Annotated in this window: 53 protein-coding genes, 1 tRNA gene and 1 riboswitch (2 of these 55 cut by a window edge); of the genes, 39 read left to right on the forward strand and 15 right to left on the reverse strand. The window is 60.2% G+C overall.

The genetic code is table 11. From position 1 onward, the window contains the following. The 8 genes from JNM28_01670 to JNM28_01705 form a co-directional block, all read left to right on the forward strand. On the forward strand, window positions 1–482 hold the end of the coding sequence (locus tag JNM28_01670) for an NADH-quinone oxidoreductase subunit H (protein MBL8067133.1). 862 nt of this gene lie to the left of the window's left edge; the window shows 482 of its 1344 coding nt (coding positions 863–1344); the start codon falls outside the window, past its left edge; the stop codon is at window positions 480–482. A gap of 90 nt (window positions 483–572) precedes the next feature. Then, window positions 573–1085, forward strand: coding sequence for an NADH-quinone oxidoreductase subunit J (locus tag JNM28_01675; protein ID MBL8067134.1), 513 nt, complete (start codon window positions 573–575; stop codon window positions 1083–1085). A 3-nt stretch (window positions 1086–1088) separates the two neighbouring features. Continuing rightward, entirely contained in the window at window positions 1089–1460 is a 372-nt protein-coding gene (gene nuoK, locus JNM28_01680) for an NADH-quinone oxidoreductase subunit NuoK (protein ID MBL8067135.1), read from the forward strand. Between the two features lie 9 nt (window positions 1461–1469). Further along, entirely contained in the window at window positions 1470–3680 is a 2211-nt protein-coding gene (nuoL, locus tag JNM28_01685; protein MBL8067136.1) for an NADH-quinone oxidoreductase subunit L, read from the forward strand. Next, on the forward strand, window positions 3680–5347 hold the full coding sequence (locus JNM28_01690; protein ID MBL8067137.1) for an NADH-quinone oxidoreductase subunit M: 1668 nt from the start codon (window positions 3680–3682) through the stop codon (window positions 5345–5347). Before nuoL ends, JNM28_01690 begins: the two co-directional genes overlap by 1 nt. Continuing rightward, window positions 5344–5979, forward strand: a complete 636-nt coding sequence (locus tag JNM28_01695) for a hypothetical protein (GenBank protein MBL8067138.1) — start codon at window positions 5344–5346, stop codon at window positions 5977–5979. Before JNM28_01690 ends, JNM28_01695 begins: the two co-directional genes overlap by 4 nt. Continuing rightward, window positions 5976–7463: an NADH-quinone oxidoreductase subunit N gene (locus JNM28_01700; protein ID MBL8067139.1), complete on the forward strand. Its 1488-nt coding sequence runs from the start codon at window positions 5976–5978 to the stop codon at window positions 7461–7463. The genes JNM28_01695 and JNM28_01700 overlap by 4 nt, the downstream gene beginning before the upstream one ends. Beyond that, entirely contained in the window at window positions 7463–8320 is an 858-nt protein-coding gene (locus tag JNM28_01705) for a sugar phosphate isomerase/epimerase (GenBank protein ID MBL8067140.1), read from the forward strand. The genes JNM28_01700 and JNM28_01705 overlap by 1 nt, the downstream gene beginning before the upstream one ends. On the opposite strand, the gene JNM28_01710 is transcribed toward JNM28_01705, so the two are convergent. Next, window positions 8317–8826 carry a hypothetical protein gene (locus tag JNM28_01710; GenBank protein ID MBL8067141.1) on the reverse strand — a complete coding sequence of 170 codons (510 nt, stop codon included), beginning with the start codon at window positions 8824–8826 and terminating at the stop codon, window positions 8317–8319. The two genes, JNM28_01705 and JNM28_01710, sit on opposite strands and share 4 nt — an antisense overlap. A gap of 32 nt (window positions 8827–8858) precedes the next feature. Between JNM28_01710 and JNM28_01715 the strand changes: the two genes are divergently transcribed. Genes JNM28_01715 through JNM28_01725 form a run of 3 tightly spaced genes read left to right on the forward strand, consistent with a single transcriptional unit; the run spans window position 8859 to window position 11380 of the window. Beyond that, a complete protein-coding gene (locus JNM28_01715; protein ID MBL8067142.1) occupies window positions 8859–9575 on the forward strand; it encodes a hypothetical protein in 717 nt (238 codons plus the stop codon). Between the two features lie 29 nt (window positions 9576–9604). Next, the gene (locus tag JNM28_01720) at window positions 9605–10642 is read left to right on the forward strand and encodes an LD-carboxypeptidase (GenBank protein ID MBL8067143.1); all 1038 of its coding nucleotides are present in this window, start codon (window positions 9605–9607) and stop codon (window positions 10640–10642) included. 27 nt (window positions 10643–10669) lie between these two features. After that, entirely contained in the window at window positions 10670–11380 is a 711-nt protein-coding gene (locus tag JNM28_01725; protein ID MBL8067144.1) for a hypothetical protein, read from the forward strand. A gap of 9 nt (window positions 11381–11389) precedes the next feature. Here JNM28_01725 and JNM28_01730 read toward each other — a convergent pair whose 3' ends face one another. Next, on the reverse strand, window positions 11390–12154 hold the full coding sequence (locus tag JNM28_01730) for a PspA/IM30 family protein (protein MBL8067145.1): 765 nt from the start codon (window positions 12152–12154) through the stop codon (window positions 11390–11392). A gap of 168 nt (window positions 12155–12322) precedes the next feature. Between JNM28_01730 and JNM28_01735 the strand changes: the two genes are divergently transcribed. The 7 genes from JNM28_01735 (at window position 12323) to JNM28_01765 (ending at window position 19687) form a co-directional block, all read left to right on the forward strand. Further along, the gene (locus tag JNM28_01735) at window positions 12323–13015 is read left to right on the forward strand and encodes a DUF1003 domain-containing protein (GenBank protein ID MBL8067146.1); all 693 of its coding nucleotides are present in this window, start codon (window positions 12323–12325) and stop codon (window positions 13013–13015) included. Between the two features lie 3 nt (window positions 13016–13018). Beyond that, a complete protein-coding gene (locus JNM28_01740) occupies window positions 13019–13786 on the forward strand; it encodes a polysaccharide deacetylase family protein (GenBank protein MBL8067147.1) in 768 nt (255 codons plus the stop codon). 168 nt (window positions 13787–13954) lie between these two features. Then, entirely contained in the window at window positions 13955–15388 is a 1434-nt protein-coding gene (atpD, locus tag JNM28_01745; protein MBL8067148.1) for a F0F1 ATP synthase subunit beta, read from the forward strand. Between the two features lie 3 nt (window positions 15389–15391). Continuing rightward, window positions 15392–15796 (forward strand): ATP synthase F1 subunit epsilon, encoded by a 405-nt coding sequence (gene atpC / locus JNM28_01750; protein MBL8067149.1) that lies wholly within the window; start codon window positions 15392–15394, stop codon window positions 15794–15796. 53 nt (window positions 15797–15849) lie between these two features. After that, complete coding sequence (locus JNM28_01755; protein ID MBL8067150.1) at window positions 15850–17427, forward strand: hypothetical protein; 1578 nt, start codon at window positions 15850–15852, stop codon at window positions 17425–17427. Between the two features lie 36 nt (window positions 17428–17463). Beyond that, window positions 17464–18906 (forward strand): hypothetical protein, encoded by a 1443-nt coding sequence (locus JNM28_01760; GenBank protein MBL8067151.1) that lies wholly within the window; start codon window positions 17464–17466, stop codon window positions 18904–18906. 40 nt (window positions 18907–18946) lie between these two features. Continuing rightward, on the forward strand, window positions 18947–19687 hold the full coding sequence (locus JNM28_01765) for a DUF899 domain-containing protein (GenBank protein ID MBL8067152.1): 741 nt from the start codon (window positions 18947–18949) through the stop codon (window positions 19685–19687). A 292-nt stretch (window positions 19688–19979) separates the two neighbouring features. Here the strand turns inward: JNM28_01765 and JNM28_01770 are convergent, their stop codons facing one another. Next, window positions 19980–21176: a homogentisate 1,2-dioxygenase gene (locus JNM28_01770; protein ID MBL8067153.1), complete on the reverse strand. Its 1197-nt coding sequence runs from the start codon at window positions 21174–21176 to the stop codon at window positions 19980–19982. Between the two features lie 120 nt (window positions 21177–21296). Next, a riboswitch (cyclic di-GMP riboswitch) is annotated at window positions 21297–21372 on the forward strand. A gap of 26 nt (window positions 21373–21398) precedes the next feature. On the opposite strand from JNM28_01770, the gene JNM28_01775 reads away from it, so the two are divergent. Further along, window positions 21399–21659 (forward strand): flagellar biosynthesis anti-sigma factor FlgM, encoded by a 261-nt coding sequence (locus tag JNM28_01775; protein ID MBL8067154.1) that lies wholly within the window; start codon window positions 21399–21401, stop codon window positions 21657–21659. Window positions 21660–21803: 144 nt separating this feature from the next. Continuing rightward, window positions 21804–23351, forward strand: a complete 1548-nt coding sequence (locus JNM28_01780) for a hypothetical protein (GenBank protein ID MBL8067155.1) — start codon at window positions 21804–21806, stop codon at window positions 23349–23351. Here the strand turns inward: JNM28_01780 and JNM28_01785 are convergent. From JNM28_01785 to motA, 3 genes are all read right to left on the reverse strand, one after another. Further along, window positions 23317–23616: a hypothetical protein gene (locus JNM28_01785; protein ID MBL8067156.1), complete on the reverse strand. Its 300-nt coding sequence runs from the start codon at window positions 23614–23616 to the stop codon at window positions 23317–23319. The two genes, JNM28_01780 and JNM28_01785, sit on opposite strands and share 35 nt — an antisense overlap. Window positions 23617–23710: 94 nt before the next feature. Continuing rightward, window positions 23711–24631 (reverse strand): flagellar motor protein MotB, encoded by a 921-nt coding sequence (locus tag JNM28_01790; protein ID MBL8067157.1) that lies wholly within the window; start codon window positions 24629–24631, stop codon window positions 23711–23713. 10 nt (window positions 24632–24641) lie between these two features. Continuing rightward, window positions 24642–25490 (reverse strand): flagellar motor stator protein MotA, encoded by an 849-nt coding sequence (motA, locus tag JNM28_01795; GenBank protein ID MBL8067158.1) that lies wholly within the window; start codon window positions 25488–25490, stop codon window positions 24642–24644. 123 nt (window positions 25491–25613) lie between these two features. Here motA and mutL point away from each other — a divergent pair, with 123 nt between their 5' ends. Beyond that, on the forward strand, window positions 25614–27410 hold the full coding sequence (gene mutL, locus JNM28_01800; GenBank protein ID MBL8067159.1) for a DNA mismatch repair endonuclease MutL: 1797 nt from the start codon (window positions 25614–25616) through the stop codon (window positions 27408–27410). Continuing rightward, window positions 27407–27892, forward strand: a complete 486-nt coding sequence (gene ruvC, locus JNM28_01805) for a crossover junction endodeoxyribonuclease RuvC (GenBank protein ID MBL8067160.1) — start codon at window positions 27407–27409, stop codon at window positions 27890–27892. The genes mutL and ruvC overlap by 4 nt, the downstream gene beginning before the upstream one ends. Here the strand turns inward: ruvC and JNM28_01810 are convergent. Continuing rightward, on the reverse strand, window positions 27877–28809 hold the full coding sequence (locus JNM28_01810; GenBank protein MBL8067161.1) for a DNA-processing protein DprA: 933 nt from the start codon (window positions 28807–28809) through the stop codon (window positions 27877–27879). The genes ruvC and JNM28_01810 overlap by 16 nt on opposite strands. A 37-nt stretch (window positions 28810–28846) precedes the next feature. On the opposite strand from JNM28_01810, the gene JNM28_01815 reads away from it, so the two are divergent. From JNM28_01815 to JNM28_01825, 3 genes are read left to right on the forward strand one after another with little or no spacing between them, the layout of a single operon-like run. Then, window positions 28847–31957 (forward strand): alpha-mannosidase, encoded by a 3111-nt coding sequence (locus tag JNM28_01815; GenBank protein ID MBL8067162.1) that lies wholly within the window; start codon window positions 28847–28849, stop codon window positions 31955–31957. After that, a complete protein-coding gene (locus tag JNM28_01820) occupies window positions 31954–33006 on the forward strand; it encodes a beta-lactamase family protein (protein MBL8067163.1) in 1053 nt (350 codons plus the stop codon). The genes JNM28_01815 and JNM28_01820 overlap by 4 nt, the downstream gene beginning before the upstream one ends. Further along, window positions 33003–33311, forward strand: a complete 309-nt coding sequence (locus JNM28_01825) for a hypothetical protein (protein MBL8067164.1) — start codon at window positions 33003–33005, stop codon at window positions 33309–33311. Before JNM28_01820 ends, JNM28_01825 begins: the two co-directional genes overlap by 4 nt. 35 nt (window positions 33312–33346) lie before the next feature. On the opposite strand, the gene JNM28_01830 is transcribed toward JNM28_01825, so the two are convergent. Together JNM28_01830 and JNM28_01835 are read right to left on the reverse strand one after the other, a co-directional pair. Further along, on the reverse strand, window positions 33347–34015 hold the full coding sequence (locus JNM28_01830) for a response regulator transcription factor (protein MBL8067165.1): 669 nt from the start codon (window positions 34013–34015) through the stop codon (window positions 33347–33349). Beyond that, window positions 34012–35139, reverse strand: coding sequence for a hypothetical protein (locus JNM28_01835; GenBank protein MBL8067166.1), 1128 nt, complete (start codon window positions 35137–35139; stop codon window positions 34012–34014). Before JNM28_01835 ends, JNM28_01830 begins: the two co-directional genes overlap by 4 nt. Before the next feature lie 189 nt (window positions 35140–35328). Here JNM28_01835 and tdh point away from each other — a divergent pair, with 189 nt between their 5' ends. From tdh to JNM28_01875, 8 genes are all read left to right on the forward strand, one after another. Continuing rightward, window positions 35329–36357: an L-threonine 3-dehydrogenase gene (tdh, locus tag JNM28_01840; protein ID MBL8067167.1), complete on the forward strand. Its 1029-nt coding sequence runs from the start codon at window positions 35329–35331 to the stop codon at window positions 36355–36357. Between the two features lie 21 nt (window positions 36358–36378). Continuing rightward, window positions 36379–36600 carry a hypothetical protein gene (locus tag JNM28_01845; protein MBL8067168.1) on the forward strand — a complete coding sequence of 74 codons (222 nt, stop codon included), beginning with the start codon at window positions 36379–36381 and terminating at the stop codon, window positions 36598–36600. A gap of 19 nt (window positions 36601–36619) precedes the next feature. Continuing rightward, window positions 36620–37090 carry a DinB family protein gene (locus JNM28_01850; protein MBL8067169.1) on the forward strand — a complete coding sequence of 157 codons (471 nt, stop codon included), beginning with the start codon at window positions 36620–36622 and terminating at the stop codon, window positions 37088–37090. Window positions 37091–37144: 54 nt separating this feature from the next. Further along, window positions 37145–38998, forward strand: a complete 1854-nt coding sequence (locus JNM28_01855; protein MBL8067170.1) for a tetratricopeptide repeat protein — start codon at window positions 37145–37147, stop codon at window positions 38996–38998. Window positions 38999–39080: 82 nt separating this feature from the next. Then, a complete protein-coding gene (locus JNM28_01860) occupies window positions 39081–39650 on the forward strand; it encodes a hypothetical protein (GenBank protein MBL8067171.1) in 570 nt (189 codons plus the stop codon). 56 nt (window positions 39651–39706) lie between these two features. Continuing rightward, window positions 39707–41248 (forward strand): menaquinone biosynthesis decarboxylase, encoded by a 1542-nt coding sequence (locus JNM28_01865; GenBank protein MBL8067172.1) that lies wholly within the window; start codon window positions 39707–39709, stop codon window positions 41246–41248. A 620-nt stretch (window positions 41249–41868) separates the two neighbouring features. Beyond that, window positions 41869–42804, forward strand: a complete 936-nt coding sequence (locus JNM28_01870; protein MBL8067173.1) for a hypothetical protein — start codon at window positions 41869–41871, stop codon at window positions 42802–42804. A 129-nt stretch (window positions 42805–42933) separates the two neighbouring features. Continuing rightward, window positions 42934–43854, forward strand: coding sequence for a PEP-CTERM sorting domain-containing protein (locus tag JNM28_01875; protein MBL8067174.1), 921 nt, complete (start codon window positions 42934–42936; stop codon window positions 43852–43854). Between the two features lie 234 nt (window positions 43855–44088). Here JNM28_01875 and JNM28_01880 read toward each other — a convergent pair whose 3' ends face one another. Then, window positions 44089–46056, reverse strand: a complete 1968-nt coding sequence (locus JNM28_01880; GenBank protein MBL8067175.1) for a hypothetical protein — start codon at window positions 46054–46056, stop codon at window positions 44089–44091. A gap of 205 nt (window positions 46057–46261) precedes the next feature. Here JNM28_01880 and JNM28_01885 point away from each other — a divergent pair, with 205 nt between their 5' ends. The 3 genes from JNM28_01885 to JNM28_01895 all read left to right on the forward strand — a co-directional run bounded on the left by JNM28_01885 (window position 46262) and on the right by JNM28_01895 (window position 48584). Beyond that, window positions 46262–46594 (forward strand): TfoX/Sxy family protein, encoded by a 333-nt coding sequence (locus tag JNM28_01885; protein ID MBL8067176.1) that lies wholly within the window; start codon window positions 46262–46264, stop codon window positions 46592–46594. Window positions 46595–46668: 74 nt separating this feature from the next. After that, window positions 46669–47631, forward strand: a complete 963-nt coding sequence (pfkA, locus tag JNM28_01890) for a 6-phosphofructokinase (protein MBL8067177.1) — start codon at window positions 46669–46671, stop codon at window positions 47629–47631. Beyond that, window positions 47631–48584: a 1-phosphofructokinase family hexose kinase gene (locus JNM28_01895; protein MBL8067178.1), complete on the forward strand. Its 954-nt coding sequence runs from the start codon at window positions 47631–47633 to the stop codon at window positions 48582–48584. The genes pfkA and JNM28_01895 overlap by 1 nt, the downstream gene beginning before the upstream one ends. 2 nt (window positions 48585–48586) lie before the next feature. On the opposite strand, the gene JNM28_01900 is transcribed toward JNM28_01895, so the two are convergent. Next, window positions 48587–48670: transfer RNA gene (locus tag JNM28_01900), tRNA-Leu, on the reverse strand. Between the two features lie 104 nt (window positions 48671–48774). Here JNM28_01900 and JNM28_01905 point away from each other — a divergent pair. After that, on the forward strand, window positions 48775–49464 hold the full coding sequence (locus tag JNM28_01905) for a protease complex subunit PrcB family protein (protein MBL8067179.1): 690 nt from the start codon (window positions 48775–48777) through the stop codon (window positions 49462–49464). A gap of 9 nt (window positions 49465–49473) precedes the next feature. After that, the gene (locus JNM28_01910; protein ID MBL8067180.1) at window positions 49474–50736 is read left to right on the forward strand and encodes a competence/damage-inducible protein A; all 1263 of its coding nucleotides are present in this window, start codon (window positions 49474–49476) and stop codon (window positions 50734–50736) included. Window position 50737: 1 nt separating this feature from the next. Here JNM28_01910 and JNM28_01915 read toward each other — a convergent pair whose 3' ends face one another. The 4 genes from JNM28_01915 to JNM28_01930 are packed head-to-tail and all read right to left on the reverse strand — an operon-like array spanning window position 50738 to window position 57513. Then, window positions 50738–52798, reverse strand: coding sequence for a DPP IV N-terminal domain-containing protein (locus JNM28_01915; GenBank protein ID MBL8067181.1), 2061 nt, complete (start codon window positions 52796–52798; stop codon window positions 50738–50740). A gap of 9 nt (window positions 52799–52807) precedes the next feature. Next, window positions 52808–53554, reverse strand: a complete 747-nt coding sequence (locus tag JNM28_01920; protein MBL8067182.1) for a DUF554 domain-containing protein — start codon at window positions 53552–53554, stop codon at window positions 52808–52810. Window positions 53555–53557: 3 nt separating this feature from the next. Then, complete coding sequence (gene acnA, locus JNM28_01925) at window positions 53558–56206, reverse strand: aconitate hydratase AcnA (GenBank protein ID MBL8067183.1); 2649 nt, start codon at window positions 56204–56206, stop codon at window positions 53558–53560. Window positions 56207–56235: 29 nt separating this feature from the next. Continuing rightward, window positions 56236–57513: a hypothetical protein gene (locus JNM28_01930; protein MBL8067184.1), complete on the reverse strand. Its 1278-nt coding sequence runs from the start codon at window positions 57511–57513 to the stop codon at window positions 56236–56238. 43 nt (window positions 57514–57556) lie between these two features. Between JNM28_01930 and uvrC the strand changes: the two genes are divergently transcribed. Further along, window positions 57557–57671 carry the 5' end (the start) of an excinuclease ABC subunit UvrC gene (uvrC, locus tag JNM28_01935; protein ID MBL8067185.1) on the forward strand. It continues 1799 nt past the right edge of the window, so only the first 115 of its 1914 coding nucleotides appear in the window; it begins with the start codon at window positions 57557–57559; the stop codon falls past the right edge of the window.

Here is a 57671-nt window from a genome sequence, read left to right on the forward strand (position 1 = left end):
CCCTGTTCCTTGGGGGCTACAACATTGCCCCCATTAACTGGGGGTACCTGGCCACCAATAACGTGTTTGGCATGGCCGGGTTATGGAACGCAATGGCCGGGGCCAACTATTGGCTCGCGCCAACGGTGTTCCTGGCCAAGTGCTTTGGCGGCATCACCTTCTTCATCTGGTTGCGCGCCACCTTGCCAAGGCTCCGATATGACCAGCTCATGAGCCTGGGATGGAAAACCCTTTTACCGCTGGGGGTCGCCAATTTCATCGTCGTCGGCCTCTGGATCATCGGCACCGAGATGTACGGAACCGCCGGGGGGTGGGCGGCCGCCATCGCCGCGATCGTCCTAGGCTACATCCTCTACCTCAACCTCATCGGCACCAAAAAAGCCCAGGCGGCCTTGCCCAAGCGCACGGTCACCCTGGTCAAGGCCCAACCGGCCCGCGCGGCCGCTATGGCCCCCGAACCCAACCCTGCGGAGGCGCCCTAGCCTCAAAGCCATCCCCGGCGGCTGGGAACGCGAAACGGGGAACGACATGATGGACAGACACAACGAGAACAATCGAGGAGGGGTGCAGGCGTGACGCTCAATCAGGCTGCATTCATCGTGCTCGCCCTCACCGCGCTCCTGGGGGCCGCCGGAGTGGTGTTCCTCAAAAGCCCGGTGCGAGCCGCGCTTGCCCTCGTCGTCAATTTCTTCACTCTCGGGCTGGTCTATTTCATGCTCGGCAGCCAAATGCTCGGGATCACCCAGATCATGGTGTACGCCGGGGCCATCATGGTCCTGTTCCTCTTCGTGATCATGATCCTTAAGTCGCAACCCGGCCAAGATGGCGAGGACGTCGTTTTGTGGCGCGACCCCCGGTTTGCTTTTGGCTTGATCGGCACCGCAACCACCGTCGCCCTCATCTACAACTTCGTCATCCGACCGACCCAGTCGCTTTACGGCCTCGATTTCGACCGCTCTTACGGAACGCCGCAAGCCATCGGCAATGCCTTCTTCACAACCTATGTGTTCCCGTTCGAAGTCATCTCGATCCTCCTCTTGATCGGGGTGGTCGGGTCGATCTTGCTGGCCAAGAGGAAGTTCTAATCTATGGTGAATTACCTCCCCCTGGCCGACGTCCACAGCGAAATCCCGCTCGGCGCATTCCTCGGGCTCAGCCTGGCCATGTTCGCCCTCGGAGCGCTCGGCGTACTCATCCGCAAGAACCCCGTCGTCGTTTTCATGTGCATCGAGCTCATGCTCAACGCCGTCAATCTCAGCTTCCTTGCCTTTGCCGCCTACCCCAACCCGGCAATCGCGGGTTTGGATCCCGCCAAAAGCGCGATGTCCGGACAAGCGATGGTCATGATCGTCATGGCCATCGCCGCAGCCGAAGTCGCCGTCGGGCTCGGCATCATCATGGCCATCTTCCGCTATCGCAACCAAGTGGACGTCGACGAAATGAACTCAATGCGAGGTTAACCGGAGAAAATGGATCAAGAAGTCTATAAATCGGTCTGGTGGGTGCTCGCCCTGCCCGTCTTCGGGTTCCTCATCCAAGCCTTCACCGGCAAGATCATCATCGACAACCTCGGCCCCAAAATTGGGCGCAAAGTGATGGGCGCCATCGCCGTGTTGCCGATCGCCGCCGCCTTCGCCCTCGGTGCCCAGATCACGGCGGCCTTGGTCAAATCGCCAGAAGAATCGCGGGTTCACATCCTCACCCTCTTCCAATGGATCACCGTCGGCAACCTCAGCATCCCGTTCGAAGTCCGGGTTGACCCCCTGAGCATGACCATGGTGCTCATTATCACCGGCATCGGGTCGCTTATTCACCTTTACGCCACTGGATACATGGCCGAAGAGCCAGACTTCCCCCGGTTTTTCACCTACCTCAACCTGTTTGTTGCCGCCATGCTCATCCTGGTGCTTGGCAACAACCTGGCCCTGTTGTTTGTGGGTTGGGAAGGCGTCGGCGTCTGCTCTTACCTGCTGATCGGCTTTTGGTACAAGGATAAAGCCAACAGCTTTGCCAGCAACAAAGCGTTCATCGTCAACCGTGTTGGCGACTGGGGTCTGACCCTCGGGATGTTCACACTTGCCTTGATGGCCTCGCAAACGCTGGGGCCGCTTGGCGGCGACCCGCGCTGGCTCAGTTACGACGTGCTTTTGCCGAATGCGCAGGCGTTGGCTTCCGGATTCGACCCCGCGTTCCTAACGGCCGCCTGCATCTTGCTTTTCATCGGTGCGATGGGCAAATCGGCGCAGTTCCCGCTCTACATCTGGTTGCCCGACGCCATGGCCGGCCCAACCCCGGTTTCGGCATTGATCCACGCCGCAACAATGGTCACCTCCGGGGTGTTCTTGCTCAACCGGATGAGCCCGTTCTTCGCCCTTTCCCCAACTGCAGGGGCCGTTGTGGCGATCACGGGGGCCATCACGGCGCTCCTCGGGGCGGTCATCGCCTTCGGCCAAACCGACATCAAAAAAGTCCTCGCCTATTCAACAGTTTCGCAGCTCGGCTATATGTTCATCGCCTGCGGAGTCGGCGCGTATTGGGTCGGCTTGTTCCATGTCGCGACCCATGCCTTTTTCAAAGCTCTGCTGTTCCTTGGTTCCGGGGCGGTAATCCACGCCATGGCCCACAACCAAGACATGCGAAACTACGGGAAACTACTCAAGTACCTGCCCATCACCGGGGCGACCATGCTCGTTGGGTGGCTTGCCATCGCCGGGCTCCCGTTCATGAGCGGGGCATTTTCCAAAGAAGAGATCCTCCTCAGCTCGTTCAACTCCCACCTGAACATGGGCGGGGTGCCCGTCGGGACGGTCGTTTTCGGGGTTGCCCTCTTCGTCGCCATCCTCACCGCCCTCTACATGTCGCGCATGACCTACATGACCTTTTTCAGCGGAAGCGAACGGTGGAGGTTGATCCCCGCCCACGGCGGCCATGGTCACGACAGCCACCACGGGCATGACGGCCACCATCAAGATCACCACCAAGACCACCACCACGGGCCGGATGTCCATGACTTCTACTACGATGATGTGGAACTCGCCGCCATTGAAGCCGCAACCCCGCACGACCACCACCACGAACTCGACGAAAACCACGAGCCCCACGAGGTTCCGCCATCCATGTGGATCCCGCTGGCCGTGCTCGCTGTCCTCAGCATCGTCGGTGGCGGATGGCTCTTCTTCGGCGTGAACCTCGCCGAATGGCTCCACAGTGGAGGGGTCGTCGTCGACCACCACGAACATATCGAGTCCATCGGTGCGTTCGTCACCGAAACCCTCCAGAGGCCGATCTTTTGGATGGCGACGGCCGCATTCGCCGTCGGCGTCGCCGGCGGATGGCTCATCTATGGCAAAAAACTCCCCGAAGACGACGGCATGGACACGGCCAAGTGGAAAGGCTGGCGCAAAGCCGCCGCCAAACATTTTGGAATCGACAACGCCCTCACCCAGGGTTCGATCCGCGGCGGCGACGCCCTGGCCAAAGCCACATGGGGCGTTGATCGCTACCTGGTCGACGGGATAGTCAATGCCACTGGCTACATCTCCTCTGGGATCGGCAGAATGGTCGGCCGCCTCCAAACCGGATATGTCCGGGGGTATGCCACCGTGATGACAGTGGGGGTTGCCGCCCTCATCGTCTACTTCGTCTACGCCATGGTCAACCTTAACGGGGGTGCCCGCTAATGGGCCCGATCACACTCACCATCCTCATCCCGCTCATCGGGATGGTCTTGCTCCTCTTGGTGCCCGAGCGGTTCGACAAAGCCATCAAATGGCTTACCGTCTTGTTCACTGGCTCGGCATTCCTCAGTTCCCTGGGCCTCCTCAACCTCTTCCACTCTGGGACGTTCCACTTCCAACTCGTGGAATCCGCACCCTGGATCCCGGCCTGGGGGATCCAATACAAAGTCGGCATCGACGGCATCAGCATCTGGCTGTTCATGCTCACCACACTGCTGACCCTGTTGGCAACGGTTTTCAGCTTCTATATCGACAAACGGCCGCGCATCTACTTTGCGATGATGCTCCTGCTGGAGGCCGCCATGCTTGGCGTGTTCGTGAGCATGGACATGATCCTGTTCTATTCGTTCTTTGAACTCACGCTCATCCCCATGGCCGTGATGATCTTCATCTGGGGCGGCAGCAACCGCAACTATGCGGCCATCAAGTTTTTCCTCTACACGTTTGCTGCGTCGATTTTCATGCTCCTCGGCATGATCGCCTTGGCCAAACGCCACGAAGCCCTCACCGGCACCATGAGCTTCGATATCACGGCCATCCAGTCGTTGGTGGCCAGCGGGGAATTCTGGCAAGGCACCGGCAACCTCCAAATGATTCTTTTTTGGGCGATGACGGTGGCCCTGTTGGTCAAATGCCCGATGTTCCCGTTCCACACCTGGTTGCCCGATGCCCACACCGAAGCACCCACTGCCGGCTCTGTGATCTTGGCCGGGGTTCTGCTGAAAATGGGGACGTACGGACTTCTGCGGTTCTCGTTGCCGTTCTTCCCCGAAGCCGCCCAAGCCGCCGTGTGGCCGCTCATGGCCCTCAGCGTCATCGGCATCATCTATGGGGCTGCAGTGGCCGCTGTCCAACCTGATGTTAAAAAACTGGTTGCCTATAGCTCCGTGGCCCACATGGGGTTTGTCGTTTTCGGCATCTTCAGCCTCAACCAAGCGGGCATGATTGGCGGCGCCTACCAACAACTCAACCACGGTATCAGCACCGGGGCCCTCTTCTTGCTTATCGGGCTCATTTACGAGCGGACGCACACCCGCGCTTTCAAAGACTACGGCGGGCTCAAAGCGCAAATGCCGGTATTCAGCGCGCTGTTCCTTATCGTCATGCTCTCCAGCGTCGGGCTTCCCGGCATGAACGGGTTCGTCGGAGAGTTCTTGGCCCTCTATGGCGGGTTCATGGCGGCTGTCCAGGGCCAATTCGGCCTGGGCATGGCGTTCCCGCTTTTGGCCGGGACGGGGGTCATCCTTGCCGCCGCCTACCTGCTGCACATGTTCCGGCAAGTGTTCTACGGCCCTCTCAACCCCAACCTAGCTCGTCTCAAAGACCTCAAACCGTGGGAAGTCGGGCTCGTTGGCATCTTCATCATCTTCATCTTTTGGGGCGGCCTCTACCCCAACACCTTTTTGAAACCGATGGAGCGCAGCATCGGCGCCGTGCGGATGATGGCCCTCAACAAACCCGGGGAGCGGCCGGATTGGGCCGACCAAGCCCATGAAGTCGATGCTCAAGGAAATCTCGTCACCGTCAACGGGCGCACGCCCGATGGCGACATCGACGAAGCAAACGGATACCAGATCGTCGCGCCTGCCGACTTCTATTCACAAAAATGACCGCCCGCGACCGAACCCTGGCCGCCATCCAAGGCGGAGAACCCGACCGGATTCCTGAAGTCGGCACAGACATTTTGGCCGTCCCCGTCGACCGGCTTGCGGACGCGCGCCGGAACAACCCCGATGCCGTCATCCTGGCAATCGTCCACTCCCCACTCACCCGGGCGCGGATCCGGAACCAACAGATCTTCGACCTGCTGGAATCAGATCCAGAATCTGGCAATACTGAGCTCGACGGACTCGTCATGGCATCCCAAATCCAAATCAACGATGCCATCCACGGTGGGGCGGATGGGGTGTGTTACGTGATCGAAGGCGCCTACCCCTCCGCCAGCACCCCAATGCAATACGGCGGGTTCCTGCTGGAACGCGACCGGGCTCTCCTCTCTTCGGCCAACCCGGCCCCGGCCAACATGGTGCTCATCGCCGGGGAGGACGAACCGTACATCGACTTTGTCAGCGACCTGCCGGCCGCAATCTTCGCATGGGATGCCCGTTCGAGCTGGACTCCAACCCAAGTGCGCGGACTGCGCTCGGGCGCCCTCGCCGCCAATAGCTCGGATGCCGACATCCTGCTCACCGACCGCGCGCTCCAAGATATCCTCGGCGCCCAAGGGGCCACCTGCCTATGAACCAAGTCCCGCATATCGATTGGCTCCTCGTTTTGCCCGTCCTCGTCGTGATCGGCACCGGGCTGGTTGCGCTCGGGATCGAAATGCTCCGGCCCAAGCAGAACAATAACGCCATCGTCGGCGTTTCGCTGCTGGGGTTGGCCGCGGCGTTCGCCGCCAGCCTGGGGCACCTCGGGGCAACGCCCAAGTCCACATTCACCGGCATGGTCTACCGCGACCAATTTGGGACCCTGCTGGAACTCGTCTTGATCGGGGCAGCTGCCCTTAGCTTCCTCTTTAGCGAAGGCTATCTCCGGCAGCGGCGCATCGCCTATGGCGAATTCTATCCGCTGGCACTGTGGTCACTCTCCGGCGCCATGATGATGGTCACAACCCAAAACCTCTTGATGCTGTTTGTGGGTTTGGAAGTGCTCTCCATCTCGCTCTACGTCCTTTCCGGCATGGCCAGGGGGGATGACCGGTCCGAAGAAAGCGCCCTCAAATACTTCCTTCTCGGCGCGTTTGCCTCGGCATTCTTGCTATTCGGTATCGCTTTCATCTACGGGGCATCCGGCCGCATCGACCTGGAAGGGTTCCGCATCGCTTCTGGCACCGGGCAGACCATGGCCTTTTTCGGCCTCGGTCTCATCCTGGTCGGACTCGGGTTCAAAGCCGCCCTCGTCCCGTTCCATCAATGGACTCCCGACGTTTACCAAGGGGCCCCGACCAACGTCACGGCCTTTATGAGCGTGGTCAGCAAGGCGGCCGCATTCGGGGCGATCGTCCGCGTTCTACTCGCCGCCGAGGGTTTGCAACCGCTCTGGTTCCCGGCCGTTAGCGCCATCGCCATCCTCACCATGACCGTCGGCAACCTGGTCGCTCTCGTCCAAAAGGATGCCAAAAGGGCCCTCGGTTATTCCAGCGTGGCCCATGCCGGATACATCCTGGTCGGCGTCCTCGCCCACGCCAAAAACCCCGATTCTGTCAGCCTTTCCAGTGTGGTTTTCTACCTGGTGGCTTATGCCGCCATGACCATTGGGGCATTCGCCATGGTCTCGTTGACGGCCCACCACGGCAAAGAAGGCACCCGAACCCAAGACCTCAACGGCATGTGGCGTAAATCGCCCTATGCTGCCGGGGTTCTCTTCATCTGCCTGATCTCGCTAGTCGGGGTTCCGCCGACGGCCGGATTCTTTGGCAAGTGGGCGATTTTCAATGCCGCCCTCAGCGCCGGGCTCGCCCCGCTGGCCATCGCCCTGGCCGTGAACAGTGCCATCAGTGCCTTCTACTACTGGCAGATTGCAAAGGCCGCGTTTGTGGACGACGAACCGGCCCTCCAAACCGAATTCGCACCCCTTAATGGAGGCCTGAAACTAACGGGCGCGGTGTGCGCGCTCGCCTCGCTCCTCATGGCGTTTTTCGCTTCCCCGATCCTGGCCGCCGCCGATTCGGCAGGCAGGGATTCCCAATCTGCAATCCAAGACCCCGCAGGCACCATCCGATGATGAAACTCGGCATTTCTATGTACAGCTACGTCGCGGCCGTCCGCGCCGGCAAGCTCAACCTCGAATCGTTCATCCACACGGCCGCCGACCTGGGAGCACCCGGGGTCGAGCTCCTGGACTTCTTCTACACGTCCGAAGATTGGGCCCCAGAACGCCAAACCGCCCTCAAATCACTCCGGTCAACCGGTCTCGTCTGTGGTGTGTTCAGCGTCGGCAACAACTTTGCCCAAGCTGATCCAGCCGCCCGAGACAACGCACTGAAAATTATTGAACGCGGGGTGGACGAAGCCCTCCACTACGGGGCAGAGGTCGTCCGCGTCTTTGCCGGCGATGTCTACAACGACCCGTCCGTCAGCCTGGATCAGGCCTTCCTCTGGATTGTCGACGGGCTGTGTGCCGCGGCCGATTACGCCAATTCCCAAGGCATCAAACTGGCTCTGGAAAACCACGGCAAGCTCGCCGGGCGCGGGGATCAGATCAATGACATCATCGCGCAAGTCCGCACCCGCACGGGTCACAATGCCTTAGGGGCAAACCCCGACACCGGCAACTTCTTGCTGGTCAACCAGCCAGGGCACGAAGGGGTTGCCGAAGTCGCGGCCAACGCCTATATGTGCCATTTCAAAGACTTTGTGGCCCAGCCCGGCGGGCATTACAAAGGCATCGACGGAGCGGAATACGCCGGAACCGTGATCGGCGAAGGCACGGTGGATCTTGCCGCCTCGCTCGCCGCCCTCAAAAACGTTGGATTCTCCGGCTGGGTCAACCTGGAATACGAAGGCGACACTGATCCCATGACCGGAGTCCCCGCCAGTTTTGCCAATGCCAAGCGATTTCTCGATAGCGTGAACGGCTAAAGGCTCGCCACGATCCGGCGAACTTCATTAAGCTGCGCTTCCAAATCCATCACCTCTGGGCGCGGCACGTGCAAAAATCCGATCCTCTTCTCCGGGAACCGCGACAAACCTCGGAAAAAAAGGTAGTTGCACAAGTATCCCCCGGCATCAACGGTCAAGACGGCACGATCCGATTCAAATGATTTGTCGAACATCGTCCCGGCAAGCTGCGGGGGGTGCAAGGGGTCGATTCGGCCCGGCCCGGCAATCACCCCATGGACATCCTCGCCCGGCCCGCACGAATTTTTAGCCACGGTTTCAAGGTGCATCCGCTGCGCTGCCCCGTGGACGCCGATCATGAGCCACGCATCAAACGTGTCCGGGTCGAGCCCATCCAAAAAGGCGTCCACATCCGCATAGCCCACCGCCAGAACGGTGCCCCCCATGCGCTCTGCCAGCCAGGCGCTCGGGTTTTCATCGATGTCTCGGAACGCCCCAAAACCCGTAACCAGCAATCCTGACGTCATGGCTGCCAAGATACCGCCGAAAATAGACGGTGATGGATCCTCTCGGCATCGTGGTCTTTGGCATCGTGGCGGCGCTTTTCCTGTTTGGCGCCGTGTTTGCCGTCCCTAAAGCCAAAGAGCGAATGGCTGAACTCGAAAAGCGCCAACTCGACATTGCCGGATTGGCCCGCGCCGCGGGATACCGGTTTGAAAAGAATGAGAAAGGCGACATCGATTGGGTCATGTCTAACGGAGATTGGCAGTTGGAATACGATTCCGACCGCTCTTCGGAATCGAGCTCTCCGTGCCTCCGGTTCAAATCAACGCGCAAAGTGCCCAAAGACCGGCAATTTATCGTCCTCAGCGACTTCTCCCATAAATCGCTGACCAACCCAACCGCGCGCAAACTCCTCGGAGGATTTTGCAAAACCTTGGACAGGTACGGGATCAAGGGCTCGAACTTCCCCATCGACGATCTCTTGGCCCTCATCGACCGGGGCAACATCCACCTGCTCACCCACACCAATCGCGAGGCTCTCAAAGTGGCCGCCTATTCGGCCAAAGCCGCTGCGGACATCAAGAATGGCGACGTCGTTGGACATGTCGCCGCCCTGTTCCGGCAAGAATCGACCACTGTCCAAGAGGCATTGCCCCGCATCTTGGCCCTCGAAACTGGGGTCGAAGTCAAATCCTATGTCAGCCACCCAACCAGTGACCAAGTCAAAAACATCTTGGCCGCGGGCGAATCCATCCTCCGTTACGCCGCCTGAACCTGGCCCCAAACGGCTAAGATCACAGGATGGATCGCCGAGAATTCCTCGCGCTCACAACAATCGCCGCCGCCGGATCCGCCATGGCAAAAACCGACCGGGCCCCCGTGGCGGATCCGGGCCCCAAAAGACCGGAACCCCTCAACCCCGGGGACCGGGTTGCCGTTGTCGCACCCGCCTCCCCTGTCGAGTCGGCCGAGGACCTCGAAGGATTTTTCAAGCGTGTCCGCGACTTAGGTCTGGAACCCGTGCCAGCCCCCAACCTGGAAAAGAAGTATGGGTTCTTTGGGGGGACCGACCAAGAACGAGCCGACGACTTGAACTGGGCTTTTGCCAATCCTGAAGTCAAGGGCATCTTGCCCGTGCGCGGGGGATACGGGTGTTCGCGGCTCCTCCACCTGCTGGATTACAAATTGATCAAGAAGAACCCCAAGGCCCTGTGCGGTTACAGCGACATCACGGCCCTCCACCTGGCTCTCAGCCAAAAGGCCGGCTTGGTCACCTACCACGGGCCGGTGCTGGCCAGTTCGGAATCTGCCTTCTCAGACGGATACCTCCGCCAGGCGCTGTTCGGGTCCGGGCCCGTGGAATTCAAGAACCCCGGTTGGGAATACCTCAACCCCGAACACCCCGAAGTCCCGCCGTCATACGAGATCCGCGCCCTCTCCCCTGGGCGAACTTCCGGCAGGTTGGCGGGAGGGAACCTGACCTTGCTCGCCGCCCTGTGCGGAACCCCATATCAACTTGAAGGCAAGAATAAGATCGTCTTTTTCGAGGACGTCAAAGAGGCGCCTTACCGCATCGACCGTATGCTGACGCAACTCATCCACAGCGGTTGCTTCAAGGGCGCACGCGGCATCGTCGCGGGGCAGTTCACCGATTGCGACCCGGAAGAACCAAAAGATGGGGAGTGGCTCGTTGCCGATGTCCTGAAAGACCGGCTTGCCCCTCTCGGCATCCCGGTCATGACGGGGGCCGCCATTGGGCACATCACCCACAAATGGACGGTTCCCGTGGGGGTGGTGGCCGAACTGGATGCCGATGAAGGAACCTTTAGAATTCCCTAGCCAAACACCGAGTGGAAAAAATCAGCCATGACAAACCTGTCCATTTTTGTTGGCATCGGTTCCCTCGTGCTTTTGATCGGGATTTGGGCCATTGCCCGTTCAATCAAAAGAAAAAACCAGCTGAATGCCCAAGTGGCCGACCTCAAAGACTTTGCCGACGAAAAGGGATATTTGTTTTCACTGAGCGATCTCGGCAGCACGACCTGGTCGATATCGAGTTCGAATTGGCGGATCTGGTTTGTTGCCGATTCCAACAATAGCCCTCCCGACGCGCATCTCCACTTGACGGCAACCAACCTGCCCCCCGGATGCGATTTCGCCGTTCTTTGCAATCACGCCGACAAGGCGGCCCGGAGCCCGGCATCCCAGTTCATGCAAAACATGGCGGGATCCACGATCACTTATAGCTCAACAGAAAAAGGAGTGATCCCGGTGGAATTCACCCGTGAGATTGTTTCTGCGAGCCACTCAGGTCAGTTGGGCACTTCGGAAAAGCCATACCTCAAAGCCTTTGCAAGGAATGCCAATGAACTGAGCAAAATCGTCAGGGGCTCATTGGGCGGACTAGTAGACGCCATCAACGCTAACGAACAGCGCGTTGAATTCACGCCCTATCCCCATATCGCCAAATGCGGATCGAACTTAGAAGTTGTCGCGTACCTGCGCGATCCGGGCCGCAATGAGGTCGAAGCCCTCATCCGCATCTATGATGCGGTCGCCGGACTCACCAAGGTCTGACCGGGGCCATTAGGAGCCTTCGGTCGAATTGCCCAACCTTTTTTCCAAAGCGTCCAGTTGGGAATCCAGATCGTCCGTTTGCGTTGTTTGCACGTTTTGGATGGTCGGTGCGCCCAGTCCGAGCTTTTCTTCGAGCTTTTTGAGCTCTTCCTCAGCGGCGATGTCCATGGTGGCGTCCTCCATCTCTAACATCTTGCCGTGGATCGATCCCGCCATCATTTCATTGCGGGCACCGGCTTCGGCTTGCTTGTCGCGGATCTTGTCCCGGGCCGAAGCAAAGGATCCTTCGTATTCATTTTCAAACGTCAACCCTTCCAGGGCCCGCCCGATGCTGTCTTGGATTTGGGCTTGCTTCCATTGGGCTTTAAGGGCCAAAGCCTCGGCCGTCTTCTTCCGGACTTCTTCTTCCTGCCGTTTGATGGCGATTTTGACTTGGTCGACCGTCTCGGCCGCTTGCGCCAAAGTGGTTCTCAACGTTTCGATCGTGGCATCGTTGCTGGCCTTTTCCCGAAGGAACTGCTTGGCCAACTCGCGGTTGCCTTGCCGCAGGGCGGTCGCCGCCTGCTGCTCCAACTGGTTGGCCTTTTTGGTCGCCTCGTCCAGCATCTGCTGCAGGCGATTGCGTTGCGTGATGGCCTGAACCGCCTTTTCGCGGTTAGCCGTCAGGGCGCCCTGCATATCGCGTTTGGCCTGATCCAGCATGATCTCTGGATCTTCCAATTTGTCCATCGTGCGGCCAAACAGCGCGCGCAGCCAAGCAAAAAACCGCTTCATGAATGCCTGAACCCCGCACCGTGCGGGTGATCGCAATTATACACGGCACTTTTCGTGCCGGGTTGCGCCAACCCGGACCTGCGCGAACCTGCAATGAGCCACAATCCCTGGTGAGGGAGAGATTCTCCCCTTAATATTGTTACAAAGTTGAAGAAGTTGGTACACACGATGCCGGAACAACAGTGCCCGATCTGCCACCGGAGCTTGCATGAATCCGAATCTGTCCCAATGTCCGCATTGGGCAGCAGCCTGCGGAAGTCGATCCTCCGCCAAAATCCAGATGTCGCCGAAAGCGATCATCTTTGCCTCACCTGCTTTGAGGCAGCCCGGGCGGCATCGTTTGCCCACCAACTCAAGAAGAACCAGAGGGAGCTCAGCAACTTAGAACGCGAAGTGCTGAAGAAAATCACTGACCGCGAAATCGTCGCGGTTGACCCCACGCCCCCGGATTCCCCGCTGACAACCGGCCAACGGGTCGCCGACCGCGTGGCCGCCTTCGGCGGTTCTTGGACGTTCATCCTCACCTTTTTGGGGATCCTCGTGGTCTGGATCACCTTCAACGTCGTCGCCGCCACCCTCCGGTTCGACCCTTACCCCTTCATCCTGCTTAACCTTGTCCTCAGCTGTATTGCCGCGCTTCAAGCCCCCATCATCATGATGAGCCAGAACCGGCAGGAGGAAAAAGACCGCGAGCGAGCCCGCAACGACTATATGGTCAACCTCAAGGCCGAACTGGAAGTCAGGGCCCTGCACGACAAAATCGACCACCTCCTCCGATCCCAAATGCATACCCTGATGGAGTTTCAAGAGGCACAGCTGGAAATCCTGCAACGGCTCGCCCGTCAAAATGGCAAACCATAACCTATGCTCTGTGCCTTCCTCCTCGCCCTGGCCAATGCCAGCATCAATGCCACACGGGTCTACCACGGCTCGGCATACAACGATGCCACCCTGGAAAGCACCAACCCGTTCTGGGTCGCCGCCAGCACCCAAGTCGCAAAAATGGATATCGAAACCGGTGGCATCATGTTGCCGATCGGAAGCCCAGCCGTGTTGCGGCACGGTCCGGCCGACAAGAAGGAACTCGCCCTCACCTTCGACGATGGCCCGCACGGCCACTTCACCCCCAAACTTCTCGACCTGCTGGATCGCTACCGGGTTAAAGCGACATTCTTCGTGATCGGGAAAATGGCCTACAAAGACCCGGCGCTCCTGGCCGAAATTGCCCGCCGGGGGCACCTGGTTGCCAACCACACCTTCAGCCACGCCAACCTGAGGCGACAATCCCTTTCCGACATTGAGACCGAATACCTGGCGGCCAACAACTTGATTGCTGCGGTGACCGGACAAACCCCCCGGTTCTGCCGACCGCCCGGGGGAGACCGGGATGGACTCACGACCAGGGCCGCCCAATTGCTCGGAATGACGACCGTGCTCTGGACCGCCGACCCGCTCGATTATTCCAACCCAGGAGTCGATGTCCTCATGGCGCGGCTCCGCCCAAAAGTGGCCAACGGCGGCATCATCTTGCTCCACGACGGCCCCGTGCAAACATTGCCGCTCCTGGAAATCCTCATCCCCGAAATGCAGGCCAAGGGATACACCTTTGTTCGACTGGACAAGTGGATTTGACGTTGCCCAGCGGGGCCAGACGGCCACATCGCACCGGCATTCAGCATCCCAAAGAACACACCGGCTGGACCCGCCCGGGTCCGGCAACCCCCTAGGTATAATCCCGCCGGTTCGCCGCCGTGGCTTTCCCATCAGCCACAAACGCGGCGCGGAGGATTTCAACACCTTATGTCGAACGTCGGCACCGTCGTGCAAGTTACCGGACCCGTTGTGGACTGCCGCTTCAGCAATGAAGCCCTTCCCGAAATCTACAACGCCCTGACCATCAAAGACGAAAAACGGGGGATCGACCTCACCGTCGAAGTCGCCCTCCACCTTGGGGACGACATGGTTCGCGCCATTGCCCTCAGCTCAACCGACGGACTCGTCCGCGGCATGGGCGCGGTCGACACCGGCGGCCCCGTACAAGTCCCGGTCGGCGAAAAATGCCTGGGCCGCGTTTTCAACCTGCTCGGCCAAGCCATCGACGGCGGAGATCAAGTCACCGACACCCCCACCTACCCGATCCACCGGACACCCCCCGAATTTAGCCAACAAAACGTTAAAGTCGAACTCCTCCAAACCGGGCTCAAAGTCATCGACCTGCTCATCCCCTTCAACAAAGGCGGGAAGATCGGGCTCTTCGGCGGTGCCGGCCTCGGCAAAACCGTCCTTATCCAAGAACTCATTCGGAACATCGCCGTTGAAGCCTCCGGCGTTTCCATGTTCGCCGGGGTTGGCGAACGCACCCGCGAAGGCAACGACCTTTGGCGCGAAATGAAGGAAACCACCTTCACCGACGTCGATGGCTCCACCAAGCGCGTCATCGACAAAACCGCCATGGTCTTTGGCCAGATGAACGAGCCGCCCGGAGCCCGCCTCCGGGTCGCCCTGTCCGCCATGGCCATGGCCGAATATTTCCGCGACGAAGTCGGCACCGACGTTCTTGTCTTCGTCGACAACATTTTCCGGTTCGTCCAAGCCGGTTCTGAAGTCTCGGCCCTCCTCGGCCGCATGCCCAGCGCCGTCGGCTACCAGCCGACCCTCGCAACGGAAATGGGCCTTCTGCAAGAACGGATCACCTCCACCACCAAAGGATCCATCACTTCGGTGCAAGCGGTGTACGTTCCCGCTGACGACCCATCCGACCCCGCGCCGGCCACCACATTCAGCCACTTGGACGCCTACGTCTACCTGGAGCGCTCCATCGCTTCCAAGGGTCTCTACCCGGCCGTTGACCCACTCGCTTCGACCTCCAAAAACCTCGACCCGCGCATTGTCGGCGAACGGCACTACAAAGTCGCCCGCGAAGTTCAACAGATCCTGCAACGCTACCGCGAACTGCAAGACATCATCGCCATCCTCGGGATCGACGAGCTCAGCGACGACGACAAACTCATCGTGGCCCGCGCCCGCAAGGTCGAACGGTTCATGTCCCAGCCCAACTTTGTGGCCGAGCAGTTCACCGGCAACCCCGGTCGCTACGTCACCATCGAAGACACCGTGGACGCCTTTGAAAAGCTCTGCGGCGGCGAATTGGACGACATCCCCGAACAAGCCTTCCTCTATTGCGGCGGCCTGGACGACGTTTACGCCAAAGCCAAAAAACTGCAGGAGGCCTAAACCTTGGCCAACTTCACGCTCTCCGTGGTCGCACCTGACCGCACCGTTTTTGAAGGCGAAGTCAAAAATGCCGTCGTGCCCGCTGTTCTGGGGTACCTCGGCATTTGGGCTGGGCACGAACCCAGCCTCGTCGCCCTCAAAGCCGGGCTCATCCACTACACCGATTCCAATGGCCAAGACCACTGGATCAGCGTCGGGGGTGGGTTTCTGGAGACATCGGGGGCCGGTGTCATCGTCTTGGCCCAAGATGTCACTCTTAGCGGGGAAGTCGACCTTACCTCGGCAGAAGCCACCCTGGAAGAAGCCCGCCGCACCTTGCGGGGCGAATCGACCGGGATGACCCTGCAAGAAGCCATGGCTGAATATGAAAAGGCCCTGGCGAGGCGCGAACTGGCCGTCCGAAAATAACCACGGGAACCAACCGGACGCTCAGAACGTCGGGAACCGTACCGATCCATCCCATGGCGCCCTCGATCCTGCTCGCGATCTCTATCGGACAGCTCCCAACCGAGCCGTGCGCCCACGCCTTTTCGCCACAGGAGGCCGACCGGATCGTCACCTTTTGGAACCAAGAAGGGCGACTCAAGTCGGAAGACCTCCACCCCACCGAACCCTTCCAACCCGTTTACGCGCCCGCCGCATCCGTTTGGTTGCACGAGATGTACAAGAAACGGGATCCCGGCCGCCCCCTCATCCCGACCAAAATCCCCGCCCCCCGCACGGAGAGGGATCGGCAATGGGATCTTGCCATTGACCGGCAGATGGCCCAAGATTTCGCCTGGGCCACCTCGGCAGCCGCATGGATGAACCGGGGGCTGGCCGAATCGGCCACCATTGGGTCCCCAACATCTCGCACCCTGGCCGCACTCCCTGCCGACCTCCTGGCCGTGGCCGGGGAGCCACCACCCTTCTATGAGGTTAACCGGCCCCAAAGGGCCACCGTGGTCTTTGACGGCTTTTATGGAGTCTATTCAGAAGCCGTCGATGTCCCCAACAAGTACCTGTTCTACCGGAGCGCATGCGGCACCGCCACGACCGCCAATCCGCCAAGCGAATCCGATCTCCGAACCCTTGTCCACCTGGCCGGTATCTCGACCAAACTTGTCAAGCCCATTCTGGCCGTTGCCCAACTCGAAGGCGGATTCGACACGGTCAACACGTACGATTCCGGCGGGATATCCCTCGGGATCATCCAATTTGCAAGCCTCCCCAGCGGGCGGGGGAGCCTGGTCGCCCTGTTGCAGTCCTACCGACAAAAAAACCCGGCCGAGTACGCGGCTAACTTCCGCAAATATGGGGTCGATGTCGCCCCCGACGGCCGCCTGACCGTCGTCGATCCGAGGACGGGGTTCGAACTTTCAGGATCAGATGCGGTGCAAGCTGTGGTTGAAGACAAACGCCTCACGGCGGTTTTCCAACGGGCTGCCACCCTCAGCCAGAACTTCAAATCTGCTCAACTCCGGCTCTTCGCCCAAGCGTTCAACCCGGCTGGGATATCCATCCCGGTCACTTTGGGCGGGCAATCTATTTCGGTTCCGGTTACAAAATTCATCACAAGCGAATCCGGCATGGCCACCCTTATGGACCGGTTGGTTAACCGGGGAAACCTGGATGGGTTACCTGAGATTGTAGGCCGCATTGCCCGAGATGCCGGTGTCACGACGGTTTCTGGATTGGCCGGTCTTGAAAGGCCGATTGTCGAAGCCATGACCTACCGGAACAACTTCTTGGCTGTATCGGCCCTGACCCAGCCTCCCGCCTATTCGGGACCCGCTGGCGATGCGCGGATCGCCGAGATTTCCGGCACTCCGGTCGGCCCGGCCAACGGGGTCGCTTCTGCCAAGGGCGGCATTGGCAAATCCGGCGGTTTAGGTGCCTCGGAGCCCCTCTCGGTGGCCCCATTCGATCCCACCCGGGCGGGGAGGGTCGCCCCTCCGGCCGGCGCGGCCCCCCAGGCATCCAAGCCCGCCGACCCTTCGCCCGCAAAGGCCCCGACACCGACGACCCCCGCCGGCCCGATCACCGTTGCGGGCGGATAATTCCTCCAGTCCGGCGGGAATTCGACTACAATCCCAATGAGGCCGTCTCTTATGCCTGCCACCGGATACATCGCCAAAATCGGACTGGTTTGTTTTGCCGCCGTTTCTGTTGCCGCCATTACGCCACTCCGGCGCGACACCCCGATGTTCACCCAGGACGAGATCCGGGCAATCCAGGCCTTTTGGGGTCAGCCCGGAAGGCATGGCAGCGGCTTCCCGCCATCGGCAGCCCAAAGTGGCCCCTATGCCCCGCGGCAAACCGCCGAAGGCTCCAAATGGCTGCTCGACTACTTCAAGGCCCGGGGCAACGGCGGCAAGATCCTCCCCACCCAAAACCCCGCCGCCACCACCGAACGGCAAGCCATTTGGGATTCTTGGATCGAACAGCGCTACACCTGGGATGAATGGCAAGCCCGCATCAGGTGCTGGGACCTCAACCAAAAGGAAACTGGGCGCGCACTCCCGGGCCCCTCAATGCCCGACGGCCAAACCCCCGCCCAGCCGGGGCCGATCCCAGATGACCTCAAGGCCTTGGCCGGCGAACCACCAGCATTTGTCGCCGCCTTCACCCCCAAGCTCTACACCACCGATTTCGGCGATTTCGTCCACACCGCAGGCGACAACGTTGCCGTGCGGCGCAAATACGCCTATTACCGGTTCCCTGCCGGGATCATGGACGCCGGAACTCCCATGAAAGGCGATGTCAAGGCGCTGGAACCCCTCTTCGCCAAAGCCGGGGTCACCGATTCCCAACTCCGAGTCATGGGGGCGGTTTCTATGCTGGAAGGAGGATTCGACAGCATCAACACCTACGACACGGGCTATGTCAGTGCCGGATTCATCCAGTTCGCCTCCCTTAGCGAGGGGGCCGGGTCGCTTGGGGCCGTCCTATTGGAGATGAAGCAGCACGATCCCAAGGCCTTTCAAAGCGACTTCCGGAGATTCGGGCTCGACGTGACCTCCGACGGGCGGCTTGTCGCCCTCCAACTGGAAACCGGTGAGGAACGGATCGGGCCCGCCGCCAATGCGGAAATCATCAACAACCGGCGGTATGCTAGTGCTTTCGTCCGTGCCGGCCGCCTCAGCCAAGCCTTCCGGATGGCCCAGATCCGGGTCGCCGTCGACCGCTACTACCCGGCCGACGACCTTGTGACCGTCACCGTCGCTGGCTCGCCCCAAACCGCCAAAGTCCGCGACTTCATCAAAACCGAGGCCGGTATGGCTACTTTGATGGATCGCAAAGTCAACACGGGCAAGTTTGGCGACCTCGTCCCTATCTGTGAATCGTTGGCCGCCGATTATGGACTGAGCGATATAAAAGAACTCGCCAAACTCGAATTCCAAATTGTCCGGGCAATGAAATACCGCAAAGACTACATGGATCAGGCGTACACTCTCACCAAGCCGCGCGATCTGGGCTTGACCCGGTCTCGCGGTGGCGACGGGCGCACCCCCCCGCCGGGCAAACGGGGCGGATGACAAGCATCCCTTTGGCGTCACAATAGGGACAACCCGTCCTATGGAAGCCAAGACCCCTACCGCCCACCCCCCGATCGTCAGCTACCAAGAGTGGCGGAGGGCCCGGGTAGACCACCTGGCCAAGGAAAAAGAACTCACCCGGCAGCTCGACCAACTCCAGGCCGAGCGCCGACGCCTGCCGATGCACAAGGTGGAAAAGAACTACCGGTTCACCGGGCCGGAAGGCGAAGTTACCCTCCTCGACCTCTTCGGCATAAACCACACGCTGGTGGTCTACCATTTCATGTTCGACCCTGAATGGGAGCAAGGGTGCCCAGGCTGCACGGCATGGACGGACGGCATCAGCCGGGACACCGTGGATTCGGCCGCCAACCGGGGGATCGGGTACATCCACGTGTCGCGGGCGCCACTGGAAAAACTCCAAGCCTACGCAGAGCAGAAGGGATGGTGGTTGCCCTGGTACTCCTCGCTGGGCAGCGATTTCAACTACGACTTTCAAGCCACTCTGGACGACAGCATCAAAGAACCCGAATACAACTACCGCACCCGCGACGAAGTCGAAGCCGCCCACGGCAAACGCCCGGAGTTCAAAGGAGAAACCCCGGGCCTCAGCGTGTTTCTGCGCGTCGGCGCCGACGTCTACCACACCTACAGCACCTATGAGCGGGGGGTCGAGCCCATGATCCAATCGTATGGTCTGATGGGCTTCACCCCATACGGGCGGCAAGAGGATTGGGAAGACTCGCCGACCGGCTGGCCTCAACGCCCGACTTACGGGTAAGGAACTTGGGGGTGCCATTGGCGGAGCCAGTGCCGTTGCTCCCCTCCCCAAGACTGGGGAGGGTTGGGAGGGGTTGACCTTTCAACCGACAAAGCCCGAACGAAACTAGCCGAACCCCGGGCTTGGCCAAAGCCAATCCCGGGCCACCCTGTTAACGCAGTTCATAGTGCCTCTGGCAAAGCCAGTGCCGTTGCCCCCCTCCCCAAGACTGGGGAGGGTTGGGAGGGGTTGACCTAACTACCCACAGAAGCTATACCCGAACCGCGGGCTTGGCCAGCGGTATGCAAGAGATCTACCGCCCCGGATCGTCCAAGCCATTCCCCTCGGTCGGGGTCTGCCAGCTCTTCCAATAATCCGGATCTTCGATCGCAACCGCATCTGCCGTCAGCTTCAGCGGCTTGAAGGTGTCCATCATCACGGCAAGTTCCTTGGTCTCGGTGTGCGGCATGCTCGCTTCCACCGCGCCCGGCTGCGGCCCGTGCGGGATCCCGAGCGGGTGCAACGTGATCGATCCTTCTTGGATCCCTTTACGTGAACCGAACTTGTCGTTGCAGTAATAGAGCACTTCGTCGGAATCCACGTTGGAGTGGTTGTACGGGATCTTGATCGCCTCGGGGTGGAAATCCAAAATACGCGGGCAGAACGAACACACCACAAACCCACCCGTCGCAAAGGTCTGATGGATCGGCGGCGGCATGTGAAGTTGCCCGGTGATCGGTTGGAAATCGTGGATCGAAAACGCCACCGGATAAACAAAACCATCCCAACCCACAATGTCGAACGGGTGATACGGGAAGGTGTACAGAGTATGCCGCCCACGGGACCGGACAATGACATTGTGGTCGGCCCGGATCTTTTTGGTCACCAGTTCGTGCGGGGGCCGAAAATCGCGCTCGGTAAACGGGGCGTGCTCCATCAATTGCCCGTAGGCGTTCCGGTACCGGCGGGGCGTGGTCACCGGTGTGAAGCTCTCCATCACCACCAAGCGGACGGGATAGGTGTTGAACGACATGCGGTAGATCGTCCCCCGGGGGACGACCACATAGTCCCCCTTGCGGATTTCCACACTGCCGTACATCGACTCCAACATGCCATCGCCATCGTGGACGAAGTAAATCTCATCAGCATCGGCGTTCTTGAAAAACCGGTCTACCGCCATCGGTTCGGCAACCAGCGCCTGGGCCCAGGTGCAATCCCCATTGCCCATGAGGACCTTGCGCCCGGTGACAAAGTCGCCGTGCGGGACGAGTTGCGCGGCTTTGAGGTGCCGGTGCCGCAACGGCTCGTCTTCCAAATAAACCGGCTTCACCGAGCCCATATCCTCCCACGCCTTGACTTCTGTGGGGAGGTTGATGTGGTACATCGTCGTCATCGGGCCGTCAAAGCCGTGGGTGCTGAAGAGCTGTTCGGCATAGAGATTCCCGTCGGCATCACGGAATTGGATGTGCTTTTTGCGGGGCAACTCGCCAAGGGCATGGTAGCGGATCATGGTCTTCTTGACCTCAATGCTACCCGGAGATTTCCCTGGGTCTTTTGGCCTATTTGCTACCTGCTCCCCCTGCAGAACTACGGGCAATACGCCGCTATCCATACCAGGACAACCAGACTTCGGATGAAACGGCACGACAGGTGCGAGCCTGATCACGCAAAGCCACGGATCTCAAGCAGACCGCCGGGTTACCAAACGAATTCCATCGCAGAGGTCAGTTGAATGAAAATCTCCAACCAGCAAATCGAAGAAATCAAAAAAGGGAACCCCGTGTCGCAAACCCAGGTCGACGCCGCCGTCATCCGCCTGACCGATGCAAACTTGATTTCTGAACTCACCGCCAAAGTGAACGAGATGCCCGACCGGGACGAAATGGTCGCCGAACTCAAAGCCAAAATCGAGTCAGGGGCCTATCACCCAACCGGCGAGGAAATCGCCGACACGATGATCCGGCGCGCCATCGCCGACCGCATCACGCAATAAGACCTTTTGAACCAGGACACCCCAATCCATCCTCCACAAAAACGCCCGGCCAGGTTGCCGGGCGTCTTTTGTTGATAGCGGATGTCCTAATTGAAACGTCAGAACGGCTAACCTTGTTATCCTAACCGGGGTCTTCCCCGCCCTATGCCGACCCTGCGACGAGACCCCGACGGCACCTGGACCGTTGTCGAAGACAGCCCGGGACAGTTCAACCCGGTTCCGCTGGCCGTTGCCGCCAGCGTCCTTATCCTTGCCGGAGTCGGGTACCTGGGGTTCAAAGCCGCCACCAGCGGCACGGCAACTGGCGAGCGCCTCACGTATCCGGAGCCTCCCCGCACCCCGGCCACCCGCAAGCCAGAGTCAAACCCCAAGCGCACTCTCCCACCCGTCGCCAAACCGGCCACCCCCAGCCTCAAACCGGAGCCGCGCGCCAAGCCCGCGGCCAAACCCGCGGCCAAACCGGCGGCCGAACCAAAAACTGCCCCGTTGCCGGTTGCGGCCAAACCGGAGCCAGAATCCAAGATGGGAGCCGGCGGGAACCCCATACCCCGATCCAATTCAACGCCGCCCAACAAACAAGAACCGCCGCCCGCCAAACCCACTGAGCCAAAGGAAGCACCCGTGGCAACCCCGCCAACCCGCCGGGAACCCCCTCGCCCCCCTCTGCAAAGGTTCACGCTGCCCCCAAATGGAGAGAGGGCATCCACCTTCGTCCCGCCCCGACGGGATTACGTGCCACCAGTTTATGGACAAATCAGGCTTGGGGCTTTTGCGGGAGAAGCGGCCCACCTAGCGGGGATCACATACATCAGCACCGTCGGCCTTTCCGACCCCGCCCGGTATGCGGAATACCGGGAATCGGTTCACCAGACCTACGGAGTCGATCTGGAGGACATGAACTATTTTTCTTTGGAGGCCAAAGACCTGGACAGTCGGATCCGCAGCTTCCAGGCTTGGCTCCTGATGGCCGGCCGATATGGGGATGTCACGGTCGCCCTTGAACCGCCCTACGACACGAAGTTCGAGGTGTTCCACGATTCCGCGACAATGGCCAAGCTTGCCGTTGCCTTCCAAAGGGCAAAGGAAGCCGGGATCACGGTTTGGATCCGTTTTGCCAGCGAAAGCAACCTTCACGGCTCCAAGTACAGCGTCACCGACAACCCCGATGTGTATCACGATGCGGCGGCCGAATTCAAAGCGCAGATGCCCGACAACGTCAAGCTCGTTTTTTCGCCCCTCATCAACACATTCGTCGCGGGATCGGCCGCCCAGCGGCCGCTCGCCGCCCGGATGTACCTCGGCCAAAGCGGCAAGGTTGTTTGGGATCGCATTGGGGGAACGATCTACCGCACCGACCAACCTTTGGAACCCACCTATCGCGCGTATTACGACTTCATGTCCTCGCTGGATCCCAAAACCCCGTTCCAGATTTGCGAGGTGGGAGGTCCCTATTCGCGACGCCAGGAAACGCTCGCCTTCCTCAAAACCTGCAGCTCCGGTGGTTTCCCACGGTTGGTCAAAGTCAACCTGTTTGCCCGGGACATCAACCGCCGTGCCGACCCGAACGCCGAATTCGGGTTCATCGAACCGAGCCTCAAAAGCCGAGGCTTTGAAAGGGCGGTCGCCACCAAGCGGCCAAGCCTGGCCGCAAGCTTCCTTAAGCCGGTTTTGTCGGCTTCGCGACGGGGTTAACCACCATCACCTGGTCCACAACCCCCACGTACCAGATTCCCGCCTCGCCACCCTTTTGCTCGTGCCAGTCGTACAGGTATCCGTCCACCAGCCGGATGTCGGAGATCCTGCCCATCAGCATGGTTTTGGGCACCATCAGCTCGGCAAGAACCGGGTAGCAGTCGCTGGGGAGCGGGGGCTTCATCAACCGGTAGTCGTCCGTCACGTCCACTACCACCACCCTGGCCAAGTTGTGTTCCCAAAGGTTCCCGTCGATGACCGCCATGCCGCTACGGGTCCAGACGGCAGGGCGGGCCGGTTCGGCGCGGAAAGTTTTGCACTGCCCAGTCTCGATTGGGCGCGGAGTTTGACCAGGCAGTCTAGTGGCCTTCGGATTGAGAACTGGTTTGGGCCTCGCCGATCTTTTTCCGGATCGCATCCCGCGGCCCCGCCGGGTTCACAAAAACACCTTCGACGCTCTCGTCGTGGATCTCGGTCGGCATCTTGACGGTGTCGCCCCGCAAGTATTTGTAGGGGAGCAATACGGTCACCCGGCGGTTGCTGAAGTGGTACGGGTCGTCGGGTTTGCGCAAATCCGTGTCCGCTCGGCCTTCCGCGCCGATGATCTGAGAAGGGCTGATGCCGCTGGCCATCATCAGGCGGCGGACTTCGTTGGCGCGATCGCTGCTCAAATCAAAGTTGTCGTAGCCAGAACCGGGGTACGGGCGGGCGTCGGTATGCCCATCGATCTTCATCGGCCGGCCCGTCTTGGCCAAGACCGGGGCCAGTTTCCGGAACACCAAACGGGCTTGGTCGCGAATGCTGGAGCTGCCAATTTTGAAGAACACTTCCCCCCCGGCCTCGTTTTCAATGAGCTCCAAGACGAGCCCCTCGTTGGTCTGGGAAACCTGCAAGTCGCCGTTCTGGGCCAGCTTTTTGAGGTCTTTGTCCTCGCTGACCGCCTTTTCCAAATCCCGCTGGACGTTGTCCATCGCGGCCTTCTCCTTCATCAGCCCATCGTCGCCGCTTGAATCCTTGGAGTTTTGGAGTGAACGGGGTTGGGCCACCGGGCCAATGCCGACCTTGAACGTGGGGACTGTTTTGTGAAATCCGGTCGGGTCGTTGAAATAGGCGGCAATCGCCTCCTTTTGGTCTTGAGACATGCCCAAGATCCACATGACCATGAAAAAGGCCATCATCGCCGTCACAAAGTCGGCATAGGCCACTTTCCAAGCGCCGCCATGGTGTCCATGGCCGCCCTTTTTGACCTTTTTGACGATGATCGGGGTGCCTTCTTGCATGACCCCTCCTTTATGCCGCCTTCACAGCCTCTTCCAGTTCCACGAACCCGGGCCGGATGCTCGGCTCGATCTGGCGGCGGGCAAATTCGATGCAGGTGATTGGCGATTCGCCGCGGGCAAAGCTGAACAAGGCGTGGCGGATGCAATTCAGATACATCCCTTCGGCCTGGATCTTGGTCGCGATGGATTTGCTCAACGGGGCGCAGATGACATACCCGATGAAGATCCCCATGAACGTCCCGACAAGGGCGGCGGCGACCGAACTCCCGATCACTTCCGGGCCCTCGTTGATCTTGCCCATCGTGATGATAACCCCCAAAACGGCAGCAACAATCCCAACGGCTGGCATCGCGTCGCCGACGGTCTGCAGGGCTTCGGCCGGGCGGTGCTCCTCTTCGTGGGCGATCTCCAAATCCATTTCCATCATTTCGGAAAGGTCGTGAGGGCCAACGGCACCGGTAAGGATCACCTTCAACGTGTCGCAGAAGAAGTGCTCGGCGTGGTGGTTGTTCAAGAAACTTGGGTATTTGCTGATGATCGCGCTTTCTTTCGGGTTTTCCACATGTTGTTCCAGACCGAGGAGCCCTTCCTTCCTGGCCACGTTGAACAACTCGTACATCATCTTAAGGAGTTCGACATAATTCTCTTTGGACGGCGGGGCTTTCAATAGCCCGATCACCGCCTTAATGGTGGCTTGGAACGTCTTAAGTCCAAAGGAGCCCAAAAAGATCCCGAGGGCGGCCCCCACCAAAATGATGATTTCCGTCGGCTGGATGAGGATGCCAATCTGCCCGTGGTGCATGACGTACCCGAGCAGCGTACAGACGATCCCGATGATGATCCCGATGAATGCGAACATGAGTCTCTGGCCCGACGCCGGACGCCGTCCGGCAATTGTGCCGGGGCGCCTACCGGGATTCTCGGCTTGCCGGCTTCCCGACCTTAGCCCGGTTTCTCAGGTTTTGGGACGGGGGGTGCGCCGGTGAGCACCGCGGCCCACCTGGAACCATCCAAGCCGGCCATCCGGCTGCTGGACAACCACACGGTCAACCAAATCGCCGCCGGGGAAGTCGTGGAGCGCCCCGCTTCGGCCGTCAAGGAGCTCGTTGAAAATGCCCTCGATGCCGGCGCAACCCAAATCACGGTTCGCCTTGAAGACGCGGGCCGAACCTTGATCGAAGTCGCCGACAACGGGGCCGGCATGGACAGCGAATCGGCGCGGCTTGCCCTGCTCCGCCATGCAACCAGCAAAATCGTCACGGCCGAAGACCTCAACCGGATCGTCAGCTACGGGTTCCGCGGCGAGGCCCTTCCCTCGATCGCCTCGGTCTCCACCATGACCCTATCGACCTCATCCGATCCCGATGGAGCCCGGGCCGTGCTGCGCGTGGATGGGGGAGAAGTCTCGGAAACCGCCTACGAACCCGGCCCCCAGGGCACCACCGTCCGGGTCGAAGGGCTCTTTGCCGCCGTCCCGGCCCGCCTCAAGTTCCTCAAAACCGACGCGACCGAACTCAACCAATGCGTCGAGGCGGTCAGCCGGTTCGCCGTGTTGCGCCCCGATGTCGCTTTCCGCGTTGAGCACCACGGCACGGCCCTGCTGCGGACAACCGGCTCCGGGGATCCCTTGTCTGCCCTCGCCGAAGTCTGGTCGCCGGAACTGGCGGGTGCCCTGGTGCCGATATCAGCCTCCAACGGCTATGCCACCGTCACCGGGTATGTCAGCCCGCCGCACCTGACTAAGCCAACCCGGGCGATGCAATGGGTTTATGTCAACGGCCGGGTCGTCCGTTCGCGCACCTTAACGGCGGCCCTCGACCAAGCCTACCGCTCGCTGACCCCCGACCGGCGGTACCCCGTGGCCGTCCTCAGCCTCGACATCGACCCCGCGGAACTGGATGTCAATGTTTCTCCGACCAAATCCGAGGTGAAATTCCATCGCGAAGGCGGCGTGTTCGACGCGGTGAGGCGCGGCGTGAAAGATGCCCTGCTCAGCCACGGCATGGTTCCTTCGCTGGCAGGGGTTCAAGCGGCCAACGAGGCCCTGGCGCAATACGCCCAACCCCACCTGGCGGTTTGGCCGGGCAGCGCCTCCGCACTCTCGGTTGCGGCCCAAGCACCAGTCGCCGGCACCGGCTTTGCCCCGGTTGGGGGCGAGGAGGGTGCGACCCCCGGAGCCACGGGGACGACCCTCCCCGACCTGCTCGACGGCCTGCGCATCCTGGGTCAGGTCGACCACACCTTCATCCTGGCCGAGAACCGCCACAGCATCCTGGTGGTGGACCAGCATGTCGCCCACGAACGCATCCTCTATGAAATGCTCTGCAACACCCGGGGTGGGGCGGCCGTGGAACGCCAGCACCTCTTGGAACCGGCCACGATCCCGGTTGGCCGCCGCGTCGCTGCCTTGGTGATTGAACAGTCCGCAGATTTCGCCGCAATGGGCTTTGAAGTCGAGCCGTTCGGGCCCGATTCGCTCTTGGTTCGGACGGTACCGGCCCTCGGCCGGGGCCGCGCCGCCCTCGACGTTTTGCAGGATATGTTGGACGAACTCGCCGACGGCGCCGGCCAGACCAATTGGACGCCGACTCGCGACGATGTGTACATCATGTGCTCCTGCAAAATGGCAATCAAGGCGGGGGATCCCTTGGGCCACGCCGAAATGCAGAAGCTGATCGAGGATCTGGCCCAAACGGAAAATCCTTATCTGTGTCCCCACGGCCGCCCGATCACCATCACCTGGCCCAAAGGCGACATCCGGCGGCGGTTCAAACGGTGAGGGTGGCCGGGATCGACCCGGGGATCGGGCGCTTGGGCTGGGCGGTCGTCGACAAGTGCGGTTCACGGCTCACGGCCGTCGCCTTTGGCCTGATCGAAACTCCGCCCGGCCCCGTCCCCGAACGGCTCCAGGTGATCCACCGAAGTGTTTTGGACGTGTTCCGCTTGCACGGGCCCGACGCCTTGGCCACCGAACGGCTGCTCTTCACCAAGAACCAGACCACCGCCATGGATGTCGCTAAGGCCCTGGGCTGCGTCCTCCTGGCCGGTGCCGAATCCGCGCTCCCCCATACCGAATACTCCCCGCCCGAGATCAAGCTGGCGGTCACCGGCACCGGGTCGGCCGAAAAGAGACAAGTGCAGTTCATGGTCGCCAAGCTGCTGGGGCTGGCCGAAACCCCAAAACCCGACGATGTGGCCGATGCCCTGGCGATCGCGGTTACCCACGCCTTGCGCCACCCGGCCGGTCAGGCGGTCCGGTAGCGGCATACCGGCTCGCGCACCACCCCAAACCCGAAGAGGTCGGGCTGGGCCGCGGCCAAGGGCTGGCGCAAGGCGAACTCCAAACCTGCTTGCCACCCGGGGCCGCAAGACAGACTCACCCCACCCAAAGCGCAGAGGGCCGCGGATGCCGCATCGCCCCAGTCGGCCACGATAACCTGCCCCAACCCCCGGCGCAGGGCGTCGACGGCCCCACCCCAGGTGCCCCCGGCTCCGTAGCGGGCGTGGACCACGACCGCCTGGCGCGACCAGGCGTAGATCAGGCGATTGCGCGCCATGGCCCGCGGGCCCGAGAAGGCGGCATTGGGCGGCCAGGGACTGAGCCGAGCCGAAGCCGACGAAGCATCGGCGCAACCCAACCCGCAGGGGAGGATCTCCACCGAACAACCGCCGCCCGCCGAAACCGCCCCCGCCACCCCCAGGCGATCGGCCCCCCACGCCCCGCCCGAAACCACGCCGCGCCCTGATCCCACCAAAAATGCGCCGATGCCGCGCGCCAGCCGTTGGGCGGGGAGAGGGAGGACGCGCGAGCCCACCACGCCGACAAGGGGCCGCGACGGCAAAGTGCCCGACACCCAAAGGGCCGGCGGGGCTCCGGAGCCCAAAGCATCCAACCAACCGGAGGGGTAACGGGGATCGAAGGGGGTCAACACCCGCCCACATGCAATCAGCGATTCGCCCCACGCCAAGCGGCCGGGCTCCGCCAACAAAGCGGATTCCTCCCACATCCCAGCACGCGACAGCAATCCCGCGGCCCCGGACAGGCTCGCCGCTGGCGCGGCGGCCAGCGCGTCGGCAACCCGCAGCCAGCGCCGAGCCGGCGCCGCCCGCCAAGCATCATCAGGCGTATAAAGGGCGGCAAAAACGCATGCCCCAGCCTGCCAATCTCCCCTTAGCATTACGGCGGAGGATACCTGTATACTCGCCCTCGCCCCCATGGAAAAGCACCCCGGCCAGACCCTGCGCCGCATCCGGCAGTTCATCGACTTCCAACTGAAAGAACTGGTCATTGGCTCCATCGAGCCCCTGCAAGCCGAATTGTGCATCGGGGCCCACCCAGATGCGGATTCTGCCCGGGCGGCCAAAGGGTGGAAGCCCGTCAAAACCGGGGACAGTTGGGGGCCCGCCTACCAAGAAGGGTGGTACCGCGTCACGGGCACCCTGCCAGAACCCCGAGAAGGGCATGCCCCGGTTCTCGTCTACGGGCTCAACCCCCAAATCGCCTGGGAGTACTCCCCAAACGTTGAAGGCACCATCTGGGCCGGCAACCACCCCGTCGGGGGGCTGGATTTCGGCCACGAGTATTTCCGGCTCGACCCAGCGGCCACCGCCATCGACCTCCTCGTCCAGACTTTTGCCCATAACAAGGAAACAACCGTCTTCCGGCCGGAAAAGCCCCGCACCGCCAAGCCCGAAGTCTACAACGGGTTCCACACGGCCCTTCTCGACGAAGAGCGCCTGCAACTGTTTCACGACGCCGAATTCGCCTATGACCTGATCGAAGCCTTCCCCGAAGGCGACCCGTCCGCCGCCCTCATCCTCCGGGCCCTCAACGACGTCTGCAACCAGTTTTCCGAATCGAACCGGCGGACCTGGAAAGACGCCCGCAAGTCCATCAAGGCTGCCCTGGAATCAATCGCCGTCGAACCGCCGCACACGATTCATGCCTTTGGCCATGCCCACCTGGACACGGCCTGGCTTTGGCCGCTCTCGGTCACCCGGCTTAAAATGGCCCACACGACGGCGGTTCAACTCAGCCTGGCCGAACGGTATCCCTCTCACCACTACGTCCACAGCCAAGCCAGCCAATACGAGTGGATCGAAAAGGGCCACCCCGGACTGTTTAAACGCGTCAAAGCCGCCATCAAAGCCGGCAATTGGGAGCCCGTCGGGTCAATGTGGGTTGAGGCCGACTGCAACCTCACCGGGGCCGAAAGCCTCGTCCGCCAGTTCCTCTACGGCCGCAACTATTTCAAAGACAAGCTCGGTGTTGAATGTCTCGACATGTTCTTGCCGGATGTCTTTGGCTATTCCGCCGCTTTGCCCCAAATCCTGCGCAAATTTAACATCGAAGCGTTCCTCACCCAAAAACTGAGTTGGAACCACACCAACAAAATCCCCCACAACACGTTTTGGTGGCAAGGGATCGACGGGAGCAAGGTGTTTGCCCACTTTCCGCCCGCCGACACCTACGTCGCCGACTGCTCTCCCAAGCAGATCGCCCAATCAGTCAAAAACCACCGTGACCACGGCCGATCCGACCGTAGTCTTTACCTTTATGGGTTCGGGGACGGGGGCGGCGGCCCAACCGAATGGCACATCGAGCGGCTCAACCGCGCCAAGCTCGCCCCCGGGCTCCCGATGGTCGAAACCGCGGGCGGTGCCCGGGAGTTCTACCGGGCCGCAATCGACGAGGCGAAGGATCTCCTCACCTGGTCCGGAGAGCTCTACCTAGAAGCCCACCGCGGGACCTACACCAGCCAAGCCGCCTGCAAAGCCGAGAACCGCCGCTGCGAATTTCTGCTCCGCGACGCCGAACTGCTCTGCGCCTTTGAACCCGATTTCCCCAAAGCCTATCCCCAAGAAGAGCTGGAAAAGGCCTGGAAAATCGTCTTGCTCAACCAGTTCCACGACATCATCCCCGGATCGTCGGTCAAGGAAGTCTACGAAGAAGCCGCCCGCGACTATGCCGAAGCCAGCGCTTTGGCCCAAAAATGCCTGGACGGGGCCCTCGCCTCCATTGCCAAGCCTTTTGGGACCGCCGGGCTGGAAAACCCGGCCGCCTTGTTCCACCAAGCCGAACACGAAACCCAAGGCGCAACCGATGCCTTTAACGGGAAAGGCATCCAATCCATAAACTGTGGCGACGAGTGCCTCCCGACCCAAGAAATCGACCTGTGGGGGAAACGCTCGCTCATCTTCGCGATCCCCTCGGCGGCCAGGAACAGCGTCGCATTGGCCGACTTTTCCACGGCGCCAGCCCCCGAAACCAGGCGGCTCAAAGTCAGCAACCGGAAGCTGGAGAACGATGAATGGGTCGTCAGGTTCGATACCCACGGCAACATCACGAGCATTGCCAGCCAAGATGATTCCCCACTGGAATTCATCGTCCCCGGGCGGCTCGCCAACCTGTTCCAACTCCTGGACGACCGGCCGGCTTTTTGGGACGCCTGGGATACCGAGCTTTATGCCCAGGAAACCGCAATCGACCTCGTCCGTAGCACGTCGTTCGAGATCGTCGAACGGGGGCCGGTGCGGGTTGCCGTCGAACTCACCAAACACTTCGGAAAATCCACGATCAAGCAGCGCATTAGCTTGGGGCCCACCCCGGGGATCCGGTTCGACACGTGGGTGGATTGGCACGAATCGCACAAATTCCTCAAAGTGCTCTTTCCCGTCAACGCCAACACCGCCAAAGCGACATGCGAAATCCAATTTGGGCATGTCGAACGGCCAACCCACCGCAACACGAGCTGGGATATGGCTCGGTTCGAAATTTGCGCGCAAAAGTGGGTCGACGTCAGCGAAGGCGGCCATGGAGCTGCCCTCATCAACACCGGCAAGTACGGCCACGACGTCCACGGGGCCGACTTGCGCCTTTCCTTGTTGAGGTCGCCCAAAGCACCGGATCCCACTTGCGATATGGGTGAGCACCGGTTCACCTACGTCTTTTTGCCTCACTTTGACCAAGTGGTGCAAAGCGATGTGGTCGCCGCCGCGTATGCGGTCAACGCCCCCTGCCGCGTGCATCCCCTGGCTGCCCAGAAAGGCGACGCCCAATCGGCCGGGCCCTTCCTCCAAACCACTTCCCGAAGCCTGGTTGTGGAGTCCGTCAAAAAAGCTGAAAAGTCTGGTCACCGTATCGTGCGGCTCTACGAAGCCCACAACTCCCGCGGGGTGGCCACTCTCCATTCTTCGGTGCCGGTCAAACGGGCCTGGCTCTGTGACATGGAAGAAACCCCGCTCAACGAACTCGAAGTTTCCGATGGGGCGGTGCAAATCGGATATCTCCCGTTCGAGATCCTGACCATCGCTCTGGAACAATGATCGCCGCCCTCGCCCTTTTCGTCGCCCAACCCCCGGCCAGCATCAGTCAAGAACTCGAGGCGTTCCGGACGCAGAACCACATCGCCGGGCTCTCCGCCGCGGTGTGGCAGGGGGGCAGGCAGCAATATGCCCAAGCCTTCGGGTTCCGCGACGTGGCCGGAGGCCAAGCGGCGGGGGTCAGCGACCTTTACCGCCTTGCCTCCGTCAGCAAGCCGATCACGGCGATCGGCATGATGTCCCTGGTTGAAGATGGGCGGTTAGAACTCGACAGCCCGGCGGCCAAGTGGCTTAAAGACCTGCCGGCTGGGCACAGCTACACGGTTCGCCAACTCCTTTGCCACACCGCCGGCATCACCCATTACCGGGGCCCATCCGACCCGACTACCGCTTGCTTTGACCACTTCCCGGCCCTGAAGTCGGCCTGCCTTCTGTTCATCCATTCCCCACTCCTTAGCCCGCCGGGGGAAAAATACAGTTACAGCACCCACGGGTACACGCTTGCCGGCGCCGTGCTTGAATCCGCTACGGGCATGCGGTTCGCCAACTACATGAGACGCCGGGTCATGACATACGCCGGGCCCGGGGGTTTGGATTGCGAGAACCTTGCCGAACCCCCAAAACCGAACCGGACGAGTCTCTACCGCGCCAGTCAAAGCGGCCCGGTCGCCGAAACAAAGCGGGAAGACCTCTCCTGGAAATACCCGGGGGGCGGCATGGAGGCAACGGCACCGGGCTTGGCCCGGTTTGGCGATGCCCTTATGGCGGGCAAAGTTGTGAAGCAATCCAGCCTGCAACAGCTGTGGACGCGGCAAAAAACCAATGATGGGAAGGAAATCGGCTATGGCCTGGGGTTCGACATCAACGCCGATGGCACACGCCTGCACACGGGGGCGCAACAAGGGGCAAGGACGGTCTTCTATATCGACCCGGCCAACAAGCTGACAGTCGTCGTGCTTTGCAACACATCGGGGAATTTCGACATGGCAGCCCTAGCCAAAAGCATCGCCGCCCGATATCAGACGCCCCTTTCGGCCAAACTAACCCCATGAGCGAGAACATGGAGAAGTTCCGCCACCTCGACGGCAACATGGCGGTGGTGGATCAGGAATTTGTCAAGATCACTTTTCAACACGGCGACCCTGCCGAAGCCGGAGTCAACGGATGCCGGATCGAAGACGTGATCGACATTCTGGTGGAAAAACTGCTCGACTTCCAAGGCAGAGACCTCACGTGCGAAGAAAATGCCACGGCGCTTTACCACCTCGATTTGGCACGCGAAGCGCTTTTGCTCCGGCGGCGGCGGCGGGAAAACCAAGGCCTGATCGGGCAGCGCGCCAAACATCAAAGCCAGTAAGTCGGCCCACCAGCCCCAATCGTGACCTACATCGATCAGCCCAAAAACTTGTAGCCCACGCCCCGGACGGTCAAGATTCTCGTCGGTCGCCCAGGCTCGGGCTCGATCCGTTCGCGAAGCCACCGCACGTGGACATCCACCGTGCGCGCGCTCACATAAGCATCCTGCCCCCAAACCCGGTCGAGCAGGACTTCGCGGCTGAATACCTGCCCTTTGTGGCGAACCAAGAAGTAAAGAAGGGCAAATTCTTTGGGCGAGAGCGAAACGCTTTCGCCATCCACCCACGCCTGGTGTGTCCGAGGGTCGATCCGCAGGTTCAGAGATTCCAATGCCTCGTTCGGCGTGTCGCCGCCCGCCCGGCGGAGGACCGTTTTGACCCGGGCCGCGACTTCGGCCAAGCTGAATGGCTTGACGATGTAGTCGTCAGCGATTTCCAAGCCGGCCACCCGGTCATCTTCGCTGGCTTTGGCGGTCAGGAAGATCACCGGGACGGAACTGTCTTTCCGCACCGCCCGGGCCAATTCGATCCCGGATCGTTGGGGCAGCATGATGTCCAAAACCAAAAGATCCGGCTTGACCAAGCGGTAGAGCCGCATGCCTTCTTCGGCCGAGCCGGCCGTAAAGACCGTGAACCCTTCCTTGCGGAGCTTATTTTCGACTGTTTCAACAATCGTTTCTTCGTCGTCGACGACTATGATTTTCATGATGTGGCGATGATCTCGACGTTGGCCCGTGGCACACACACCACCTCGCCGCTGTCGAGCTTCGCCTCAAGAACGCGCACCTCAGCCCCGGATTCCACAACCTGGAGCTGGGACGGCAGACCTGAAACCGTTGCCAATGCCCCGAAATATGGCTCGCGGATCACCCGAATGGGGGTGCCGACTTTGAGCTCGTTACCGCTGTGCGCCGGGGCGGTTTCGCCCTGGGCATTCAGCATCGGTGCGATCAGCTCGGGGCGGATCACCCCGGCGCGGATCTGTGTTGCCCCGTTTAAGCTCGCCGATTTGCCCTCAAGGCTCTTCAGCAGCTCAAACGTCCTTCCCGCCATGCTCAACTTCCCGAAACCTTCCGTGACGACCAGCGTGGTCGCCACATCTTCTTGGCCGGTGATGGCCACGCCGATGTCGTAGCCCAGGAGCTCCGTCAAATCGACATCCTTGACCGCGCCGACCACAACGCCCACTACCCCTAGGTCGTTGACCTTTTTGAGGGCGGCAGCTGTGATACCCGCCCCCCCGACTAGGATTTTCCCGGAGTCGGATTCCTGGATATGTTCGGCATCGAGCACCTCATCGGGGCCGCCGACGGCGATCCGGATCTCGCCATTGCGTTCGCCGCCGATTCCGAAAATGCCTTGCACCATCGCGCCGCGCGTCTGGATCACCGCGCCCTCTTCCGGCATCACGTCGATGACCTTGCCGTCCACGTAAGCCGTCATGTCCACCGGGATCGCCGCTTCGCGGACCAAAACGTTGCCCGTGACCTCGGAAATCGATTCGACCTCCCCGGAATAGTCGCTCACAACGGTCTGCTTGAACCATTTCCCGAAAAGGCCCTTGGTTTCGGCCACGACTTCACCCGCTTGGACTTGGTCGCCCACCTTGAACCGGAATTCCTGGGGCGCCTCTTTGGCTTCGATCCCCAACTTTTCCGCGAGGCGGATTGTTTGCAGGGGACCAGGCAACAAAGCCCGCGCAACAATGGAATCGTGCTGGACGGTGTCACCCGCCTTCACCAAGACTTCCCCCTTGATCGGGAGCCGCCGCAGCCGCTCCACCACGGTGTCGGCGCTGACTGTCAACCCAGGTGTGTATGCACTGCCCATTGTGATTATTCAAACCTTCTGCATTCTGTCGCCGGTGCCCGGAAATCCGGGCACCGCCAAACTGAACGGAAAGTTTAGCATGGCTGGAGAACAGGTTTTCAAATGACATGCCGCCTGCGCGGCCTTAACAATTCTGCAGGCCCTCCGTTAACCCGATGTTAACAGTCGCCGAAGGGTAAAACCCGCCCCGTGAAAGCGATTGCAAAGACGCAACCTGCCCCCGGCTTGGAGATCGTCGATGTCCCCGAACCTGGGCTGCGGCCAGGATGCGTCAAGATCCGCGTCGAGCGGGCTTCGCTGTGCGGAACAGACCTCCACATCTACAATTGGGACGACTGGTCCAGCAACCGAATCCAACCCCCAAGGATTGTCGGCCATGAATTCTGCGGCACCGTTGTCGAAGTCGCTGATGACGTCAAAGACCGCAAACCCGGCGACTTCGTCGCCAGCGAGAGCCACGTCGTCGATCCGCAATCGCCGGATTACCAAAACGGCCTGGGGCACGTGGATCGCACCACCAGGCTCCTCGGCGTGGACATCGACGGCGGGTTTGCCCCCTTTGCCGTCATCCCCGCCATGAACGCCCGCCCCGTCCCCGCCAGCGTGCCCAAAGACGTCGCCAGCATGCTCGATGCCCTCGGCAACGCCGTGCACACCGTTATGGATGGCCCCGTTGAAGGGAAAAACATCCTCATCACCGGGCTCGGGCCGATCGGGCTCTTTGCCGTCGCCATCTGCAAATGCCTGGGGGCCAAAAACGTCTTCGCTACCGAAATTTCCCCATACCGAACCCAGCTCGGCATCGATTCCGGCGCAGACCTGATCTTCAACCCTCTCAAAGAAGACATGGCCGCCGTTTTTGCCGAACACGCCCCCGATGGGTTCGATGCCGTCCTGGAAATGTCCGGGCACCCGTCGTCATTGGAACTCGCCGTCAACCATTGCAACCCCGGTGGGCGTATCTCGCTGCTGGGCCTTTATGCCGAAAACCGCCAGACGATTGAACTCAACAAGGCCATTTTCAAAGGTCTTTCCATCCACGGCATCATCGGGCGCAGACTTTGGGAAACCTGGGATCAGATGATCTGGCTGCTCGATCAAAAGGGCCTGGACGTCTCGGCCGTCGTCACCCATCAGATGCCTTTCACCGAGTTCGAAACCGCGATCCAAGAAATGAAGAAGGGCGAAGCGGGCAAAGTCGTGCTTACTTTTGATTAAATGGGAGGGGGTAATCCGCCGATGAAGATCGTGATACAAGCAGAAGCGGACGACAGCGGCATTTGGACGGCATGGTCGGACGACATGCCCGGCCATATGGGCCAAGGCGTGACAAGGGGCGAGGCGACCAGGATGGTCAAACGTTCGATCAACCAGGCCTATGCGCAACTCCTGAAAAGTACTGGCGTGGAGGCGGGGAGCGAAGTCGAACCGATTGTCTTCGTGGTCAGGACTCTCTCCTGACTTTGCCGGAGGCACCATCATGACCACCCGCTCCGCGATCAGATTTCTTTTCGACGAAATCCTGCACGGCACTGCCAAAGGCAACGACGGCACGTACTTCGTCCAAGGTGGCGAAGCCCTGCTTGCCACTTGCGCCGGCTTAACCGCCAAACAAGCCAGCCGGAGCCCCGCGCCTGGCGTCAGCAGCATTGCTGCCCACCTGGGCCACTCCATCTATTACTTGGAGTTGGCGTTGCGCTCATTCTTGGGAGAGCCCGTGGAAGGCGTTTGGGAAGCCAGTTGGGCCACCCAGGTGGTGACAGTCCGGGAATGGGCAGACTTGCAGGGTCAGTTGCTTGGGCTTGCCAGAAGATTCCACCAAGCCATGGAAGAATTGCCGATAGAAGACGAAACTGCCGTGACCGATGCCATCGCCAACGTCGGCCACTTGGCTTACCACCTGGGGGCGATCCGGGTTTTGGCTTCTTGGTTGCAATCCGCTTGCCCCTAACCCAAGCAAGCCCATCCCCCAGCCCACCGCAAGCCAGTTGGTACACTCGCGCCCATGCAAATCGCTGTTCTGCCGTTCAACGCCGGGCCCGACACCAGGCCCGAGCTCGCCCGACAATTCGCCAGTTTCATGGTTGAAATCGCGGCCGGCAAAACGCAGGTCGAAATTAACGCCGCTAACTACATGGCCCAGGTGCAAGAAGGCGGTTTGCCAAAAGTCGCCCTCATCAACCCGGCCGAAACCCTCAACGAACCCGACATGATCGCCCAGTTCAAAGGCCAAGCCGGGATCGACACGCTCGTCGATGGGCTTTTTGTCGAAAAATCGGGGGGCGGGACCATCACCATCCGGTCCTGGCGCGAAAACACGGAAGCGCCCTACGAAACCGAAGAATTCTCCTTTTTGCCCGGCGGGCTGTTCGAGGCCCTGCGCGGAGCGATCCAGTTCCTCATCAAAGCCACCGGGTCAAAAGAGGCAGACCTCGGATCAGACGCCGACCTGTTCGGCACCGAAGACAGCGAAGCGTTTACCAATTTTTTGGAAGGGTACGACGCCGTCCGGTTTATGGAGCAATCGCAGGGCAACATGGTCTCCACCTGGGATCCGGCCCCCTACATGGACAAACTCCTGGAGGCCGTCGAAGGAGACCGGGATTGGGAAGCCCCTTACATGGTTTTGTTGCAACTTTGCCGGCACTGCGGCCAAATGCGGGTCGGTGACGCGCACAAAGTGGAAGCCACCCTCAAAAAACTCATCGAGCTCGAACCCGATGACAGCCGCGGGCTGTTTGCCGCCGCTGAATTCTACGAAATCGTTGGCAATGCCCAAGAAGCTGCCAATTTTTACGAAAAATCGGCCCAAAAGGATCCGGACGAACCGGCGATTATCCACCGGCTCGCCCGCATGCAATTGGCCATGGGGATGCCGGTCAATGCCGAGCGCAACCTCCGCAAAGCCATCGAGATGGAAGGGGCCGACAAACCTTCGCTCGACCTGCTCAGCGACGTCCTGGCCCAAACCGGGAGAGTGCACGAAGTCCCGGAGCTTTGGAAAGAAGTCATCCGGAACGACCCGCAAAATGGCAAGGCCCACGCCCGCTATGCCATGAGCCTAATCGCCAACAACCGCAAAGAAGAGGCCATCCGTGCTTTTGACGAAGCCTTGGAAACCCTGGATGACAACACCTTTGTCAAGCGGTACTACGCCCCCGTCCTTGCCCAAGACCCCGACGAAATTGACCGGGCAATGGACTTTTACGAAGATTGCATCGACGTCGCGCCAACCGACCACCAACTCCTTTGGGAATACGCCCAAACCCTGGGCCGCGCGGGCCGCGAGTTCGAAGTCCCGGAAACTCTCCGCACCATCCTTGGGAGCAACCCAGACCCCAACCTGGCTGCCAACGCCCAGGCGTGGCTCTTGGAAATCGAAGAGCCTAAGCGGGTCGAAGCCGTTAAAGAAGCCTCCCAAAAGGCCGAGGCCGGCGACTATGAGGGTGCCCTGCGCGACCTCAAACCCCTCAAACAATGGCTAGGCGACTACTGGAAGATGTGGATCCTGATCGCCAGTGCCCACAACCAGCTCGAACAGTACGAAGAAGCCGAGGCCGCCGCCCGGCGAACCCTGGAAATCTTCCCCGCCATGGAAGCCGGCTATGTCGAGCTCAACAACGCCCTGGGAGGCCAAGGCAAGCACGAAGAAGCCTTCCAGATCATGCAGATCGCCTTCCACAACATGAACAGCAGCCTGCCGGTCGCTATCAGCTACGCCGCCGCCGCCAGGAATGCGGGGCACGACGAAGAATCCAAACGGATCACCGGCCAAATTCGCGAGGCGATCATCGCGAACGGCGGTGCCGAGCAGAACAAGGATCTCCTCGCCGCCCTCGATCACATCGACAACCGGTGACCCGTACCCCCCCCCCTTGGCATTGGCTGACCGGTGGGGGCCCCACGCATTGCCGCTTACCTTGCGGATAGGGTAATTGTGGGTGCCCCTCATGATCCAATGCCCCCAATGTGGACAGACCATCCCGGCCAGCAACCAGGTCTGCCAATTTTGCAAGGCGCCCATTCCGCCACATATGAGGGGGCCGGTTCCCAAAACCAACTTCCAGCATGACGATGATAGCCTTGAAGTGGGATCCGGGCTGCCGCCAGAAAAGGTCTGGAAAATCTACAACGGCCTCGCCTGGTTCTGGATCGCCACTGCCGCCCTCAGCATCATCTTCAGCGCGGTCTTCGTCGTTCAAAAGCCGACATCAGGCTTGGGGGCCGTGGTGGACATCATCTTTGCCATGGCAACCCTGCTCATCGGCGTGGGATTGCTGGCCAAAAATGAGCTTGCCCGCAAAGCCGCCACGTTTTTCTGCATCCTCAGCGTGGTTCGAGGTTTGCTCCTCGTCATCGGCGGCATGTTCTCCATCCTCATTTTTGGCCTCCTCGGTGTCCTCTTCTTGATCGTTTACCTTTTCAACCTGTGCTTGGCTGCGGCCATGATCTGGGCCGTTAACGAAACAGAACGGCTCATCAACTGGGATCGCATGAATTGGCGGGGGTAACCCAGGCCCTGGACGCCCGGCCGGCCCGAACCGCGTAGAATCCCCAAAGACCCCCGATGGCCTACCGCGACTTCCAACACTTCCTGGACACGCTCCAAGCTCAAGGCGAGCTCAAAACCATTGCCGAGCCCCTAAGCCCCTATCTCGAAATCACCGAAGTCGCCGATCGCGTCATGAAAGCCGGGGGACCGGCCCTGCTATTCCAAAACCCGGTCGGCCCGCCCCACCGGTTGGGGACACCCAACCCGAAGTCGGCGGTGATGAACAACCCCTCCATCGACCCAGCGGCCCGCCTTGGAGGGCAGTTCAGCTACCCCTACCCCGTGGCCATCAACACCATGGGCACCCGCAAGCGGATGTCCATGGCATTAGGGTGCGGCGACTTTGAAGAGCATGCCGCCCGCATCGCCGCCTTGCTCAAGCCGGAAATCCCCAAAGGGCCAAAGGAAGCCCTCGCCCTGCTCCCCAAACTCCTGGAACTCAAAGACGCCCCGCCGAAACGGGTCGACAAGGCGCTCTGCCAAGAAGTCGTGCTGACCGGGGACGACATTGACCTCACCAAACTCCCGATCCTCACCTGCTGGCCAGAAGATGGCGGCCCCTTCGTCACCCTGCCCCTGGTCTTCACTCACGACCCAAATTCCGGTAAACGCAACGTGGGCATGTACCGGGTTCAACTCCACGATAAGCGCACGTGTGGCATGCACTGGCAAATGCACAAAACCGGGATGCGGCACATGGAAGACGCCGGGGAGAAACGGCAAAAAATCGAAGTCGCCGTCTGCCTGGGCGGAGACCCGGTCTACAACTTTGCCGCCATCAGCCCCCTGCCGCCCGGAATCGACGAAATGCTCTTTGCTGGATTCTTGCGCCGGGAACGGGTGGCCACCGTCAAATGCAAGACCGTTGATGTGCAGGTGCCCGCCGATTGCGAGTTCGTCATCGAAGGCTACATCGATCCGGCCGAGCGACGGCTCGAGGGCCCGTTCGGCGACCACACCGGCTACTATTCGCTGGCCGGGGACTTCCCCGTCCTCCACGTCACCGCTCTGACAATGCGCGAGCGGCCCGTCTACCCCGCCACAATTGTCGGCCAGCCCCCCATGGAAGACGGGTGGATGGGCAAGGCGGTTGAGCGGATCTTTTTGCCGATGATCCAGCTTACAACCCCGGAAATCGTGGACATGAACCTGCCCGTGGAGGCCACGTTCCACAACATGGCGTTTGTCAAAATCAAAAAGAAGTATCCCGGCCACGCCTACAAGGTGATGAATGCCATTTGGGGGCTGGGCGGGCTAGCCTTCACCAAATTCGTGTTCATCTTCGACGAAGATTGCGACGTGCAAGATATCGGCGAAGTGCTGTTCCGCATCGGGGCCAACTGCGACCCGGGTCGGGATACTCTGCACTCGCGCGGGCCGGTGGACCAGCTCGACCACGCTTCGGTGGCGGAGGGGTTCGGCGGCAAAATCGGATTCGATTGCACGCACAAATGGCCCGGCGAAAATGGCTTTGCCCGGGATTACCCCAAGCTCATCACGATGGCCCCCGACGTCGTAGCCAAAATCGATTCGCTCTGGCCAAAATTGGGATTGTGAGGTTTACATCATCTTAACAAGGAGGGTTGACAATCTGCTGGGGGGGGGGTAGCTTTGGGAAATGCTGAACTTCGCTGTTGTGCTTAACTTAGCAACCTCCATACTGATCGACCAAGTTGAGACAAATTCCTACAAGATTACGCCACCGCCCTCTATTCATAGAGATGTTTTCAACAATTGCCAATATCAAGTTGAAGTCACTCTTTTGCCATCAGCAAAGGACTTTAACAGCACAATTTTTAAACTGTTAACGTTGGCCCATTCCCTTCCGGTATCACGTGGAGTGATGAGTTTGTTCCAAAATCCGGTGTCACGCCGACAGTGTCGGGCAACGTAACATCATGGAGCTGGACTGACACGATAACTCATCCATCTACGCCGCAGGACATTCTGCTCAGCCCCTACCAGGGGGTTCGATATGAGACTGGCTATAACTATTGGGCTAAATTTACCGGCAGCGCCAATGGAGGTAATATTTTTCTTCCTCCAGCTTGGCAATTGCACTTTGAATCTATTAATGAGGAGTATAGCTACTATGTTTTCAGGGATTCTACAGTGTTCCGCAATTTCAATTCAAACCCAGTTCCGGTCTTTTACATGAAAACACCAAGATAACCAAGATGATCATAGCCATTGCATTCTGTGCTACCTTGTTGGCCAAGCCCCATCCATCGGATAGAGATACTTTCGAGCGCCAGACATACTTTGTCGTGGGGAGTGCGGGAATCACCCCCCACCTCGAACCGGCGGATCTGGCGAAATTGAGCCATGTGCCCCTCGGAGAATCAGTTATCAAGGGGCGATTCAAAATCGTCCATGATGACACGGGGTTCACCGTCGTTGACCTCGAGGGCCTGGGGATCGCCTTGATCAATGAACTTGCGGCCGCTCTGGCAGGGGTTGCCAGCAGTCCCGAGTCGCCTGATTCCAAGTTGGCCCTTGAAAGGTCTATGATGCCCATGATCTGGAGCCCATTTCAAACGCGCGACTTCTCGCAAATTTCTGATCTCGAGCTTTCTATGGGATTTTCGCTCACTGTCAAAGAAGAAGGGAGCGACCCAAAGACCATCAATTGGCACAAGCCATATCAGCCCGACGCGAAGACTCCGCGACATGATATTTCTTCAGAATGGCGCAAAGGATATGCACCTGCCCGATTTTCACTGTATGAAATCAACTTGTCAGTCAACGGGGAGCTTCCAAGTTCACCTGAGCTCTATGCGGCGTTTGACCATGCCCTCGCATTGACTTGGGAGGAATATCACTCTTCGGTTGGCCGATATAACGACGCAATGGATAAGTTGAGACAAAGCCAAGTGATCAACGGTCTTCCGCGACTTATTGACCAGTCTTTAGTAGGCAAAACCATCGGCTCGCTGAATTTCGAATACAGCATGTTGAACATGATGCTCCGCGACCCAGCCGACATTACAAAAGATTGGTCAACGGCTGTCATCACCAAGGCCGCGCAAGATGTTTATGTGAGCGGACATCTTGTCGCTCCAGATGGATCAATTCAGGGTTTCCAATTCCAGCTCCCGCCAAAGATTGAATAATTTTCAGCCCCGGCAATCTTGCCTGTTTTTTGTTTCGATACACCGATCCCGTCTATCCGAACGTAAGCTTGGCTAAACTGGGTTCATCTTCGCCAACGGTGGCAAAGTCCAATGCTTTGGAGAAACAATATGAAAACAATCTTGATCGGGGGCCTCATTGCCGGCGCCTCGCTGGCCCAAGCCCAGTTCATCCTCGCGGTTGACAGCGGAAATGACCGCATCGTCAAGCTCAGCGCCTTCGACGGCTCCGTCATCGACGCCAATTTCATCGTCGATGCGGCCAGTGCCACAACCTACGACTTCGGCACGCCGAAAGAAGCCATCGTCGTCAACAACCAAATCTGGGTCAGCGACCAGATTTCTGACGCAGTCTTCATTTTTGACATGGCCGGAACCTACGTCTCCAAGATCACGGCTCCGCTCGATAACGTCCGCGGACTGGGCCAGGTCGGGAACGAGGTCTGGGTGACCAACGACGGCGCCGCCAATGGCGGCACGGTGGACACCGTCTACCGATTCGACCTTTCCGGAAACAGCCTAGGGAGCTTCACCACCCTGGGAACAAGCCCATTTGATGTCGTCGAATACCAGGGCAACGCCCTGGTCGGCGATTTCAGCACCCACGACATCGACCGGTACAGCCCGGCCGGAACATTCATCGACCAATTCTATGCCGGGAACGGGACCGGCGGGGCGATTGCCGGTGTCCAGCAGCTACTGGTTGAAGGAACCGACGTTTATGCCGCCGGGTTTTCCAGCACGGCGGGCCTTTTCCGCTACAACAGCGCCGGCGTTCAAACCGGATTTTGGCAAACCAGCCCCAGCAACGCCTTGCGCGGCGTGGTCCGGCTCGGAAACGGACAAATGCTTGTGTCGGGCGGCACCCGGCTTTCAACCATTGACACGACCAGCGGCGCAACCGCCGATATCTCCAATGTCGTTGGCGACAGCTGGCAATACCTGACCTATGTCAATCCCGTGCCAGAACCGGCTTCCATGGCATTGCTCGCCTTGGGGGCACTCGCCCTCGGCAAACGGCGCAAAAAGTAATTCCATCAAAGGAAATCCATCGACTGCCGTCACTCTGTTTTTGGCGGCAGTCGCCATTTTGCTGAATTCTGCGTGAAATACATCTCGAATCGTTTGTCAGGCGAGATAGAGCATAATTTTTCCCATGTCTGCTTACCTGTTAGGACGAATCGCCGGAATGGCTTTCATGGTTATCTTCGGCCTCGCGGTGGCCCACTCGCTCTTTAAGAAGAAGTAGGTTTGGACACAAGTCGCCTAACGAGCCCACACCACTTTGAATGCTGCCCGGTTCCGGAATTCCTGCGCATTGGGATCCCCGAAAATGAAGAAGTATTCCAAGCCCAAACCGCCCGACTTGCGGTAAGCCACATACCAGTTGGATTCCTTGTCGGTCCGCACAAACCGCCCCGTCAGACTTTGTTCCGGGTCGATCTCCCACCCCAAAGTCGCCACCGTTTGATCCCGGCTGCCGCCTAAACGGAATGTGGACTGGCCGATCCCAAAATCCAGGCCCTTGGCCAACCGCCATTGGCCGTTCAGAGTGAAGTAACCCCGGAACGACCCGCCCTGGTCGCCCCAGTTGTAATTCACTGACAGCTGGCGGAACCGGTTCGAGACATTCCAGCCGGCACCGAGGCTGTACGTTTCGGCCACTTCGTCTTCAAACGTCTCACGCTCGTAGCCGGCATAAAACTCCCAATCTGCTCGGTTTTGCAAGCTCGATTCGAAACTCATCGACCGCGACAGGTTGGAGCCCGATTGCCGGTTGAAGTCTTCGAGGTAAGCGCTCATGTGCACGGACCGGATGGGGCCGGAACGCAGCTCCCGGTTGTACTCTTGGAACACATACCCGCCGAACTTGTCAGTGAACGGGATGAAGCCAAGCCGGTTCCGGACTTCGGGCTGCACATATATCCCGCTCACGGTGAGGAAGTAGTTGGGCACGTCATAGTCCGCATAAAAGCGGCCCGCCTGGCCGGGCTGGCCCAAATCGCGGGTCTGCATAAACTCAAGGCCGAATTCATAATTGCCCGTCCCATAAATCGCCTGGCCGCCAAAGGCCGTGTTGGCATTGCCCGGTTCATTGCGCGAAGTCCCGAAACCCAAAATCACCGACCGGGGGCCAAACCGATAGGAATAACGCGCAACAGAATCCGTCCGGCGCCCATCTTCCCGGGCGGCCAACAGCCCCACGCTTTGGCGCGGATCCAAATCGCCGAACACCTTGAACCCCAAGTCAAAGTCATCGATGCGGTTGGAATAGAATGCCCGGCCGAACCCAAATCCGCTTGTGAGGTTGAAATACTGCGACCCTTCCGTGAAAAACGGGCGGACATCGGACAAGAACCGCTCAGTCCGTGTGAAACCGATCCCTTCCACTTCAGATTCGATGTTCTTGAAATCGGGGCTCACGCTCAAAACCGTCGTCAGGGTTTCGGTCGGGCGGTAACGCAGATCCAAACCGGCCCGCAGACTTGTCTTTGGGTCGGAATCCGGATCGTATTCCGGCGAGACGTACCCCATCAGGTCGAGTTGGTCGGAAACATCCCGTTTAGGGAACGGGACACCAAGCAGGGTGCCGTGGTTGTCGGCCCGGAACGGCCGGCCCACATCGATCGCATAGCTCACCGCCCTTGTCCGCTGTTGAACCCGGCCGATGTTGAACAGCACATCGCCCTGACGCCCGGCTGGGAACTGCAACACCCGCCAGGGCACCATCAACTCCACAATGTAGCCGTCTGCAACCCGCCGGCAAGCCGACTGCCAAGAACCGCGCCACTCCTTTTTTGCCGCCCGGCCCCCGGCGATGTTCTCAAACTGGGTGCCTAGAGCATTCACAAAAAACTGACTGTTGCCGCTGAAACTCCGGCGGTTCATCGGGTCGATGATCAATCCGCAATAATCGTCGTTTTCCAAGCTGCCGCCCTTTTGGATCACGCGGGACACGATCTTGTCCGGCTCCGCATCGTGGCAATACACGGCAACCCAAATCCCGGCCGCCGTCACCCCCACCCAGGCTTCGGTTCGGTCGGCGGTCGGCCCACCTGTCGCTTGGTCTTGAAATTGGTCGAGGCGGAGGGCATAGGTCCACGCCGGGTCGCCGAGGTCACCATCAATTTTCGGGTCTTCGGGCAACACCCGGGCGGGGAACGACCCTCCAGACCCCAACGCTACGGCACACACCCCGGCCAATCCCCAAACAACCGCCTGCCTCAACACCATCCAAATCCTCTTCCCTATCCCTTTAAGCGGATACTCGCCACCCGCCGGAATAATTCCCAATCATGACAAAATTATCCGGCGGCGTCGCGCCAACCTTCCCGGCGGGTATCATAGCGCTGAGGGCAATTGCCCCCGCTCTTATTTCCGAGTCGGATATCGGCTCAGCCGGTTCCGGCCCGCGATGGGATCCAGGACAGCTAATTCAATGGTGTACCGGCCACTCCGCTACGAACAAATGATGAAAGCCGCCGAAGGCCTCGATGTCCGCGCAAGAAGGATGTTCGAAGGCATGGCGATCTACTCCGGCGAAAAAATGTTCGCCTTCCTCGTTGAAGATGAAATCGGGCTCAAACTCTCCCCAGGGGATATTCAAGAAGCCATGAACATCGACGGCGCCGAACCGATGCGGGCCAGCGCCCAAGCCGAACCGATGCGCGAATACGTCCGTATGCCCAAGCAGGTCTTGGACAACTATGACTCCTTCGTCAATTGGGTTCGGAAAAGCGCCGACTACGCAACCGGGCAAACCGTCAACTAACGTCCACCCGGGCTGCAACGGAGCAGTTTTCCGGATGGAACCCTGACCAACCAAGGGCATTCCAGGAATTCTGCGTGAAAAAAATCGCCGTCATCACCAGCGGGGGGGATGCCCCCGGAATGAATGCCGCCGTCCGCGGCGTCGTCCGCAGTGCCCTCCACCGAGGGGTTGAAGTGCTCGGGTTCCTCCACGGATACCGCGGGATCATTTCCGAAGAAACCCTGCCGCTGGCATCCACTTCGGTCGGCGGCATCATCAGCCAAGGAGGGACAACCCTCCGGACGGCCAGATGCCCTGAATTCCGGGAAAAGGCCGGGCGCGAACAAGCCATCCAAGTCCTCCAAGAAAACAACGTCGACGGGCTGGTCGTCATCGGCGGCGACGGGTCGCTGACCGGGGCAAGGGCGTTGGTCGAAGAATTCGGGTTCCCGGTCATGGGAATCCCCGGCAGCATCGACAACGACATCGCCGGGACGGATTTCAGCATTGGATTCGACACCGCTGTCAACACGGCCCTCCAAGCCATCGACAAAATCCGCGACACCGCCTATTCCCACGAACGCGTCTTCGTCATCGAAGTCATGGGGCGGAACAACGGCTTCATCGCCTTGGAAGTCGCTTTGTCTGGCGGGGCCGAAGCCGTGCTCATTCCCGAAGTCCCGTTCTCTCTCCTTGAAATCTGCGACAACCTCCGCAACGCCCGCCAAAGGGGCAAACGCAGTTCGATTATCGTGGTTGCCGAAGGTGCCGCACGGGCGGGGGACGTCAAATCGTTTGTGCAAAAGAACACCGGGTTCGAAGCCAGGGAATCCGTTCTCGGGCATATGCAACGGGGTGGATCTCCCACATCGTTCGACCGGGTCCTGGCCCTCCGGCTTGGAGCCTTTGCCGCCAACCGCCTCATCAGCGGGTTCAGCGGCGAAATGGTCGGCGTCGACGGCGGCAAGCTCGTCCACCATCCGCTGAGTTACATCCTGAGCACCGAGCGCACCATCGACCCCGATAAGTTGCTCCTGGTCGACATGATGGCGAACTGATGGTTCTCAGCGTCACCCTTAACCCCGCCCTCGACCAAACCATCCGGGTGGATGGCATCCAACCCCACGATACCAACCGGGTTCTTTCTATGGCCACCGATGCCGGGGGGAAAGGCATCAACCTCTCCCGAATCGTCGCCGAACTCGGTGGGGAAACCGTGGCCACCGGATTTTTGGGGGGCCAAACCGGCGATTTCATCCGCCGAGTCATCCAACGCCAGGGGGTTCGCGACGAATTCCTCACCGTGCAAGGAGAAACCAGGACGAACTTCAATGTCGAATCCGGCGATGGCCCTCCGACCACCTTCAATGCCCGCGGTGCCGAAGTCACCGCCGAAGAATGGCACCGATTCGTTGCCCATTTCACCGGATTGTGCACGGGTGCCGACTGGGTCGCCCTGGGGGGGTCTTTACCGCCGGGGCTCAGGCCCGAAGTTTTTGCGATGCTCGGCACCATCGCCAAGCAGGCCGGGGCCCGACTCGTGCTCGATGCCGATGGCGAAGCGATGCGCGCAGGCATGGCCTCACACCCGGACTTTATCAAGCCCAATGTCAAAGAAGCGGAGCGGTTGTTGCAACGCCCCCTCGCCGGCAACCGGGATGCCATCGCCCGGGCGGCTCGGGATCTCTTTGACCTGTTGGCCAGCGGCAATCTGGCTGATCCGGCTGTTGTCATCTCCAGAGGTGCCGAGGGCGCGGTGCTCTGCTGCCGCCAAGGTCTCTTTGAAGCCGAGCCGATTGCCATCCAAGCACGCTCGACGATCGGCAGCGGCGATTCCCTCATCGGAGGGATGCTTTATGCATTGGGACGCGGCCACGTTTGGCCCGAGGCACTCCAATGGGGCAACGCGGCCGGTGCCGCCACCGCCATGACCGATGGTTCGGAAATCGGGCGCAAAAATGTCATTGCCGAACTTATTGAAAAATCGAAAGTCAGCAAACTCAACAAGTAATCTGGTGCCGGGGGAGGGACTCGAACCCTCATGGGAAACCCCAACGGTGTTTGAGACCGCCGCGTCTACCATTCCGCCACCCCGGCGGTTGAGCGCAAAGGATACCCGCGCGGGAAACCCGGCCTAAAAGACTGGGACAATCGAGTAATCCCGGCCCCCACAAGCCGTCTAAACAGTACCTGGAGCCGCCATGAAAGCTGGACATGTCATCGCCCTCTGCATTTTCTGCACCGCCGCGGGAGCCCAACTCGGCGGGCAACCTATCCCCCTTGGCGGAACTCCCGTCGGTGGGCAACTCGGCGGATCATCCCAACAACTCCCCAGCCCTTACAAGGCCATCCAATACAAAAACGTCGCCCAAGGGGTCTATTCCCGCATCAACCAATCCAGGACTGATGTCGTCACCAACGGCCAAGGGTGGCAAAAACTCTATTCCGCCATGGCCGGCGACACCCGGGAAGGCCAAACGCCCGCCCCAGTTCTTTGCGATTTCAACAAATTCGACCTCCTGGTGATCCACCTGGGGCAACAGAGGACAGCCGGGTTCAGCACCTACGTCAGCATGGTGAGGCGAGAAAAAGGCAGCGAGGTCACCGTGGATGTCGTCATCAACCAACCGGCTCCGAACGCCGTTTCTGCCCAAGTTCTTACCAGCCCTTACGTCGTTGCTGTGGTGGAAAAGCAGAATGTGCCTTACGTGTTCCGCAGCACATTCGGATACGCCAACCCATCTGCCATTGGCGGGAGCCCATGCAATTGCAATTGCGGTTGCCCGTACTGCGGCTCCGGACGCAGCGGCACCGGCAACGGCCAGTCATTCAACCCGTTTGGTCCGGAGATCTGCCCCCCGTTCCCCAGGGGCGGTCGCGGGGGCGAATAAACTCGCCCCATGCGGGCAGAAACCATCTCCATTGGCACCGAACTGTTGCTCGGGCAGATCACGGATACCAACGCCGTGTTTTTGGCCGGGTGGCTCGCCCGCAACGGTTTGGCGCAAACCCACCGCCAAACCGTGGGCGACAATTTGGAGCGGTGCACCGAAGCCATCCGGCTTGCCCTCTCCCGGAGCGATGTCGTTTTCACAATCGGGGGGCTGGGGCCAACCCCAGATGACCTGACCAGGGCGGCAATCGCTGCGGCACTGGATGAACCCTTGATCCGGGATCCCGAGCTTGTTGAGCACCTGCGATCCGAATATGGACGCCGCGGTCTAAAAATAAGCGGGTCACAGCTCTTTCAAGCCGACCGCCCCGCCTGCGCCGAGGCAATCCCCAACCTAAACGGAACGGCCCCCGGGCTCCACTGCCAAAAAGGCGGCAAACACGTGGTGGCGTTGCCGGGGCCGAAAGGTGAGTTCGTTCCGATGGTGGAGGGTCCGGTCGCCCAGATCATTGGCCGCCTCAGACCCGGCCCGCCGATTTTTTCCCGGACCCTGCGCGTTGTTGGTGTTTCCGAAGCCTCGATCGGCGAACAGCTTGCCGACCTGATGGCCGTCGACGACCCCACCCTGGCCCCCTACGCCAAAACTGGCGAAGTCCATTTGCGGGCCACAACCCGGGCCGCCTCCCAAAAGGTCGCCGATGCCAAGCTGGAGCTCGTCGTGGGCATAATCCGCGAGCGGCTGGGCAAGGCCGTTTATGCCGAAGGGGAAGAATCGCTCGAGGCCTGGACGGTCGCCACCTTGGCAACCCGGGGTGCCACCCTGACAACTGCCGAAAGCTGCACTGGCGGACTCCTCGCCGGTCGGATCACCAGCGTCGATGGGAGCTCCCAGGCATTCCACACCGGCTATGTCACCTATTCGGCCGAAGCCAAGGAAAAGCGGTTGGGGGTCCAGCCCCACACCCTGCTGAAACACGGAACTGTCAGCGAAGAAACCGCCCGGGAAATGGCCCAAGGCGCGCGGGGGAGGACGGGGGCAACCTATGCCATCTCGGTGACCGGGGTGGCCGGGGCCACACCGCTGGAGGAACCTCCCGAACCAAAGCCCAGCGGATTGGTCTATATCGGGATTGCCGGGCCGCAATCCATCCAAGTCCACCGGTTCCACTTCCGAGGAGACCGGGCGACAATTCGAGACCGGGCAGTCTCGGCCGCGCTCATCAGCTTCCGGGATTTCCTTTTGGAATCCCAGCCGCTGCGACCCGTCTAGGTCAGCGCTTCGGGTTGATGATGAGCCGCTCGGTGAAAAACTCCATCATCCGGGCCAGATTGAGCCCAGTGTGGCCCCGATCCACCCCGATTTGCACTTCGTGATACTTGCCCGCCCGGCTCAATGCATCAGACAGCTGGTACGTGTTCGACGGGTGGACGTTGTTATCCGATGTCCCGTAATACAGCATCAGCCACCCTTTTAGGTCTTTGGCATAGGTCAGGCAGCTGCCAAACTCGTATCCGGCCGCATTGTTTTCGGGCAGATCCATATACCGCTCGGTGTAGGTGGAGTCGTACAGGTGCCAATCGGTGACCGCACTGCTCGCGCTTGCCGCATGGAACAAATCCGGGTAGCGCAGCAGGCACATCGCCGAGGCGTAGCCGCCATAGCTCGTCCCAAAGACCCCGACCTTGCCGGTGTCGGCCCAGGGCTGCGACTTGAGCGCCGTGGCGGCCGCCGCAATATCATCGATCTCGTATTTGCCAAGGCTGTGGTATATCGCTTGCCGGAACGCGCGGCCCCGACCGTTGCCCCCGCGCTCAAACACCTCGACGATGGCAAACCCCGCTTCGCTGAGGCCATCCGGCTTTTCGAACCGCATCGAAGTGGCCCCCCATCCCAGCGGCCCGCCATAAACGCTAAAGAGCACGGGCAATTTCTGCCCCGGCTGATAGGTACTCGGCAAGTGCACCTTGCCCCAAAGGGTCACCGTGCCATCCAAGCTGGGAAAGCTGAACCATCGGCAAGACCGGTTGTCGCCCGCCGGCTGTTCAAACGATTCGACGGCCGGCTTTGCAACCACCTTGCCGGTTTTGTCCATGACAACTAAGAAGGGCTTGTCCACATCAGTTTGATACGTCACGGTCAAAACTTTGCCATCGGGGCTAGCCGAAGCCGAGGCCGCAAAATTTGGATCGGTCAGTCTTTTGGCGTTTTTCCCGTCCGGATCGCAGCGCCAAATGGTGTGGTGATAGGGAGTCTTGCCATCGGCTACCTCGTAGTACAGGGAGTCAGGAGACTGTCCGACCATCCCCGTCACGTCGGCTTGATGGTGCGTTAGTTGCTCGCGACGACCCGTTTTGGCGTCCAATCGATAGATGTTGATGTATCCGGAATCTTCGCTGAGATAAAGTAAAGTCGATGGGAAGACGGCGTTTTGCCGGGCCCGGGGGGCGCCGAGGACAGAGACCGGCCCAAAATCCACCCATCCGGCCTGGTTCTCTTCCCGGTTCGCCACAGCCACCGTACCGGTCGCCGGTTCATAGGTGCAGATTTCCCGGATCTTTTGCCGACGGTCCATCCGGTGGAACAGCAACCGGGAGCTGTCTTCCAGCCAATTGATCCCGTACACGTAATGGCCCAGGCCGTGGTCAAACGCCCCGGGGCGCACGCCAACTTTTTTAGACTGTCCAGTCACAACGTTGTAGACAAAAAGGTCGACTTCTGGGTTTGGGGTGCCCGGCATGGGGAAACATTCAACATCCAAAGACGGAACCTGCTTCTTTTGATCCATGGCGATCCGGTATTGGGGAACCTGGCTTTCGTCAAAGCGGTAGTACCAAAGCCACTTGCCGTCGGGGGAAAAACCCATGGCGTCGCGCTGGTCGAGCTCTTCGCCATAGACCCAACTTGCCGATCCATATTTGATTCCCCGGTCTAAATTACCTTCCACCGTCACGGGCTTTTCTTCGCCGTTCCGGGTCAAAAACACGTTACCGTCCCGGTAGGTTGCCGTCAGGGTGCCGTCGACGGATTTCACCTGAGAAAACTGGCGGCCGCGATCTGGCTGTTGCTGGGGGGTCGGCATGGGGCCGCTTTGTGCGGCGGCCGCCGAGACTTTGCCCGTCGCGGCATCGAGCACCTTGGCCCCCGCAAGGTCGGTGAACCGATAGTGCGTCGCATCTGTCCACTGGCCGCGCAGATAAGAAACCCGCCATTTTTGACCAGAAGCATTGCCCGCCTGGTACTCCTTGTATCCCGGCATATTGGGCCAGCGGTCTTGGGCAGGCGCGGCTGAAACGATAAGTGCCGCCGCAACCAGAATCAGGGATCGGTTCATGCCGCGATTCTACGCGATTGTTCCGCCGTCACCGCCAGTTTTGGCCGGAATCAAACGCCGGGCAACCCACGCAAACACGGGTGCGCAAACCAAAGCGGGCAAAAACAAGACGCTGGGCATCGATTTGATTCCCGTGATCCCCAGTCCGATCGCCACCATCAAGACACCGCCGACCGCTACCGATTCGCCAACCAAACCGTCATCTTCGGCCAGGCGGGCCAGTTTGCGGGCAGCCAGGGTCAGCAACCCTTGGAACACAAGGACAAATACTGCAGAAACCAGCACCCCAACCCCAAGCGTCGCCGCCAAAAACACCGAACTGATGCCGTCGAGCAACGATTTGAGACCGAGCAGTTCGATATGGCCTTCGAGCGCATCTTGCAAACAGCCCATCAGTGTCATTGGCCCGATACAGAACAAAACTGACGCCGTGACAAAGCCTTGGTTGAACGTGCCGTGGCCACCAAGGCCCACCCTAGCCCACTCCGCCAAGCGTTCCATCCCAGCATCCAAACCCAACGCTGCGCCCAAGGCCCCGCCAACGCAAACGGCAGAAACAACCACCAGAGGGTTGCGCGTCCGCAAGAACATTTGGACGCCGAGGCACAACGTGATCAAACCGACCCCGAACACTGCCGCATCGGCAACCTTGGGCGGCAATGCCCTCCCCGCAGCCAACCCGGCAAGCGAACCAACGATGACCGCGGCCGCGTTGACAACGGTCCCGAATCCCGCAAAGGGCCGCGCCGCCGGCATGGGTCAGCCCAAAAGGCCCCGAAGAACGTACTGCAACACGCCGCCGTGCCGGTAGTAATCGATTTCCGTCGGGGTATCCAGTCGGCAAAGAACGTCAAAGGCCGTCACGTCGCCAGATTCGGTCGTCGCCCGGACATAAAGCATCTTCCCCATCGCGAATTTGGTCTCCACGCCTTCGCTCAGCCCAAGGACGCTGAACTCTTCTTGACCGGTCAGTCCAAGAGATTCGGCGTTCTGGCCATCCACGAACTGCAAGGGCAGCACGCCCATGCCGATCAGGTTGGACCGGTGGATCCTTTCAAAGCTTTCGGCAATCACCGCTTTCACACCGAGCAATCGGGTTCCCTTGGCCGCCCAGTCACGGCTGGAACCAGTGCCATATTCCTTGCCCGCGAGTACAACCAAACCGACTCCTCGTTCTCGGTAGGCCATCGCAGCATCGAAAATCGTGGTCACTTCTCCGGTCATAAAGTTCGTCGTGAAGCCGCCTTCGGTGCCTGGTGCCAACTGGTTCTTCAGCCGGATGTTGGCAAAAGTGCCCCGAACCATCACCTCGTCGTTGCCCCGCCGCGCGCCGTAGCTGTTGAACAGGTGCGGAGAGACGCCGTGTTCGATCAAATAGGATCCGGCAGGCGAGGCGGCTTTGATCGACCCGGCAGGGGAGATATGATCCGTGGTGACGGAATCGCCTAGCATGGCCAGGCACTTGAGGCCGTTCAAGTCATCGACATAACTCGGTGCTTCCCGCTTCATCCCCGCAAAAAACGGGGCTTGTTTGACATAAGTCGATTTGGGATCCCAGGCATAACGCTGGCCGCCACCGACTTCGATCGCGCGCCACTTCGCATCGCCGTCAAACACGCTGGCATACGACTTGGAAAACATTTCCCGGGTGACGTTCTTCTCAATCGTCTCGGCAATCTCTTGCTGGCTCGGCCAAATATCTTTCAGGAAAACGGGCTGTCCATCCTGGGTGTGCGCAACCGGGTCGGTTGAAAGGTCGATGTCGATCGTCCCGGCCAGACTATAGGCGACAACCAAAGGCGGGGACATCAAGTAGTTCGCCTTGACGTCTTGGTTCACGCGACCTTCAAAGTTGCGGTTGCCGCTCAGCACGCTCACAACCGCCAGATCTGCTTCCCGGACTTGCGACGAAACGTCTTCGGGTAGCGGGCCCGAGTTGCCAATGCACGTCGTGCATCCAAAACCGGCGATGTTGAAACCCATGGCATCCAAGTCCGACTGCAGTCCGGCGGACTCCAAGTACTTTTCAACCACCCGCGAACCAGGGGCCAGAGAGGTTTTGACCCACGGTTTGGGTTTGAGTCCCAAAGCGCGCGCCTTGCGCGCCACCAACCCGGCCGCGACCATCACGCTGGGGTTGCTGGTGTTGGTGCAGCTTGTGATGGCCGCGATTACCACGCTGCCATTGCTGAGGTTGCCCGAGTCGCACACGGCATCTGGGAACGCGGCCTTGAACGTGTCCCGGGCTTGGCCAAGCAGCGCCCGGTCTTGCGGCCGTTTGGGCCCGGCCACACTCGGCTGGACCGTGCCCAAATCCAGTTCGAGAGTCGCCGAGTAGTCGGCAACCGGGCTATCGGCCGTGTGCATCAGGCCCTGCTTGGTGTAATAGTCGCGCACCAAGGCGATGTGCGATTCGTCCCGGCCGCTCACCGTCATGTAGCGCAAGGTTTCTTCATCGACCGGGAACAGGCCGCAAGTCGCCCCATATTCAGGGGCCATGTTGGCGATGGTGGCGCGGTCGGCCAGCGGCATCCCCGTTATCCCTGGGCCATAGAATTCGACAAATTTGCCGACCACCCCCAGCTTCCGGAGCATTTCGGTCACGGTCAACACCAGGTCGGTCGCGGTGGCCCCTTCGGGCAATTTGCCGGTCAATTTGAACCCAACGACCTGCGGAATCAACATGCTCACCGGTTGCCCGAGCATGGCCGCTTCGGCCTCGATGCCACCGACACCCCAACCCAATACGCCCAGGCCATTGATCATGGTGGTGTGGCTGTCGGTGCCGACAAGGGTATCCAGCCGAGCCATGCTGCCATCGGCCATGACCACCCGGCCCAGGTATTCCAAGTTCACTTGGTGGCAGATCCCGGTGTTGGGCGGCACAACCTTGAAGTTTTCGAATGCCCCCTGACCCCATTTCAAGAATTCGTACCGTTCATTGTTCCGTTCAAACTCAAGGTCGAGGTTGATTTGGAGCGAGGCGTCGCTGCCGTAGCTGTCGATTTGGACAGAGTGGTCAATCACAAGCTCCACCGGTTGGAGCGGGTTGATCTTCTCCGGATCGCCGCCCAGCTCGGCCATGGCGTCGCGCATGCTGGCCAAATCCACAACACACGGCACCCCCGTGAAATCTTGGAGCAACACTCGTGACGGGGTGAATGCGATCTCTTTGCTCGGCTCAGCTTTGGCATCCCAATTGAGCAAAGCTTCAATATCCCCCTTGGTGACGTTTGTGCCGTCTTCGTTGCGGAGGAGGTTCTCCAACAAAATACGGTGGGCATAAGGCAACCGGCTCACTTGGTATCCGGCGGATTCAAGCGCCCTCAGGCTGTGGTAAGAGACGGGTTGACCGCCCAATTCATCGGTGGTGAGCGTTCCAAAACTGTTCAAGGCATTGACTCCGATTTGCGGTGGAATCAGGTTACCTTTAGCCGTCAACGCCGCAGGGGTACGCCGTGCATCACGGCCTGGTTGACGAAAATAAACTTGGGGTCAACGCCGGTTAGGGTCGTCCGCAACACGTTCGCTTTCTCATCCACTACATAGGGGCCGCCAGTGAGCGGATCGAGCGGCTCAGGATCGTCCGTGGAAGGAACAGCCCGCTGAAACCGGATCCGGGCGGCATCGAACTGCATCTGCAGGACGAAGGCGCTCTCCAGGGCCACCAGCCATTGCCGCTCGACCTCGGCCAACAACAGGATGCCGACCGGGTTTTTGGCCTTTGCCGCGATCGCGGCTTTAGCCCAATCGATGCGAGATGGGTCGATTCCGACCATGTTTTGCCCCCAGGTGGCAACCGTCCGCCCTTCCATCGCCTTGTATCGCGATTCAAACCAGGCGAACCCTTTGGGCGGCTGACGGTAGGTGTCGACGATGGCCTTGGCAGAATCGACGGTCGCTTGCGGATCCAACAGGTTGGGGTTGGCCCAAATTGTCTTGAGGCCGCTGGCAACCTGACCTTCTTCGTCGCCCCCCAGAGGATCTAAGGCTTGCGCGGTCGCTTTCAAATCGGCACCTTGCGCAAACTGGCCGACCAATTTGGGAATCCGGTTGACGCCGAAATCCGTGGGGAGAGAGACCGCTAAGTCGCGGAACAGCGACACGTCGAGTTTCTTGCGCAGCGATGCGGCTGCCGCGGGATCCGTTCCCGGCGCTGCCGTTTGAGCGGCCGATTCCGCCGCCATCACCACGGCCGGCATCACATCCGATTTCATCGTGCCGGGGGCCGTCTGAAAGGCCTTCCAAGCCAAATCAAACGTTTCTTCGGCCAAGGCCATCGCCCGGCCTGGTTCATCCAACTGGGCGAGCCTGGCCCGCAAGATCCGCGCCGCAACCACCGCCGAAAATCGCGAACCCACCTGGTCTTGGGCAACGGTTCCCCCTGCTTTTGCCGGGATGGCCGACCACCACTCATCCAGTTGCTTGGCCATGGCGGCCCGTTCGCCCTTTGCCCCGGGGCGGATCCAATCAGCGTCGGTGCGGAACGGGTCGGCGACCGCGTCGATCAAACCGCCGTCCATCGGGGGGAGGTGCTCGGCATACCGCTCCGCCGTCCATGGCACCAAGTCCACCTCTGGCAAACCACACGCCTGGCGAAAGGCCTCTTCGGTGATGTCGGTACCCTGGTTCCTTGCCATAGCCGAACCTCCGCCCCCCGGGGCACAACCGGCCAGGCAAATCCCGGCGACCAGACCCAAGGCGGCCCGTTTCATGGCCCCACCATACCCGCCGGGAGTAGAATCCGGTAGACAAACCGTGAGCGAAAGCGAACCGCCCAAGCCGAAAAAGCGGTCGGCCTCCACCAACCCCCACGTCGAAGAAAAACTCAAGTCCATCCCGACCAAGCCGGGGTGCTACATCTATCGCGACG

The sequence above is a fragment of the Armatimonadota bacterium genome, from assembly GCA_016789105.1.
GTDB lineage: Bacteria > Armatimonadota > Fimbriimonadia > Fimbriimonadales > Fimbriimonadaceae > UphvI-Ar2.

What these genes read in the sequence shown, in the direction of transcription:
- nuoK (MBL8067135.1), top strand. Translation starts at nt 1,089, where the DNA reads ATGGTGAATTACCTCCCCCTGGCCGACGTCCACAGCGAAATCCCGCTC.
- nuoL (MBL8067136.1), top strand. Translation starts at nt 1,470, where the DNA reads ATGGATCAAGAAGTCTATAAATCGGTCTGGTGGGTGCTCGCCCTGCCC.
- JNM28_01690 (MBL8067137.1), top strand. Translation starts at nt 3,680, where the DNA reads ATGGGCCCGATCACACTCACCATCCTCATCCCGCTCATCGGGATGGTC.
- JNM28_01695 (MBL8067138.1), top strand. Translation starts at nt 5,344, where the DNA reads ATGACCGCCCGCGACCGAACCCTGGCCGCCATCCAAGGCGGAGAACCC.
- JNM28_01700 (MBL8067139.1), top strand. Translation starts at nt 5,976, where the DNA reads ATGAACCAAGTCCCGCATATCGATTGGCTCCTCGTTTTGCCCGTCCTC.
- JNM28_01705 (MBL8067140.1), top strand. Translation starts at nt 7,463, where the DNA reads ATGAAACTCGGCATTTCTATGTACAGCTACGTCGCGGCCGTCCGCGCC.
- JNM28_01710 (MBL8067141.1), bottom strand. Translation starts at nt 8,826, where the DNA reads ATGACGTCAGGATTGCTGGTTACGGGTTTTGGGGCGTTCCGAGACATC.
- JNM28_01715 (MBL8067142.1), top strand. Translation starts at nt 8,859, where the DNA reads ATGGATCCTCTCGGCATCGTGGTCTTTGGCATCGTGGCGGCGCTTTTC.
- JNM28_01720 (MBL8067143.1), top strand. Translation starts at nt 9,605, where the DNA reads ATGGATCGCCGAGAATTCCTCGCGCTCACAACAATCGCCGCCGCCGGA.
- JNM28_01725 (MBL8067144.1), top strand. Translation starts at nt 10,670, where the DNA reads ATGACAAACCTGTCCATTTTTGTTGGCATCGGTTCCCTCGTGCTTTTG.
- JNM28_01730 (MBL8067145.1), bottom strand. Translation starts at nt 12,154, where the DNA reads ATGAAGCGGTTTTTTGCTTGGCTGCGCGCGCTGTTTGGCCGCACGATG.
- JNM28_01735 (MBL8067146.1), top strand. Translation starts at nt 12,323, where the DNA reads ATGCCGGAACAACAGTGCCCGATCTGCCACCGGAGCTTGCATGAATCC.
- JNM28_01740 (MBL8067147.1), top strand. Translation starts at nt 13,019, where the DNA reads ATGCTCTGTGCCTTCCTCCTCGCCCTGGCCAATGCCAGCATCAATGCC.
- atpD (MBL8067148.1), top strand. Translation starts at nt 13,955, where the DNA reads ATGTCGAACGTCGGCACCGTCGTGCAAGTTACCGGACCCGTTGTGGAC.
- JNM28_01755 (MBL8067150.1), top strand. Translation starts at nt 15,850, where the DNA reads ATGGCGCCCTCGATCCTGCTCGCGATCTCTATCGGACAGCTCCCAACC.
- JNM28_01760 (MBL8067151.1), top strand. Translation starts at nt 17,464, where the DNA reads ATGAGGCCGTCTCTTATGCCTGCCACCGGATACATCGCCAAAATCGGA.
- JNM28_01765 (MBL8067152.1), top strand. Translation starts at nt 18,947, where the DNA reads ATGGAAGCCAAGACCCCTACCGCCCACCCCCCGATCGTCAGCTACCAA.
- JNM28_01770 (MBL8067153.1), bottom strand. Translation starts at nt 21,176, where the DNA reads ATGATCCGCTACCATGCCCTTGGCGAGTTGCCCCGCAAAAAGCACATC.
- JNM28_01775 (MBL8067154.1), top strand. Translation starts at nt 21,399, where the DNA reads ATGAAAATCTCCAACCAGCAAATCGAAGAAATCAAAAAAGGGAACCCC.
- JNM28_01780 (MBL8067155.1), top strand. Translation starts at nt 21,804, where the DNA reads ATGCCGACCCTGCGACGAGACCCCGACGGCACCTGGACCGTTGTCGAA.
- JNM28_01785 (MBL8067156.1), bottom strand. Translation starts at nt 23,616, where the DNA reads ATGGCGGTCATCGACGGGAACCTTTGGGAACACAACTTGGCCAGGGTG.
- JNM28_01790 (MBL8067157.1), bottom strand. Translation starts at nt 24,631, where the DNA reads ATGCAAGAAGGCACCCCGATCATCGTCAAAAAGGTCAAAAAGGGCGGC.
- motA (MBL8067158.1), bottom strand. Translation starts at nt 25,490, where the DNA reads ATGTTCGCATTCATCGGGATCATCATCGGGATCGTCTGTACGCTGCTC.
- JNM28_01810 (MBL8067161.1), bottom strand. Translation starts at nt 28,809, where the DNA reads ATGCTAAGGGGAGATTGGCAGGCTGGGGCATGCGTTTTTGCCGCCCTT.
- JNM28_01815 (MBL8067162.1), top strand. Translation starts at nt 28,847, where the DNA reads ATGGAAAAGCACCCCGGCCAGACCCTGCGCCGCATCCGGCAGTTCATC.
- JNM28_01820 (MBL8067163.1), top strand. Translation starts at nt 31,954, where the DNA reads ATGATCGCCGCCCTCGCCCTTTTCGTCGCCCAACCCCCGGCCAGCATC.
- JNM28_01825 (MBL8067164.1), top strand. Translation starts at nt 33,003, where the DNA reads ATGAGCGAGAACATGGAGAAGTTCCGCCACCTCGACGGCAACATGGCG.
- JNM28_01830 (MBL8067165.1), bottom strand. Translation starts at nt 34,015, where the DNA reads ATGAAAATCATAGTCGTCGACGACGAAGAAACGATTGTTGAAACAGTC.
- JNM28_01835 (MBL8067166.1), bottom strand. Translation starts at nt 35,139, where the DNA reads ATGGGCAGTGCATACACACCTGGGTTGACAGTCAGCGCCGACACCGTG.
- JNM28_01845 (MBL8067168.1), top strand. Translation starts at nt 36,379, where the DNA reads ATGAAGATCGTGATACAAGCAGAAGCGGACGACAGCGGCATTTGGACG.
- JNM28_01850 (MBL8067169.1), top strand. Translation starts at nt 36,620, where the DNA reads ATGACCACCCGCTCCGCGATCAGATTTCTTTTCGACGAAATCCTGCAC.
- JNM28_01855 (MBL8067170.1), top strand. Translation starts at nt 37,145, where the DNA reads ATGCAAATCGCTGTTCTGCCGTTCAACGCCGGGCCCGACACCAGGCCC.
- JNM28_01865 (MBL8067172.1), top strand. Translation starts at nt 39,707, where the DNA reads ATGGCCTACCGCGACTTCCAACACTTCCTGGACACGCTCCAAGCTCAA.
- JNM28_01870 (MBL8067173.1), top strand. Translation starts at nt 41,869, where the DNA reads ATGATCATAGCCATTGCATTCTGTGCTACCTTGTTGGCCAAGCCCCAT.
- JNM28_01875 (MBL8067174.1), top strand. Translation starts at nt 42,934, where the DNA reads ATGAAAACAATCTTGATCGGGGGCCTCATTGCCGGCGCCTCGCTGGCC.
- JNM28_01880 (MBL8067175.1), bottom strand. Translation starts at nt 46,056, where the DNA reads ATGGTGTTGAGGCAGGCGGTTGTTTGGGGATTGGCCGGGGTGTGTGCC.
- JNM28_01885 (MBL8067176.1), top strand. Translation starts at nt 46,262, where the DNA reads ATGGTGTACCGGCCACTCCGCTACGAACAAATGATGAAAGCCGCCGAA.
- JNM28_01895 (MBL8067178.1), top strand. Translation starts at nt 47,631, where the DNA reads ATGGTTCTCAGCGTCACCCTTAACCCCGCCCTCGACCAAACCATCCGG.
- JNM28_01905 (MBL8067179.1), top strand. Translation starts at nt 48,775, where the DNA reads ATGAAAGCTGGACATGTCATCGCCCTCTGCATTTTCTGCACCGCCGCG.
- JNM28_01910 (MBL8067180.1), top strand. Translation starts at nt 49,474, where the DNA reads ATGCGGGCAGAAACCATCTCCATTGGCACCGAACTGTTGCTCGGGCAG.
- JNM28_01915 (MBL8067181.1), bottom strand. Translation starts at nt 52,798, where the DNA reads ATGAACCGATCCCTGATTCTGGTTGCGGCGGCACTTATCGTTTCAGCC.
- JNM28_01920 (MBL8067182.1), bottom strand. Translation starts at nt 53,554, where the DNA reads ATGCCGGCGGCGCGGCCCTTTGCGGGATTCGGGACCGTTGTCAACGCG.
- JNM28_01930 (MBL8067184.1), bottom strand. Translation starts at nt 57,513, where the DNA reads ATGAAACGGGCCGCCTTGGGTCTGGTCGCCGGGATTTGCCTGGCCGGT.